The 57671-nt window shown below is 59.7% G+C and carries 48 protein-coding genes and 1 tRNA gene (1 of these 49 running past the window's edge); 29 read left to right on the top strand and 20 right to left on the bottom strand.

Annotated features, from left to right (window positions below; genetic code table 11):
• Positions 1–759: 759 nt before the first annotated feature.
• Positions 760–1992: an MFS transporter gene (locus tag P3T42_RS36035; protein ID WP_429308707.1), complete on the bottom strand. Its 1233-nt coding sequence runs from the start codon at positions 1990–1992 to the stop codon at positions 760–762.
• A gap of 186 nt (positions 1993–2178) precedes the next feature.
• Between P3T42_RS36035 and P3T42_RS36040 the strand changes: the two genes are divergently transcribed.
• The 3 genes from P3T42_RS36040 (at position 2179) to P3T42_RS36050 (ending at position 5023) form a co-directional block, all read left to right on the top strand.
• Positions 2179–2847, top strand: a complete 669-nt coding sequence (locus tag P3T42_RS36040) for a HugZ family protein (protein ID WP_429308708.1) — start codon at positions 2179–2181, stop codon at positions 2845–2847.
• A 388-nt stretch (positions 2848–3235) separates the two neighbouring features.
• The gene (locus tag P3T42_RS36045; protein WP_074301034.1) at positions 3236–3535 is read left to right on the top strand and encodes an H-NS family nucleoid-associated regulatory protein; all 300 of its coding nucleotides are present in this window, start codon (positions 3236–3238) and stop codon (positions 3533–3535) included.
• 270 nt (positions 3536–3805) lie between these two features.
• Positions 3806–5023: a cation diffusion facilitator family transporter gene (locus P3T42_RS36050; RefSeq protein WP_429308709.1), complete on the top strand. Its 1218-nt coding sequence runs from the start codon at positions 3806–3808 to the stop codon at positions 5021–5023.
• A gap of 51 nt (positions 5024–5074) precedes the next feature.
• On the opposite strand, the gene P3T42_RS36055 is transcribed toward P3T42_RS36050, so the two are convergent.
• The 3 genes from P3T42_RS36055 to P3T42_RS36065 form a co-directional block, all read right to left on the bottom strand.
• Positions 5075–5533: an Lrp/AsnC family transcriptional regulator gene (locus P3T42_RS36055; protein ID WP_074263115.1), complete on the bottom strand. Its 459-nt coding sequence runs from the start codon at positions 5531–5533 to the stop codon at positions 5075–5077.
• Positions 5534–5621: 88 nt separating this feature from the next.
• Positions 5622–6251, bottom strand: a complete 630-nt coding sequence (locus P3T42_RS36060) for an exonuclease (RefSeq protein WP_074301032.1) — start codon at positions 6249–6251, stop codon at positions 5622–5624.
• Complete coding sequence (locus tag P3T42_RS36065; RefSeq protein ID WP_429308710.1) at positions 6248–6892, bottom strand: MBL fold metallo-hydrolase; 645 nt, start codon at positions 6890–6892, stop codon at positions 6248–6250. The genes P3T42_RS36060 and P3T42_RS36065 overlap by 4 nt, the downstream gene beginning before the upstream one ends.
• A gap of 627 nt (positions 6893–7519) precedes the next feature.
• Here P3T42_RS36065 and P3T42_RS36070 point away from each other — a divergent pair.
• Positions 7520–8122, top strand: coding sequence for a septal ring lytic transglycosylase RlpA family protein (locus tag P3T42_RS36070; protein WP_429308711.1), 603 nt, complete (start codon positions 7520–7522; stop codon positions 8120–8122).
• 111 nt (positions 8123–8233) lie between these two features.
• Here P3T42_RS36070 and rsmI read toward each other — a convergent pair whose 3' ends face one another.
• Entirely contained in the window at positions 8234–9115 is an 882-nt protein-coding gene (gene rsmI, locus P3T42_RS36075) for a 16S rRNA (cytidine(1402)-2'-O)-methyltransferase (RefSeq protein ID WP_429308712.1), read from the bottom strand.
• Between rsmI and P3T42_RS36080 the strand changes: the two genes are divergently transcribed.
• The 6 genes from P3T42_RS36080 (at position 9114) to P3T42_RS36105 (ending at position 12694) form a co-directional block, all read left to right on the top strand.
• The gene (locus tag P3T42_RS36080) at positions 9114–9581 is read left to right on the top strand and encodes a YraN family protein (RefSeq protein ID WP_083640673.1); all 468 of its coding nucleotides are present in this window, start codon (positions 9114–9116) and stop codon (positions 9579–9581) included. The genes rsmI and P3T42_RS36080 overlap by 2 nt on opposite strands.
• A gap of 181 nt (positions 9582–9762) precedes the next feature.
• Positions 9763–10350, top strand: a complete 588-nt coding sequence (locus tag P3T42_RS36085) for a phosphoheptose isomerase (protein WP_074301027.1) — start codon at positions 9763–9765, stop codon at positions 10348–10350.
• A 20-nt stretch (positions 10351–10370) separates the two neighbouring features.
• Positions 10371–11162, top strand: a complete 792-nt coding sequence (locus P3T42_RS36090; RefSeq protein WP_074301026.1) for a BON domain-containing protein — start codon at positions 10371–10373, stop codon at positions 11160–11162.
• Positions 11159–11527, top strand: a complete 369-nt coding sequence (locus P3T42_RS36095; protein ID WP_429308713.1) for a c-type cytochrome — start codon at positions 11159–11161, stop codon at positions 11525–11527. Before P3T42_RS36090 ends, P3T42_RS36095 begins: the two co-directional genes overlap by 4 nt.
• A gap of 63 nt (positions 11528–11590) precedes the next feature.
• A tRNA-Ala gene (locus P3T42_RS36100) sits at positions 11591–11666 on the top strand.
• A 269-nt stretch (positions 11667–11935) separates the two neighbouring features.
• Positions 11936–12694: a hypothetical protein gene (locus P3T42_RS36105; RefSeq protein WP_429308714.1), complete on the top strand. Its 759-nt coding sequence runs from the start codon at positions 11936–11938 to the stop codon at positions 12692–12694.
• Positions 12695–12773: 79 nt separating this feature from the next.
• Here the strand turns inward: P3T42_RS36105 and P3T42_RS36110 are convergent, their stop codons facing one another.
• The 3 genes from P3T42_RS36110 to P3T42_RS36120 all read right to left on the bottom strand — a co-directional run bounded on the left by P3T42_RS36110 (position 12774) and on the right by P3T42_RS36120 (position 15688).
• Positions 12774–14138 carry a rolling circle replication-associated protein gene (locus tag P3T42_RS36110; RefSeq protein ID WP_429308715.1) on the bottom strand — a complete coding sequence of 455 codons (1365 nt, stop codon included), beginning with the start codon at positions 14136–14138 and terminating at the stop codon, positions 12774–12776.
• Between the two features lie 35 nt (positions 14139–14173).
• A complete protein-coding gene (locus P3T42_RS36115; protein ID WP_429308716.1) occupies positions 14174–14761 on the bottom strand; it encodes a hypothetical protein in 588 nt (195 codons plus the stop codon).
• 582 nt (positions 14762–15343) lie between these two features.
• On the bottom strand, positions 15344–15688 hold the full coding sequence (locus tag P3T42_RS36120) for an H-NS histone family protein (RefSeq protein WP_429308717.1): 345 nt from the start codon (positions 15686–15688) through the stop codon (positions 15344–15346).
• Positions 15689–16222: 534 nt separating this feature from the next.
• Between P3T42_RS36120 and P3T42_RS36125 the strand changes: the two genes are divergently transcribed.
• The 10 genes from P3T42_RS36125 (at position 16223) to P3T42_RS36170 (ending at position 34438) form a co-directional block, all read left to right on the top strand.
• Entirely contained in the window at positions 16223–17599 is a 1377-nt protein-coding gene (locus tag P3T42_RS36125; protein WP_429308718.1) for a hypothetical protein, read from the top strand.
• A gap of 605 nt (positions 17600–18204) precedes the next feature.
• Positions 18205–18708, top strand: a complete 504-nt coding sequence (locus P3T42_RS36130) for a tetratricopeptide repeat protein (protein ID WP_429308768.1) — start codon at positions 18205–18207, stop codon at positions 18706–18708.
• A gap of 6 nt (positions 18709–18714) precedes the next feature.
• Positions 18715–18945, top strand: coding sequence for a tetratricopeptide repeat protein (locus P3T42_RS36135; protein ID WP_429308769.1), 231 nt, complete (start codon positions 18715–18717; stop codon positions 18943–18945).
• Between the two features lie 232 nt (positions 18946–19177).
• The gene (locus tag P3T42_RS36140) at positions 19178–23995 is read left to right on the top strand and encodes a sacsin N-terminal ATP-binding-like domain-containing protein (protein ID WP_429308719.1); all 4818 of its coding nucleotides are present in this window, start codon (positions 19178–19180) and stop codon (positions 23993–23995) included.
• Positions 23996–23997: 2 nt separating this feature from the next.
• A complete protein-coding gene (locus tag P3T42_RS36145; RefSeq protein ID WP_429308720.1) occupies positions 23998–25704 on the top strand; it encodes an ATP-binding domain-containing protein in 1707 nt (568 codons plus the stop codon).
• A 292-nt stretch (positions 25705–25996) separates the two neighbouring features.
• Positions 25997–27358: a hypothetical protein gene (locus tag P3T42_RS36150; protein ID WP_429308721.1), complete on the top strand. Its 1362-nt coding sequence runs from the start codon at positions 25997–25999 to the stop codon at positions 27356–27358.
• Entirely contained in the window at positions 27351–29174 is a 1824-nt protein-coding gene (locus tag P3T42_RS36155; RefSeq protein ID WP_429308722.1) for a hypothetical protein, read from the top strand. The genes P3T42_RS36150 and P3T42_RS36155 overlap by 8 nt, the downstream gene beginning before the upstream one ends.
• Positions 29164–32079, top strand: a complete 2916-nt coding sequence (locus P3T42_RS36160) for a DEAD/DEAH box helicase family protein (RefSeq protein ID WP_429308723.1) — start codon at positions 29164–29166, stop codon at positions 32077–32079. Before P3T42_RS36155 ends, P3T42_RS36160 begins: the two co-directional genes overlap by 11 nt.
• Before the next feature lie 629 nt (positions 32080–32708).
• Positions 32709–33305: a hypothetical protein gene (locus tag P3T42_RS36165; protein ID WP_429308724.1), complete on the top strand. Its 597-nt coding sequence runs from the start codon at positions 32709–32711 to the stop codon at positions 33303–33305.
• The gene (locus P3T42_RS36170) at positions 33302–34438 is read left to right on the top strand and encodes a helix-turn-helix domain-containing protein (protein ID WP_429308725.1); all 1137 of its coding nucleotides are present in this window, start codon (positions 33302–33304) and stop codon (positions 34436–34438) included. The genes P3T42_RS36165 and P3T42_RS36170 overlap by 4 nt, the downstream gene beginning before the upstream one ends.
• 771 nt (positions 34439–35209) lie before the next feature.
• Here P3T42_RS36170 and P3T42_RS36175 read toward each other — a convergent pair.
• Entirely contained in the window at positions 35210–35944 is a 735-nt protein-coding gene (locus tag P3T42_RS36175) for a hypothetical protein (protein ID WP_429308726.1), read from the bottom strand.
• A 395-nt stretch (positions 35945–36339) separates the two neighbouring features.
• On the opposite strand from P3T42_RS36175, the gene P3T42_RS36180 reads away from it, so the two are divergent.
• On the top strand, positions 36340–36825 hold the full coding sequence (locus P3T42_RS36180) for a tetratricopeptide repeat protein (RefSeq protein WP_429308727.1): 486 nt from the start codon (positions 36340–36342) through the stop codon (positions 36823–36825).
• A gap of 45 nt (positions 36826–36870) precedes the next feature.
• Positions 36871–37023, top strand: coding sequence for a hypothetical protein (locus tag P3T42_RS36185; protein WP_429308728.1), 153 nt, complete (start codon positions 36871–36873; stop codon positions 37021–37023).
• Positions 37024–37298: 275 nt separating this feature from the next.
• On the opposite strand, the gene P3T42_RS36190 is transcribed toward P3T42_RS36185, so the two are convergent.
• The 3 genes from P3T42_RS36190 to P3T42_RS36200 form a co-directional block, all read right to left on the bottom strand.
• A complete protein-coding gene (locus P3T42_RS36190) occupies positions 37299–37691 on the bottom strand; it encodes a hypothetical protein (protein WP_429308729.1) in 393 nt (130 codons plus the stop codon).
• Positions 37692–37852: 161 nt separating this feature from the next.
• The gene (locus P3T42_RS36195) at positions 37853–39838 is read right to left on the bottom strand and encodes a cell wall anchor protein (protein WP_429308730.1); all 1986 of its coding nucleotides are present in this window, start codon (positions 39836–39838) and stop codon (positions 37853–37855) included.
• Between the two features lie 87 nt (positions 39839–39925).
• The gene (locus tag P3T42_RS36200) at positions 39926–40702 is read right to left on the bottom strand and encodes a hypothetical protein (RefSeq protein WP_429308731.1); all 777 of its coding nucleotides are present in this window, start codon (positions 40700–40702) and stop codon (positions 39926–39928) included.
• 101 nt (positions 40703–40803) lie between these two features.
• Here P3T42_RS36200 and P3T42_RS36205 point away from each other — a divergent pair, with 101 nt between their 5' ends.
• The 3 genes from P3T42_RS36205 (at position 40804) to P3T42_RS36215 (ending at position 45702) form a co-directional block, all read left to right on the top strand.
• Positions 40804–41151, top strand: coding sequence for a helix-turn-helix domain-containing protein (locus tag P3T42_RS36205; RefSeq protein ID WP_429308732.1), 348 nt, complete (start codon positions 40804–40806; stop codon positions 41149–41151).
• 280 nt (positions 41152–41431) lie between these two features.
• A complete protein-coding gene (locus tag P3T42_RS36210; RefSeq protein WP_429308733.1) occupies positions 41432–43786 on the top strand; it encodes an AAA family ATPase in 2355 nt (784 codons plus the stop codon).
• The gene (locus tag P3T42_RS36215) at positions 43783–45702 is read left to right on the top strand and encodes a UvrD-helicase domain-containing protein (protein WP_429308734.1); all 1920 of its coding nucleotides are present in this window, start codon (positions 43783–43785) and stop codon (positions 45700–45702) included. Before P3T42_RS36210 ends, P3T42_RS36215 begins: the two co-directional genes overlap by 4 nt.
• A gap of 192 nt (positions 45703–45894) precedes the next feature.
• Here the strand turns inward: P3T42_RS36215 and P3T42_RS36220 are convergent, their stop codons facing one another.
• Complete coding sequence (locus P3T42_RS36220) at positions 45895–46707, bottom strand: 2OG-Fe(II) oxygenase (protein WP_429308735.1); 813 nt, start codon at positions 46705–46707, stop codon at positions 45895–45897.
• Positions 46708–47044: 337 nt separating this feature from the next.
• On the opposite strand from P3T42_RS36220, the gene P3T42_RS36225 reads away from it, so the two are divergent.
• The 4 genes from P3T42_RS36225 (at position 47045) to P3T42_RS36240 (ending at position 52281) form a co-directional block, all read left to right on the top strand.
• Complete coding sequence (locus tag P3T42_RS36225) at positions 47045–47602, top strand: M24 family metallopeptidase (protein WP_429308736.1); 558 nt, start codon at positions 47045–47047, stop codon at positions 47600–47602.
• Positions 47603–47629: 27 nt separating this feature from the next.
• Positions 47630–48810 (top strand): IS3 family transposase gene (locus P3T42_RS36230; protein ID WP_429308737.1). Its coding sequence is split into 2 segments (ribosomal slippage): positions 47630–47882 and positions 47882–48810, totalling 1182 coding nucleotides; the frame shifts between segments, so codons are not numbered across the junction.
• Between the two features lie 795 nt (positions 48811–49605).
• On the top strand, positions 49606–51681 hold the full coding sequence (locus P3T42_RS36235; protein WP_429308738.1) for a hypothetical protein: 2076 nt from the start codon (positions 49606–49608) through the stop codon (positions 51679–51681).
• Positions 51682–51798: 117 nt separating this feature from the next.
• On the top strand, positions 51799–52281 hold the full coding sequence (locus tag P3T42_RS36240; RefSeq protein WP_429308739.1) for a hypothetical protein: 483 nt from the start codon (positions 51799–51801) through the stop codon (positions 52279–52281).
• Positions 52282–52562: 281 nt separating this feature from the next.
• Here P3T42_RS36240 and P3T42_RS36245 read toward each other — a convergent pair whose 3' ends face one another.
• From P3T42_RS36245 to P3T42_RS36275, 7 genes are all read right to left on the bottom strand, one after another.
• The gene (locus tag P3T42_RS36245) at positions 52563–52853 is read right to left on the bottom strand and encodes a hypothetical protein (RefSeq protein ID WP_429308740.1); all 291 of its coding nucleotides are present in this window, start codon (positions 52851–52853) and stop codon (positions 52563–52565) included.
• Positions 52850–53233 carry a hypothetical protein gene (locus tag P3T42_RS36250; protein ID WP_429308741.1) on the bottom strand — a complete coding sequence of 128 codons (384 nt, stop codon included), beginning with the start codon at positions 53231–53233 and terminating at the stop codon, positions 52850–52852. Before P3T42_RS36250 ends, P3T42_RS36245 begins: the two co-directional genes overlap by 4 nt.
• 127 nt (positions 53234–53360) lie before the next feature.
• Positions 53361–53690: a hypothetical protein gene (locus tag P3T42_RS36255; RefSeq protein WP_429308742.1), complete on the bottom strand. Its 330-nt coding sequence runs from the start codon at positions 53688–53690 to the stop codon at positions 53361–53363.
• A gap of 321 nt (positions 53691–54011) precedes the next feature.
• Positions 54012–54671, bottom strand: coding sequence for a hypothetical protein (locus P3T42_RS36260; RefSeq protein WP_429308743.1), 660 nt, complete (start codon positions 54669–54671; stop codon positions 54012–54014).
• The gene (locus P3T42_RS36265; protein ID WP_429308744.1) at positions 54668–55585 is read right to left on the bottom strand and encodes a phage capsid protein; all 918 of its coding nucleotides are present in this window, start codon (positions 55583–55585) and stop codon (positions 54668–54670) included. The genes P3T42_RS36260 and P3T42_RS36265 overlap by 4 nt, the downstream gene beginning before the upstream one ends.
• Positions 55586–55653: 68 nt before the next feature.
• Positions 55654–56649 (bottom strand): YqaJ viral recombinase family protein, encoded by a 996-nt coding sequence (locus P3T42_RS36270; protein WP_429308745.1) that lies wholly within the window; start codon positions 56647–56649, stop codon positions 55654–55656.
• 76 nt (positions 56650–56725) lie between these two features.
• Positions 56726–57671, bottom strand: partial view of a DUF932 domain-containing protein gene (locus P3T42_RS36275; protein ID WP_429308746.1) — the 3' portion only. The gene runs 20 nt beyond the window's last position; 946 of the gene's 966 nt are visible here — the last part of the coding sequence; its start codon lies off the right edge, out of view; it ends in the stop codon at positions 56726–56728.

Here is a 57671-nt window from a genome sequence, read left to right on the forward strand (position 1 = left end):
GTCGGAGTCGGAGTCGGAGTCGGAGTCGGAGTCGGAGTCGGAGTCGGAGTCGGAGTCGGAGTCGGAGTCGGAGTCGGAGTCGGAGTCGGAGTCGGCGTGGGTGTCGGAGTCGGAGTCGGAGTCGGCGTGGGTGTCGGAGTCGGAGTCGGCGTGGGTGTCGGAGTCGGCGTCGGAGTCGGCGTCGGTGTTGGCGTCGGTGTTGGCGTCGGTGTTGGCGTCGGCGTCGGCGTCGGCGTCGGCGTCGGCGTCGGTGTCGGTGTCGGAGTCGGAGTCGGAGTCGGAGTCGGAGTCGGCGTATGCGTACCCCCGCCCGAACCCGAACCCGAACCCGACCCAGACCCCGAACCGGACCCAGCGCCCGAACCCCCGCCCGTGCCTAAGGTACCGCTTCCCGAACCGCTGCCGACTGTCGGTGGTTTATTCACCGTTGTCCCGCAGCCTTGGAGAATCATCACTGACGACACGCACATGGCGATGGCCGTCATCTGGAAATTGCGCTTCATGTTTTTGCTCCCCTGTCTTTAAACCGGTGGGGGAGCTAACTGCAAGCCCTATGCCATTTGTACGACGTGATCGGTCATGCAGAGCAAACCCAGAAGAATCAAGGGTGTGCCGGATGTGATGAAGAGCCCGATGCCCGCTGCACACAGTGATGTGTCACGGAACAAGACCTCGCGTCCCGTGGGTGTAACGTTACGTAAGGCCGCGCATTCCAGCCATTCCGACGCGCCGCCAACCAGCGTGCGGCCCCGGCCCAGATCAGATTTTCAGGCGCCGCAAAACCTTGGGCCCGGCGAACGCGATCAACGCGGAACACACCGCCACCACCGACAACCCAACCGGCAGACTGGTCACCTGCGCGACCCCGCCGATGATCACCGGCCCCAGCAGCAGTCCGAAGTACGCGAGCCCCGCCACATGCGCGAGTCCCTCGGCCGCATGAATGCCTTCGACCCGCGCGGCGGCCGCGAACAGCACCGGCATCATGTTCGCCAGCCCGAGACCCATCAGCGTGAAGCCGGTCAACGCAGCGAACGGATAGGGCAGCAGCAGTGCCCCGATCATCCCCGCGCAGGCGAGTGAGGCGCTCACCATCACGAGTTGCGGCGCACCGAACCGGGCGCGCACGGCGTCGCCGCCGAAGCGGGCCGCCGCCATGCCGCCGGAAAACGCCGCGTAGGCCGCGCTCGCAAGCGCCGGCGTGGCAAGGACGACATCGCGCATATACACGGTCGCCCAGTCGTACATCGCCCCTTCGGCGATCAGCGCGACCAGTGCGGTTGCCCCCAGCGCCCAAAGCGCAGGCGAGCGCCAGCGGTTGGGGCGCGGCGTCGCGGAATCCGGGTGGTCGGCGTGCGGCACGTGCGGCAAGACGGCCGGGCAGGCCACCAGCAGGACGAGTGCGCTTAGCGTCGCGGTCAACGCGAGGTGCATCTCGGGCGCCATCCCGCGCGACAGCAATGCTCCGCCCACAGCCGCGCCCACCATGCCGCCTACGCTGAACATGCCGTGCAGCGCAGACATGATCGGCCGCCCCAGCGTCTGCTCGACGGCGCTCGCTTCGGCGTTCATGGCGACGTCCAGCGTGGCCATGCCGGCGCCGAACACCGCCAGCACGATCAGCAGCATCCAGTAGGCGGGCACGACGAGAATCAGCGCTGCGCAGGCCGCCATCATCAGCCCGCCGGTGAGACACGCGCGGCGCGTGCCGACTCGCGCAATCCACGACGCATTGGTTGCCATTGCCGTAATCGACCCGCCCGCCACCGCCAGCAACGCGAAGGACAGCAGCGCCGGGTTCAGATGGAAGCGGTCGCGTACCGTCGGCACATGCACCCCCCACGACGCATACATCATCCCGGCAATAAAGAAGAGCGCCATGGTCGCGATGCGGGCGCGACGCAGCGACGCGGCCGGCAGATCGCGATGAGCAGCGGGAAGCGCAGAGAGATCGGGGGAGCGGTCGGACACAGAAGTCTTGTGGGCGGGCAACAGGAAGTGAGCGAGGATGCAGGCGGATTCAAGAAAGCCGCCTGAAAGCGAAGGTTCGATTCTAACGAAGCCGCCGGGGTCGTGCAGGCTTGCGCTGCACTAATATCTTCTCCTATTCATTCAGAATGATGGACGCATCGCTGCCTTGATTTGCGCAACGATTCGCCATCCATCGAGGACGCGCACTTGAATATTCCCGCTCACGCTCCGCTTCATCTGCTGCACCGGGCCGCTGCCGGCACGCTCGCGACGCATTCGCGTCAGCCCGAGGGTTTCCCGTACCCGTCGATTCTGCCGTTTGCGCCCGACGCGCGACATCGTCCGACGATCCTGGTGAGCCGCCTTGCCGAACACACGCGCAACCTGGAGGCGGATGCGCGGGCGGGCTTTCTCGTTTCGCACGCTCCGGATGGCGACGTGCTCAACGGTCAGCGCCTCACCCTGCTAGGCGCGTTCGAGAGGACGGAGCCGGCGCCCGCCGCAGTGCGGCGTTACCTGCGCTATCACCCGGACGCCGAGCGTTACCTCGCGCTCGGCGACTTCAGTTTCTGGGTGATGACGCTGGAACGAATGCGCTATATCGGCGGCTTTGGCGCGATGGGCTGGCTCGACGGCAATGAACTCGATCCCCTCGAACCCCTGGCGTTCGATGAAGAGGAGGCATTGCTGGCGTTTTTCGACACGCATCCACAGCGACCGGCTGATCTCGAACTATTGGGCGTGGACCGCTACGGCGCGGATCTGCAGAGCGGCAATATGCGGAATCGCTACATATTCGAGACAGTCGCCAAAGAGACCGGATTCTTGCATGCGGCACTAGAAGATTGCATGACGCGACAGATGAATGCTTCGTGACGCCTACTATTCCGGGAAAACACCGACGGTTTGATGCATCCGGGCTATTTATCTCATTTTTGAGCCGGTATCTCGTCAGAAGCTCTCATCCCATGAGATCTTTCCTCCCAATTCTCATATTAATTTTCATAATTTGGGAATTAAATTGGGATATTTACTCGGCGTGCGGTGGTCTTTTCCGTAGCCTGCGAAAAAGAGGTAAATGAAAGACTCCGTTGCATGAAGGTTAATGAAATTTTTTGAAACGAAACATAATTAATTTAAGAATTGGACTTTTCCCCGCTTTCCGTTTTGTGTTAATCTCGCCTGCAAATTCCGAGGCATGAACACCTTCAAAGGGCAAACCGGCTCAGACCGGTAGTCATTTATCCAAACCATAAGGGAACCTATGTCTTCCTACAAGGAACTACTCGCGCAGCGAGAGAAGCTGGAAAAGCAGATCGAAGAAGCAAAGTCGCGCGAATACGCGGAAGTGTTGAACGAGATCAAGCAGAAGATGGCCGACTACGGCATTACGCTCACCGAGTTGGGCGGTGGCCGTGGCAAGAATGCGAAAGTGGGCCGTCCGCGTGCTGGTGTCGCGCCGAAGTACCGCGACCCGGAAAGCGGCAGCACGTGGTCCGGTCGTGGCAAGCCGCCGCGTTGGATCGCCGGTCAGGATCGCGAGAAGTTTCTGATCGCGCGTTAATCGCAGCATCCCGGCGTGCGCTTAAGTGCGCCGTCGGCCAGAGAACCGCGCAACCACCAGGTGCGCGGTTTTTTTGTTCCGGATAGCCGATCGCGCTATCTGCAGGACTCCATTCCCAATGCCTTGCGCAAATCCACCCTCTTAGAGTCGAAACACGAATGCTTCGTGTTTAGATAAGCATCTGATTTAAAAGAGAATTTTAGGGGTATGGGTCGTTTTGTCATGAAGCGGCGGTTAGAATTCGGCCATTGAAAAATTCCGCGCGCTCGCATGCTTTCTACTCTCGCCGCCCAATCCGCCGAAAAACATCACGTCGCGCGTAAAAGCACTTTTGTCAGTATCGTGCTCAATACGGTGTTGATGATGCTGCAAATCGTCATCGGCGTGATTGCCCATTCGCAGGCGCTCGTCGCGGATGGCGTCCATTCGCTGGCCGATCTGGTCTCGGATATTGTCGTACTAATTGCCAATCGTCACAGCGGCGTCGAACCGGATGCCGATCACAATTATGGCCACAGCCGCTATGAGACGGTTGCCTCACTGTTTCTCGGTGCGCTGTTAATCGCGGTCGGCGTCGGCATGCTGTGGCGGGCCGGAACGCGTCTGGCCGATTTGCAGGATATTCCCGCAGTTCACCTCAGCGCACTCGTCGTGGCCCTGCTGGTACTCGTCTCAAAAGAAGGACTTTTCCGCTATATGCTGCGCGAAGCGCAACGCGTGCGCTCGGCCATGCTGATCGCCAACGCCTGGCATGCGCGGTCGGATGCCGCGTCGTCGCTGGTGGTGGCGCTTGGCATTCTCGGCAGTGTGGCCGGTGTCCGGCTGCTCGATCCGATTGCGGCGGCGATCGTGGGTTTCATGGTCGCGCGGATGGGCTGGACGTTCGGCTGGGATGCGCTACAGGATCTGTCCGACCGCGCGCTCGACGAAGTCGCGGCGGCCGACGTGCGCAAGCTGCTGATGTCGACGCCCGGCGTGCGCGACGTGCACGAACTGCGCACGCGCAAAATGGGCGACCTCGCACTCGTCGACGCACACATCCTGGTCGATCCGCTGATCTCGGTATCGGAAGGGCACTACATTGCCGAGTCGGCGCGTTCACGCGTCCTGACGGACAACCGTGTACTGGATGCGCTGATCCACGTCGATCCGGAAAACGATACGCTGGCCCGGCCACCCGTCGACCTGCCGCCACGCGAGCAGATCGTGGCGGAGATCGACACAGTGCTGGCCGAACAGGGCGAGCATGCTGCGGCGGTCAATCTGCACTACCTGAGCACGGGTCTCGACGTCGACGTGACGCTGCCCGCCAGCGCGCCCGGCGCCCGCGAAAGCGACGCACAGCGGCTGGCCCATCTGGATCTCGCGGGATTGAAGCGCCGGCTGGGTGCTCGGCATCTGAGCGTGCTGAGGGCAATGGAGCCGGACGCGCGCGTCGAAGAACAGGCCGTCGAGCCGGCAACGCCAGAGCGTCACGACCTCGTCTAGAAGCGGCGGCGCCCCGACGATGCATTTGGGCCGGCCGCCATCGTCACACGCTTAAAGCGGCAGTTGCGTGTCGAACTTGATTTCGCGCAGGACGACGCTCGTGCGAACTTGCGCGACCGCCGGAATCTTGAAGATGCGTTCGTGCAGAAACGCGTCGTACGCCTTGATGTCCGGCGCGACGATCTTGAGGATGTAATCCGATTCGCCGGTCGTGCTGTAGCACTCGGTCACTTCGGGACAGGTGGCGATCTCGCGCTCGAACTGTTCGACCCCGCCTTCCGTGTGCCGTGTCAGATGGATGTGGGCGAGCGCGCAGACATGCAGACCGAGCTTTTCGCGATCCAGCAGTGCCGTATAGCGCTGGATCACCCCCGATTGCTCCATGTCCTTGATCCGCCGCCAGCACGGTGTGCTGGAGAGACCGACCTGGTCGGAGATCTCCTGTACCGACCGGCGAGCGTCGAGCTGCAACAGGCGCAGGATCTTTTGCGAGAACGTATCGAGTGTCAACTGCGCCTCCGTTGGCGTGCCATGGTCCTAATGGTAGAGGCCGCGAAAACGAAACGCAATGTAAAACGGCTCTGACGAGGGAGATTCCCTAATTTGCAGGTTTGACAGCGGCTTTTTGCCCTGAGCCGTCCCCATCTTTTGCGGCTGCTGCCGTGGCCGCCTGGGTGGCGCGCAGTTCGGCGAGCATGTTGCAGAAGAGGGCGCCCTGTTCGATCGCGTCGTCGAGCGCGACGTGGGTATGCGGGTGATCGTCGAACCAGCGCTGCGGCAGGCGCGGCTTGATGCACTTGCGATAAGGCAGCCCGGTCATCGCGAACGCGAGCGTCTTGATGTCGAGCGCGGACCACGAGAACGGACAACGGCCGGTGAAGCGCATCATGTACCAGAACATGAAGGTGAAATCGAAGCCCGCCGGCATGGCCACAAAGACCGGTTTGCCCGGCAGCGCTTCGACCCAGGTCACGTAGTCCGTCAGCGCCTTGGCCGGCTGCTGCAGGTCGCGGCGGCAGGCTGCCCACGCTTCGGGCTGGGTCTTCCACCACGCCTCCTGGACCGGGTGAGCGCTCGCGCCTTCCAGCACTTCAAGGTTCGCGGAGAACGTGCCGATGAGTTGCTTGTCTTCGGTGTACGCGGCCGAAGCGAAACTGAGCATGGAGTGCGGACCCGGAATCGGGCCGTCCGCTTCGACGTCGGTACTCACATAGATTTCGGTGCTCATGCACTCACTCCATCTGCGACATACGGGTTCGTGCGGCGCTCGGCGCCGAACGTCGAGGTCGGACCGTGACCGGGGACGAAGGTGACATCGTCGCCGAGTGGCCACAGCTTGTCGCGGATCGAGTGGATCAGGTCGGCGTGGTTACCGCGCGGAAAATCCGTCCGGCCGATCGAGCCGGCGAACAGCACGTCGCCCACCAGCGCGAGCCGGTGGGCCCGGCTAAAGAAGATCACGTGGCCGGGCGTATGCCCTGGACAGTGATAGACCTCCAGCGTCTCATGGCCGAACTGGACCGTGTCGCCGTCCTGCAGCCAGCGGTCCGGCTCGAACGCTTGCGCCGCCGGAAAGCCGAAGCGCGTGCTCTGGTCAGGCAGCTTGTCGAGCCAGAAGCGTTCATCGGGATGCGGCCCGTCGATCGGCACGCCGTAGTGCGTGGCCAGGGTCTTCGCGCCGGCGCAGTGATCGATGTGGCCGTGCGTGAGGAAGATCTTTTCGACCGACACCTTCTGCCGCTCGACTTCACCCTGGATGATCTCGAGATCGCCGCCAGGATCGACGACGGCGGCGCGTCCCGTCGCCTCGCAAACGAGCAGCGAACAGTTCTGCTGGAACGGCGTGACAGGGATCAGAGTGACTTTCATGAGGACGGTAGGCCGCGGCAAAAACGTTGATTGTACCGGCGCGGCAGGGCCCTCGCCGACACGCCCAATGACGGCTTCGCCATGCCCATTTTTGCATCAATAGTGAAAATTCATCAAAGTTATCAGCCGCTTGCCATCCCAAAATTGTGTTTTGGGTATAATGCGCTCATGTGTACGGGAAACCGTGCTGCCACAGGACGATGCGTACCTATTAAAAATAGGGCGCCGATCGTCGTCAAGTAAGTGCCGTCGTTGTTGTAGTTGACGGCAAATCCAGCATCGGATGCGTCCGATGCGCACGTCTCGTCCAGCCAGGTGCCACGCGCCTGCAACGGCCTTCTGCCGTGACGCTGGGTGGGGCCTACGCCGCCGTTCCTGCGCGCTGTTGTCTAGGGCGCAAGAACGTGATTGCCACGTTCGATGGCGGCTTGTGGGGTCTGGTCAGGCTGCCGGGGACAGGTTGCGCCAGACGTGAAAATTAACCGTGCGGGAGCGGCAGAGTGTGCCGCGTGCGGGCTTCGGCGTACTGCGCTTTTCTGCGCGGCGCGTGGTCGTTCGCTTTCCGCCGGAGTCGCAGCAACACGCAGCTATCGCGTGATGCGGCTCGACATTGTGATTTTACGTCTTATGAAAACTCGGTCATCCCGAAGTATGGGGAGTCTTTTTGCCTTTTTTGTGCTCGCAGGGTGCGCCATGCCCCCGAACGCAGCCAACGAGGCAAGTAACCCGCCGCTCAGCACGAAGAGCGCGCAAGCAGGCGGCGCCGGTACGTTCGCGCCGCAGGCCTTCGGCACGCCGGCTGCATCGGCTTCCGCGGCAAGCGGTACGTCGCTTGCCGACGCCCAGCCACTCTCGGAAACAGGTCCTAATGTGGCCGGTTACCACGAAACCGGGCGCGCGTCCTGGTACGGCAGGTTCTTCCACGGCCGTCGCACGGCGAACGGCGAGCGCTACGACATGCACGCGCTCACCGCAGCGCACCGCACGCTGCCGCTCGGCTCTTACGTGAAGGTCACCAATCCGGCCAACGACAGTTCCGTGATCGTCCGGATCAACGACCGCGGCCCGTTCGCGCGCGGCCGGGTCATCGATCTCTCGCTGGCGGCCGCTACCGCGCTGCACATGCAGCGCGCCGGCACCGCGCGCGTGCAGATCGAAGGTTTGACACAGCAGCAGGCGAAGGCGGAACGCGCCGAGATGCTGGCGTCGAACAGCAACGACGTCAAATGATGTGCTGAAGGGCAGCAAGGTGCGCGTGATGCGTACCTTGTCGCTCACGCTGAGGCGAGTTCGGCTTGTTGCCGTCCGCGCGCCTCTCCGAAGGGCCGCTCGCGCGGCCCTTTATTCTTCCGCGTCTTTTTTCAGCGCCAGGGCGCGCGTGTACAGCGCGTTGCGCGACGCTCCCGTGATGGCCGCCGCGACTTTCGCCGCGCTACTCACCGTCAATTCTTCCAGCAGGATGCCTAGCAACGCGTCGTGATCGTGTTCGCCGGCCGCTTCCTGCTGCGCGCCTTGCACGACCAGCACAAATTCGCCGCGCTGCCGGTTCGGATCGGCTGCCAGCCACGTTGGCCCTTCGGCCAGGGTGCATTGATGCAGCGCCTCATGTAACTTTGTCAGCTCACGGGCGACGAGCAGTTTGCGTGCGCCGCCGAATGCTTCGGCCAGCGCCTCGACCGTTTCCACGATGCGATGCGGCGCTTCGTAGAAGACCATTGCATGTGGATGCGTCGCGAGCGCTTGCAGGGTTGCCGCGCGTTGCTTCGCTTTGGGCGGCAAAAACCCGAGGAACGAGAAGGTCGCGACCCAATCGCCGGCGGCGGAGAGCGCCGTGGCGAGCGCGCTCGCGCCGGGCAGCGGAATCACCGGCAGGCCGGCTTCGCGCACGGCGTCGACGAGCTTCGCGCCGGGGTCCGAAATGCCGGGTGTGCCGGCATCGGAAACGTACGCGACCCGCTCGCCCGCTTGCAGATGCTCGACGATGCGCAACGCCGCCGCGCGCTCGTTGTGCTGATGCACGGCGAGAAGCGGCTTCGAGATGCCGTAGCGGGCCAGCAGTTGACCGGTGTTGCGGGTGTCCTCGGCGGCGATGCGGTCCACCAGTCCGAGTACGTGCAGCGCGCGCAGCGTGATGTCCGCTACGTTGCCGATCGGCGTCGCCACCACATAGAGCGCGGCAGCAGGATATTGCTGCCCTTGCGCAAGTTCGGAGAGAGGGGTCATGAGGCAGAAGACGCAGACAGACAGAGCAAGGCCGACATTGTGCCACGCAGCGGCCGAGCGGCCGGGCCGTTCAACGCCACCTTCCGGTGCCCACAACTTTTCGGGACGGGGTGGGTCCAAAGACGTCGGAGCCGCTTTCGAAGCGCACGCGCTGGTGTTTCTGCAGCGCCAGCGCTTGCGCCTGGTGGCGCGCAATGTGGCGTGCCGTGGCGGAGAAATCGATCTGGTGATGCGCGAGCGCGATGGCGCGCTGGTGTTCGTCGAAGTGCGAGCGAGGGCGCAACGACACTTTGGCGGCGCGGCCGCGAGCATTGGCTGGCAGAAGCGACAACGGCTGGTGCGCGCCGCGCGGCACTATCTGGCCACGCGCGTGAGTGTCGTGCCGGCGTGCCGTTTCGATGTGGTCGCGTTCGAAGCCGGGCGGCTGGTCTGGCTGCGCGACGCATTTCGCGCCGACGAAGTCTGAGCCGCCTCGCGGATAACGGGCTTGAGTGCGATAAACTTGCGCTCGCGTGCGGGTGACGCGGCGTCGAGTCATTCGCGGGGCCGCAGACGCATGGGCGCCGCCCGCACTATCAGTCAGAACAACATGTCTTCACAACAGGGCCGCGTGCAGCGGTCCATACGCGGTAAAAGATAGAGACTCGATGTCAGTCGAACGCATTCAACAGCACTTCCGCGACAGCGCGGCGGTCAAACTCGAAGCCCTGGAAACCTTGTCGATGCCGATCGCCGCTGCGATCGACACGATGTTTATGGCGCTTGCCAACGGCAACCGCATTCTTGCGTGCGGCAACGGAGGATCCGCTGCCGACGCACAACATTTCGCAGCCGAACTGATCGGCCGCTTCGAACGCGAACGGCCCGGCTTGCCCGCTATTGCGTTGAGTACCGACAGCTCCGTGCTCACCGCCATAGCCAACGACTACACATTCGAGCAGATATTCTCGAAGCAGGTGTGGGCGCTCGGTCAGCCCGGCGACGTGTTGCTCGCCATCACGACCTCGGGCAACTCGGCGAACGTGCTGGCCGCCATCGAGGCCGCGCACGAGCGCGAAATGATCGTGGTGGCGTTGACGGGGAAAGGCGGCGGCAAGGCACACGAAGTATTGGCCGACACCGACATTTCGATCTGCGTACCATCGGACCGCACCGCGCGTGTTCAGGAAGTGCATTTGCTGACCATCCATTGTCTGTGCGACGGCATCGATGCCATGTTGCTGGGCGAAGACTGATTCCGAAGGAGAGCTAGTTGATGAGCGTATTTCGCGTCAAGACGACACTGGTGAGAACGACACTGGTGGTGGGGCTGGCGGCGGGTCTGTCCGCGACGCTGCAAGGGTGCTTTTTGCTGGTGGCCGGTGCGGCCGGTGGCGGCGCGTTGGTAGCGACCGACCGGCGCACGGTTGGCGCGCAGACCGAGGACCGTGAGATTCAGGTGAAGTCGCTCGCGCAGATCAGCCAGAATTTGCCGGATTCGGCGCACGTCAACGTGACGGTGTTCAACCGCCGCGTGTTGCTGACCGGCGAAGTGCCGGACGACGCGTCGAAGCAGAAGGCGGAGCAGATTGTGCGCAGCCTGAACAATGTCACTTCGATCGTCAACGAACTGGCCGTTCAGCCCGCAGCGGAGATTTCCTCGCGGGCTAACGACTCCTACCTTGAAACACGGGTGAAGACTGCGCTGATCGCTGAGAAGAATATTTCGGCGAACAACTTCAAGGTGGTGTGCGAGAACGGCTCGGTCTATCTGATGGGCCTCGTCACTCGCGATGAAGGCGCGCGCGGCGCCGACGTGGCGAGCCGCGTGCCAGGTGTCACGCAAGTGGTGAAGGTGTTCCAGTACATCCTGCCGGAAGACGCTGCTGCGGCGACTGCGGCAGCAGCAAGTGCACCGGCTGCGCCGCCGCCCCCGCCGACCACCGATGCGACGGTTGGCGCGGTGCCGGATGCATCGGTGAGCTCGCGTCCGCTCGATCAGCAGGCGCCGGCGCCGGTGACGAACTCGACCCAGGTGCATCCGGGCAACCCACAGGTCAGCCAATGAAGTGGGGTGCTCGTATTCAGCGTGGTTTTGGGCGGGGCTTGCTTGGCGTGAGTGCAGTTCTCGCACTGAGCGGTCTGGCCGCAACGGCGCACGCCGACGGCACGCCGCGCGGTCAGACGATCGCCAGCGCCAATGCGTGCATGGGTTGCCATGCGGTGGATCGCAAGCTCGTTGGGCCGTCGTTTCAGCAGATCGCGGCGAAGTACAAGGGCGACGCCCAGGCGCCGGCGAAGCTGGCGCTCAAGGTGAAGAACGGCGGCTCGGGTGTGTGGGGGGCGATTCCGATGCCCGCCCACCCGGCGATGAGCGATGCGGATATCCGCACGGTGGTGGATTGGGTGCTCGCGGGAGCGCCGTCGAAGTGATGTTTTGCAGCACTCGGGGGCTTGGCAAAAGCGAAAAACCTTGTGCTAGAATCATTTGTCGTTGGGGGGGTAGCTCAGCTGGGAGAGCGTCGCGTTCGCAATGCGAAGGTCGGGAGTTCGATCCTCCTCTCCTCCACCAGCAAAATCAAAGGGTTACGGCTGATTTGCCTGTAACCCTTTTGTGTTTCTGCAGGGCGTGTAACCGCTGTGTAACCGGATTTGATCAACTTCGATCCATGTCGTTCCACGTGGCGAGTCGGGCGCATTGTTGCCCACCCCCGCCATTTAAGAGACCTGCACAGTACCGGACCGGCGCACGCGTCGCGCTTTCATGCTAGGGCTAAGTACGCGATAGAATTCGTGGCTTGAGGCGACAGACCTCTCGAATTGGAGTGCTGCGACGGGGCTATGACGGACGACCAATCACCACAAGAACGCATTGCTGCCGCGAGGCAGCTTTATGCCGTATTGAAACAGTATCTCGACAAGCCGAACTGGACGCCCATAGAGGGCACGCTGATTGTGTCGGGCATCCATCCGCCGGTTGGTTGCGCTGACATTCCTGCCGGCGGGGTGGGTCTCGACGGAAAGCTGTTCTCAGATGTCGGAAACGAACGTTTTTCCGACGCTCGTCGAATCTGGAAGAAGTGGCTTTGGACCTGCGAAGACTATCAGGACAACGGTAAGCCCGCGCCAACTGAACTCCCGCCAGCCGAGTTTTTGATTTGGTGCGAAGACATGGAGATCGAAACCGACTGGCTGCGCCTTTTCCGCGCGTATATCGGCTACGGCTCCAGTATAGGAATCGATGCGATCCCTCCGGCCATCCTGGACTATGCGACGCACGCGACGATCGCCGTCAACTCGATGTTGGCAAGGCACGCCGCCGCTGAGCCGACCGAACCCGAAAGTACGAGGGATGAAAGATCGTCGTCTCGGTCGCCCATGCCCATTCCCGAGAACCGGGAGCATCTGTCGACAGAAGAATTCGCCGCCGCCTTGGCGGTGGACCCGCAATCGGTCCGGAAGCGTTACTCGCAATCTGGAAGCTATCACGGCGTTCGGCCAACAAAGCTTCCGAGTCGTCGCTTACTCTGGCCGGCCGAGGCGGTAAAGCGGCTACTGAATGGCGATACGATCGGCGACCAATCGGATCCGCCGGGCTAACGTCACAGCTTGCTCCAGGCCGCGCAACGTGGGCAATCCGGGCCACCACCAGACTTGTCAACGCTGCGCGTCGAAGTACTTATTTACCTTTTGATTTTTGCGAATACGTATCGGCAGATGCCCCTTTTCCGCAACGCCTAGCGTGGCGCGGTTTTTCGGTTTGTTCCTGATACCGGGGCATCGCTGAATTGAGCGCGATCTCTGCGAACTGGTCACCAAACTTCCGACGCGGTTTCCTCGGCCCACGAATGGTGGATTTCTTTTCTTCCGTCGCTGTCCTGTTTCCACCGAAGAACGTTTTCATTCCTTTCTCTGGACGCAGCTTGATGTAATAGTCCAGTTGCGTCATGTACTGGATCGCCTTGATGATGCCGCTACCTGGGCCCAGCTGTCTATGCGTGACGGTGCCCGTGCCTAGCCGCCGCACGGCGAAAGACGGAGACGCGCGGCGATTGATGGTATTGCAATTGAGAAAGGCGCCATCACTGCGCCCAGTTTGAGCATTCAGAGTCGTAGAAAGCCAATGCTCTCCCAACCGATTGCCGATCTGCTCAGCGGTTGTAGTCGGCACCGGTTCGAAAAAGAGTAAAAAATGAAGGTGCCACGAACCCCTATGACTAAACTCAAGTTTCCATGAAAAGCCAAACGGTGGCCCGACAGATGTGTTCTTTCGAAGGTAGCGGAGAAAGCTTTCCCGATGCTTTTTGACCGTCCCGTCATCCTGAGAGGTTGTGTAGCCAAGATCGAGACGAATTACCCAAAGGGTCGCGCGCTTGCTGAACAGCGTGGTGACATAAGCGTGCAAGGTCCGGAAATTCTCGTTGGTTGCCCGGATGAACTCGCTGGACACTTTCCGGAAGCCGGCATAAAGCAGATCGGCCCGGATGGCCTCGACTGCCTGATTGACTTCGTTCGCGTAAGTATAAAGTTGACCTTGAGTCTGATCGGCAAATATATCTTCGCGATAGCGCAGCAAGGGCCGAAAGCGGCGCTCGATGATTCCCAGAGCCGGATGGAATGCATGATGGGGGAGGTACTTCATGGCGGCCTCCAGCTTTGTCTGAAGACAGCGCCTCAATAGTATCCCGTAGCGGAATTCTCCTGTGCAGTCGTACAGACCGATTTCCTCGCCGGACTCAGTACGCACAGTTTTAATCAGGGAGCCTGGCGTTCCTGAAAGCCCCATTTTGCCGGCAAACTTCGTAGGGACGACGGCGAAAAGAGGCCCACGGGTTTTTGCGAGTCCTCGCGCGAGCTCAACTATCTCCGGAAGTTGCGACAGCACAAGGGACGTCTCACCCGGAGCAAATGCCTGCGCATCCCGGCTGTGGGCAAAAAAAAGCGACGCGCGGCTTACCAGACCCGAGCGATCGAGCCTGATTTCGTCGCGACTCCGGCGCCAATGCTCAGCGATGAGCCGTGACAGGTGGGACTTGTTTGCCATTGAATCGCCTGGTCGAGAAGCATAAGAGGCCGGGATCAGGACGTATGTCCATTGTCACCAGAAGTGCTTTCCTCCTGGCGAGGAATGTCGCCTGACTCAGCTTTCGGCTGAGTGACATCTCGTTGAATGTATCGTCTCCTGCTACGAACTTCTGTCTGAATGCCTCTCTTTTGAGGCGGTGTAGGCTTTTCATTCTCATCGCTCAAAGCCTCCCTGCTGATGATGGTCGACCCATCATCCTGAAATGGCGCATCCGTGCTTTCGGAGGTATCGGGCTTAGTCCTTTTCTTCTCGGCAAGTGCTTCGTGCGCTTCCTTCATTAGCGCGGCACTGTCTGGCCGGATCCGGCTTGTGTCTTTCTCCGTTGGCCGCCAATGCTCAAGATTGACATTGACTTCGTGAATGCCAAGTTTGAACAGCAGCGTCAAGGCCGCAAGCGGGCTATTGAAGCGGCGGGGAATTGAGGCGCCGTCTGCTTTGCGCATCGTCACGAGTGTCAGTTCGTCTTCGCCCGCCGTGTTCACGCGCAACTCGAAAGCGCCGCCATCGGCGTGCAATGTGAGTCGGCGCAGGCTGCGGGCGCGGTGGGCAAACTTCAGATCACGTTCTGTTATTGAATTCACGATTATCCGTTTTATGCGTCATCGGTATCTGATTTTCATGATGCTGCCTTATAGAAATTGTACCGTCAAGTATCTGTTACTGAGATGTCGTAATGATTCTTCCAGATGTGGTCGGGATGGTTCTTCAGATCTCCAGATTGCCCGTATAACAAGCTTTAATCCGATAAATAGGACCAACCACATCGTTCTAAGGATGTAGCCGGGATTCAACGTTTTATAAGCACCTGGCTGAGGCACAGCGCGCCCCGCCGGGCAGCGGTGTAGCCGGTCGGTGGGTGCCGCCGCGCAAGTTGCAGGCTCTTTCCATGTCGCCGGTAGGGCCGTTATCAATCCCGTCGAAAGCCTCTGCCGGCACGGCTCGATCAGGTTTTCGTCTCAGGTGGAGGTATGGGAAAAGGGGGCTACGGCTGGCAACAGGTACTGGCAGGAACGGCCGGATTCAGGCATCCGCGTATGGATAGAATTGCGGGCAATCCGGCCATGGAACGTTGTCGCCATGAGGGACGAATAAGGTGCGTGCCTGTACGGCAGAGCGACTCACGTAAGAAGGGGAGCCACGGAACGTCGCCCCTTGTGGGTCGCTCAAGCTTCGGGGATCCGGAGTTTATCCCACTCGGCTTTATCTTTGGGCATCCACTTTGGGGGCGTACCACGGCCGGACCATGTCTCACTCGTGTTCGGATTCTTAAACTTCGCCGGTGCCTGCTGCTTCTTTGGTGGAGTTTTAGACTGCTTTGGCGTCCCGTGCCCTTCTGGTTCGAATTTGAGGTCCTGAGCCTTGATCTTGTAGCGTGCGATGTCGGCGTTTATCCGGGCGATGGTTGCAGGCCTTTCTTCTTCCAGGATTACCGCTTCCCGCTTTTCCAGTTCGGCTAGTTGCTCATTGAGCTTTGCCCTTTCTTCGTCGATTGCGTTCAGTTTGGACATTAACGTTTTCCCCTTTGAGATTTAGATCGAATCACTGCGAGTGGTAGACGTTATCAGAAGATACGTTGCCTCAGCAAGCACGCTCATATCACACAGTTCGCGACGCTAACTTGGCGAGAATTGGTTGGAGGAAGATGTCCTTGGGAAAGCCATTTCTGATCCTGGCTTATCGAGGAATGGCCTCTTTTCATGACGATGAATTCCGGATCTAACGTTGTTGTCTTTTTTCAATATTCCAATAACACACGGTCAACTTAGCGTAACTGTGTTCCCTGACCTCTCTGCATACCTGTTCGGGTCATCATCCCTTTCGATCCCGCAGCGTCCTCTTCGACAGTCTCCAGCAGACGCCCTTCAATAGATAGGTCAGTCAAGTACAAATAACCTTTTCGTTCAAGTTACCGTACTTTCTTACATCTCATCGGAATGATTCGAGGAGTAGCGCTCACGTTCTCATCGTGCCTGCTCTGCATTGTGCTCCAGTCGATCTCCGGGATTGACGAGGGCCACGACTAATCACCAATCGAGATGGATATGAAGACCGCAAACCTATTGAACAGTAACGGACACACTGGCGAAGAGTCATTCGAGACTAGACCCTTCGAGACGCTTCTCTTTGACCTGATCAACGACAGCGTTGTGTCTTCCTATGGTTCGTGTGAAGGCACGATCGCCAGTGACGTGCACCACATCACAGAATGCGTGAAGGCGGTCATCCGCTCAAAGTACCGTCTCTTTCATCTGGAAGACGTGAGCGTTGATCGCCGGTTAAAGCCACGGACCTCCAGACTTGAGATGGGTAAGCTCGGCGAGTACTTCCTGCGGTGTCTGAAGATGGATCTGGACCGCATCCTGGATAGATATCCGAGTATCGGGCAGTTCAATCGTTACTTCGGACTCTTCCACGAGGCTGTCATGCGTGAGGTGGAGTTCACAAATGGCCGTGGGTCATTTGCAACGACAGCTAAGGATGAATGGCTGGAAGCACCGGACTGGCGACAAAGTAGCACGACCTGGCTCACCGAGTGTGTGCAGCATTTGAATGAAGTCGTCGAGGAGATTCGTAGAAAGGGCAATAGTCAGGTTTTTCGAGACTGGATAGACCACCTTGAGAGGCAGCCTGCTGAGAATAAGGATACTTTGTGGTCTTTGATTCTCGCCTGCCTGAACGTGAATCATCACCTCTCCGTGTTGCGCTTCGATCTCGGCTACGCGAAGCACTATTGCGATCCGGATCTATCTGGCGAGCAGGCGATCACTTATGAGGATGTGAGAAACCATAGAAAGGCCCTGAGGCGCTTTCTCAAGCGTGACTTGAGCAAGGTGCTGCCTGCGGGTGCCTGCAAGGGTATGGGCTTTGGAATCAAGCTCGAGTATGGACTAGATAAAGGCTTTCACTTTCATGTCCTCGTCGTCCTCAATGGCGATGTCGTATGTCAGCACGCCGTCATTACCGAGATGATCTGTAGTCACTGGAATAGCCGGATCACACATTGCAAAGGCGGCAGCTACAACTGCTTTCGCTCGGAGTATGTGAAGCCCGGTATCGGGTCCGTGAGATACGACAATGAGGAAAAGGGCAATGAGGAAAAGTTCCGCAACCTCGAAAGTCAGGTCGTCCCCTACGTTGCGAAAGCTGATTTCTACATGAAGATGGTCAAGCCCGATGGTCACCGTTCATTCTGGCCAAGTCAGCCGCCGAAGATCGAAGCGAAAAGGAAAGGCAGGAAGCGTTGCAAGACCGGAGTACCAATCTCCCTTTTGAAGGCGACGCCAGTAGCAGACTTTGATGAGTGTCTCGCGTGTTTCTCGAAGGGTGTGGGTGCCGTGCGGAATGAAATCGGCGTGGTTGCGAAGCCGATTGGCAAAGGCGACTCCGGCGACATCCCGCGGGAGTATGCAGTCGTCTAGCGATGCATGGCGCATTAGGTGGGGCGATCCATTGCAGAGCGCAGAGTAGCCTCTGTAAGGTTTTCGCATAGGTTCGCCGTGCATGGCCCCCAAGGACGTCGCCCTGAAAGCCCACCACCCGATATGAGGTTCTGTTGGGGAGCGATGTTCAACACGTCATCCACGCTTCGAATAGGGTGCTGATTTACTCAGGATTAGTGCGTGCGGGCCTGATACCGATTGCCTCGATCACCTTAGTCGAGTTGTCGAGTACCTGATTCGGATACCGAGATTCAATTCCGTTCAGGGAAATTCTTATCGAGTGCCGCCATGTCATGACCCGTGCCCACCACGGCGCATCGTTGTCTCTTCCCATATCCCAATTCGAGCCTCACGCTGATCGTCCGGTCACGGGCTCTGTTCAATCACAAGGCAACTTCAGGAATTAATGATGCAATATGACTCAATACTGGACATCGACCAGGTGGTCTCGCGCTCACGCCGGTGACGCGGACGCCCAGTACCACTTAGGCTTGTGCTATCAGCATGGCGGCAAATTCGCCCAATCTTCGATTGAAGCCGCATATTGGTAAAGCAAGGCAGCCAGTCAGGGGAACGGGTTGGCGTTGCATAACCTCGGCATGTGTTATGCGACCGGCGCGGGTGTCGCTCCGTCAATGACCGAGGCGGCAAAGCTATTTCGTCGGGCCGCCGAACGGGGGCTGGCGACCGCGCAGTTTAATCTTGGCGTCTGCTACGCACGTGGGAAAGGTGTCTCGCAATCGATGACCGAGGCGGTGATCTGCTATCGCCGGGTGGCCGAAGGTGGACATGTCGGGGCGCAGTTCAATCTGGGAATGTGCTACGAGAGTGGGGAAGGTGTCCCGCAGTCGTGTAGCGACGCGATCTATTGGTATCGCATAGCCGCCGAACAGGGAAGCGCTTTGGCGATGAATAGCCTTGGCCGATGCTATGAGCTCGCCGAGGGCGTCCCTCAGTCGCATGTGGAGGCGGTGAAGTGGTACCGGGAAGCCGCCGTGCAAGGCAACGCCACGGCCCAGTTCAATCTTGGCGTGTGCTATGCGTATGGTAGGGGTGTCTCGCAGTCGTGGGCCGAAGCGGCGAAGTGATATCACATTGCAGCTGAATCGGGTGATGTCGATGCGCAGTTTAATCTCGGCTGGTGCTATGGAAGTGGCAACGGGGTGAGGCGATCGGGCGTTGACGCTGCAAGGTGGCTCCAAAGGGCGGCGAGGCAGGGGCATGCTGAGGCGCATTTGATTCTCGAGCGGCATTATTGGAGCGGCGGTGGTCCTACAGGGTCATGGGTGGATGGGATAAGCTGGAATGCGCCTGGCACCGAGTAAGATGAACGCTCCGCTCTGGCGCGTGTTGATGCGCATGGGCGATTGCCCGGACCTGGATGCCCCGAAGGTTGCGCTTTCAGCCCTGCATTTAGCACTGACGCCTGAGCCGAATGAGGTGAAGCGGGGTGAGAGCGGGGACGACTGCCTCGCTTGCCGCTGTGTCCTTGAGGTGCCATGATTGGAGCAGCGAGTGCCATCGAATAATCACCAATCCGAACACGAAGCGATAAGCATGGCAAACGACGAGGAAGGCCCGACCTCACCGAGAGAAGTCATAGAGCACATCAGGCGATATGAGTTCGGCATCGGCGCTGAACTCATAGGCGATGGCCGGAAAGTTGTGGATAGGCTGGTTCGAAAGTACCGTAGCCTCTTAGAGACGGTCGCGAAGGACCTGAACTCGAAGGAGTCGCACTTCATCCTCGAGCTAGTTCAGAACGCCGACGACAACCACTATGGTCACGGCGTCGCGCCGGCACTTTCCTTCCGTCTGGCCCCGCGAGAGCTCATTGTCTCCAACAATGAAATTGGGTTCACACCCACCAACGTTCGAGCGCTATGCAGTGCCGGTGAGAGTTCCAAGAAGAACAAGGCAGGCTACATCGGCGAGAAGGGGATTGGCTTCAAGTCGGTGTTCAAAGTCACCGACACCCCGGAGATTCACTCCAATGGATATCACTTCCGATTCGACCTCACGGACCCAGAGGACCCGTTGGGTTACGTCGTTCCTCATTGGATTCAAGCCCGTTCGGATGACGCCGATGGACTGACGACGGTCGTTTTGCCTGCGAAGCCAGGCAACGACTTCCGCCCAGAGATACTGAAGGATATCGACGCGACCCTGCTGCTGTTTCTGGAGAAGCTTCGCCTGCTAGAGGTACACACTAAGCACACTAGCGTCCGGTACGAGCGGGCAGATGAGGCATCCGTTAGCACACTGATCGTTGTCAGCGAGCGTCTTGGCGAGGGCGAGTCTCGCGAGAGCACAAGGTACCTACGGTCGAAGTTCTCGTTGAAAATGTCGGACATCGTCGAGTCAAAGCGAGAAAAGATTGAAACGTCGGACGTAGTCCTTGCTTTCCCACTGTCCATCGAGAACGCGGCGGCTCCCGTCGAAGGATGCCCGACCTGCGCCTTCCTTCCCATTCGCGAGTTCGGCTTCTGCTTTTACATTCAAGCGGACTTCGTGCTTATCTCCAGCCGCGAGGGCATACACGAGGAGCTTCCGTGGAACCGGCGTCTTCGGGACGCAATCGCTTCCGCGTTCGTAGCCGCCGTCGAGGAGTTCAAGGCGCATCCCGCGCTAGCGATGAGCTACTTGCGGTTTCTCCCAGGCAAGGGGGACGTTGTTGACCCATTCTTCGCACCTGTGGCCGGCCAGACCATCGAGGCGCTCAAGGAGGTTGCCTGCATCCCAGTGGAAGGCGGCAGTTGGCGAAAACCTGCGGAAGTCCTGTTGGCATCCGCCGCAATCCGGCAGCTCTTCCCGTCGGCAGACGCAGTGGCGCTCTTTGGCTCTGACTACCCGGCGCCTGGCTTTGTGCCGCCAGAAGACGGACTTGAGCGCCTTTCCTGTCACAACCTCCTGATCGCCGAAGTGCTCGACGTCTTCGGGAAGCACGGTGAGTGGCTGAAGGGCAAGGACCTCGAGTGGAAGGTTCGGTTCTACGATTACATCGCGAAGTCACCGAAGCGGGCCGACTATGTAGCGGCGATGTTGGAGATTCCTTGCATTCCCACGGCCGACGGCAACATGGCGGTACCCGGCGGCAAGGCGGTGTTCTATCCCTTAAGTTCCACCGAGACATATGGCTTTGAGCACATGCTCACCGTCCTCGATGGAAAGTTCTATGAGCGTGCCGTAGAGGCCGCTCCGGACGTGGTGGGTCTGCTGGACAGCTTAGGCGTTCAGCGCGACAAGCCGTACGAACTCATCCAACGCCATGTCCTCCCACATCACACACCAGACGGGTTCAAAGAAGCGGACCGAGCCGCGCTCCTTGGGCATGTGCGATACCTTCGAGACAAGCTCGATGCCTACTTGGCAAAGGCCCGCGAAACGCAGTCGGAAGAGTCAGCGCTTGAGGCGCTTCGGACCGGCCTGTACCTCGGTAGCAAGCGCGAAGACGACGGCACTTGGTACTTCGAGCGGCCGAGCTCGCTCTATCTGAGCAAAGACTATCGCCCGGACTTCAACATCGAAGCCTTGCTCGGAGACAAGCTGGCGCCGGGCAAACTGCTGTCCGAGAAGTACATCGTTAGGCCGCGTGGCAAGATCGACAAGGACGAGGCAATGACCGACCTCCAGCGCTGGCGCGAGTTCTTTGTCCGAATCGGGGTACAGGAAACTCCCAAGGTCGTTCGTCAATCATCTGGTGACGCGACGTGCAGTGAAGAGCTGACTGCCCTGCTCCAAGCCGAGGATCAAGCCGTGCGTCGGACGACGCTCGAATGCTTCAATAAGCACTGGTCTGACTTCGATGGGCTTACCACGTACCAGGCTCGGACCAGCCGGTCGAACATCCAAATGCAGAGGACGCAGTTCGCGACGAGGCTTCGGGCCACTATCGCCCCGACGAAGCGTCGCGTGACTGTGCCGCTCGAGCAGACGTACCACGACCGACCCGAGGTGCGCGACCTCTTGGGTGGGAATCTCACCTATATAGACGCAGACATCTGGGATGAGCGCCTCCTCGCGACCTGCGGTATCACATACAAGGTCGACGTGAAGGCTTGCTTGAAGCGGCTCCGTCAGATTCGCGCCGAGGGTGGGAGCACCAAAGAGCAGATCCGCCGCGTCTACCGCCAACTTGAGAGCCTGTGGGGTACTGACCGACAGACTGTTGAAGCCGCGTTCACGAGCGAACCGCTCATCGCCGTCGGGCAAGGCGAAGGGATGTCGTGGGTTCTTCCAAGCGATGCCTGCTGGCGTTCCACGGGCGTGCGGTTCCTGGACACTAGGCATCCCTCTCTCAATGCCCAATACGTCGACTACACGAACTTCTTCACTCGGCTGTTGCACGTCCCGTTCGAGCTGAAACTGGATAAGTGGGTGGACGCACTGTCCGAGCTCGAATCGGTCGAGACGGAAAGTGAACGCGAGGACATCGCTCTTGTCATCTACCGGCGACTGAGTCGCGAACTCAGCACGCTCGCGGCGACTAACCCTTCGAGCCCGTTGCCTTCGTGGGTAGCCCGCTTCAAGACGCAGGCTCTATTCCTCAACCACCGTGGCAAGCTGGTGGCGAACTCGGCGTCGCTGATGTTCAACGATGCATCAGATTATGGGGCACTCTTCAAAGACGTGCCGGAAGTCTCTCTTCTGGCCGTCACTCCAGAACAGTTGCCCGCAGTGGCGCAGCTGCTCACCAAGTCTGGTGTAAGGCCCATTTCGTCATCATTGAAGGTGGCGGTCGCGGCCGGCGTCGTGGGGACGCGAGACGAGCAGATCACTCAAAGGCTGCGGGACATGTTCATGTGCATTGGCCGGGTCGTCTATGGGCAGAGCCACGAGCGCTTCGAGACAGCCATCAAGGACAAGCTCTTCGAGACGCTTCAGAATCTAGAAGTTTTCATCGTCCGCGACCTAGTCTTGGATGTGACGCTCGGCGCATCGGTGCGCAGGACGACGGGCGCGGTCGCGAGGAGAGACACGCAGCTTCTATTACATCGCGACGCTCCTTCCCACTTGGACCAGGTGGCGCTGGAAGTGCGCAAGCTCCTTCGCCTACCGGTAATGCTTTCCGACATCATCAGTCGTGTCTTAATTTCACCTACAGTGCAGGACGCAGAGGCGTACCTACGACTGCGCAACTTCAGCGCACTTCCGCCAGAGGAGGCGCTCGCGCTATCACGTGCTCTTGGCCTTGAACCGCCGGCGCCGGCTCCCGCGCTAGTGACGGACGCTTCTGGCGGTGAGCCCAAGACAGGGGCACCACCAGCGGCCGTTGCAGCCGCCTCTCCGATTCAGGCGACGCCAACGGATAGGCCAGATGCGCTGCCACCGCCGCTGAGTAGCAGCGAGCCAGTCACTGCCACCGCTCCTCCAACCTCGTCCTCGACGGGCGGAGTGACTGCGCCCGCCGGTTCCGCGAGCGGGGGGCGCGAGCCGCCAAGGCCCTCTGGGGCAACAGGCGGTTTAAGCCGCGCCCGGGGCGGTCCGAGTACGTCGGGAACTACCTCGCCTTGGAACACGCCACCCTCCGGCCCCGCGGCCCGTCATGATGCCGATGGAGAGGGAGACACTAGCGCACCTAGGGGCGATGACGCTTTAGGACTCACCCCAAACGGTAGCAGTGGAGCGAGTGAGACTTCGACAGGCGAACTCGCACCGGCGCGCGTCGGCGCGGGTACGCCTGGCATAGGCGCGCGCGCGGCGCGCCGCACGCGCAAGCCGAGACCGGCGAAGACTAAGAAGGGGCGGCTTCTTAGCTATGCGGACGCGTCTGACCCGATGATGCGGGCGACTCAGCCGACGCTGGACTCCAACCCCGAGATCGCGAGAAGAAACAGCGCGGTTGAGCAGGCTGCGGTGAATTACTTCCTCGAGAAGGCCGCTTCGCGGTGGAAGTCAGTCGAGGTGATGCCGCCCGGAAATCCTGGCTATGACATCAAGGCTGCGGCCATGGACGGCTACGAAGAATTCATCGAGGTCAAAGGCCAAGGAGGCGCGTGGACCGAAGAAGGCGTGGCCCTGACCCCCACGGAACTGGCGAAGGCACACTCAGCAGGAGACCGATACTGGCTTTGTGTCGTCGAGTACTCTACCGACGAGAACAGTCGCCAGCTCTTCCTGGTGCAAAACCCCTTTGGCCTGACGACGCAGTTTCGCTTTGACAAAGGTTGGAAGGCGATGGCAAAGACAATCGTCGCGCGGCCCCAGCGACCTGAGTCCGGCATGTTCGTCGTTCTCCCGAAAGAGGGAAAGGGGCGCATCACCAAGGTCAAGGGCACCGGCCAGTTCGCCAAACTGCATATCGAGTTTGAGGATGGCAGGCAGTCCTTCAGCAAGGTCTTCAACCCGGCAACGATGACGTTGAGCTACGACTGACCATGGCACGCATGCTCCCAGCGCTTACAGAAGACCAGCTACGAGGCCTGAGATCGCCAGCCGAAGCCCGCTTCTATGAGGAGTGTCGTCGGCAGTTACCGAACGACATTCTTGTCATCTACTCGGTCAACTGGATATATCGCAATGGCCGCGGGTGGCTACTCGAGGGCGAGGCGGACTTCACTATCGTCGTCCCGCAGAGTGGCGTCTTCGCCGTGGAGGTCAAAGGCGGGGGCGTTTCCTTTGACGCTGCCACAGGACAGTGGCAGTCTATTGACCGCGCTGGCAACGTGCATGACATCAAGGACCCCTTCCGTCAGGCGAACAACGAGCGCCACGCACTCAAGGACCAACTGCTTGGGCATCCGCGCTGGCGCCAGTGGAGAGGGGCGCGGCTGACTCTTGGGCACGCTGTGATGCTCCCAGACGTTCACAACGAACAGCCGCTGCTGTCTCCAGACCGCCAGCGGGCCTTCATCGGCGTCGACATCGACATCACAGCGCTTGTGCCTTGGCTTGCGCGACTTCAAGCCTTCTGGACCCAGGCGAACGAAGACCCACTCGGTGTTCAAGGCGTTCAGTTGGTGGAAGACATCCTATGTCGCTCGGCGGAGGTTCGGCCGGCCCTGCCAGCAGTTCTAGACGCTGCCGAGCAAGCCCGAATTAGGTTGACCACGAACCAGGCGAAAGTCCTCCGAATTCTTGGGAACCGCAAGCGTGCGGTTATCGCCGGAGGCGCTGGCACGGGCAAGACGTTGATCGCAGTCGAGAAAGCAAGGCAACTGGCCGAGACCATGCCGTCGGTTCTGCTGCTCTGCTACAACCGACCACTGGCTGATACGCTCGCGGCAGGCGTTGTGGACCAACCTCGCATCACCGTCCTGAGCTTCCATCAGTTATGCGACAGGCGCATCGCCGAGGCTCGCCAAGTGGCTGGCATAGATCTGCTCGCCGAAGCTCGGGCCGCATTCCCTGGGAACGATGAGAAGCACGTCTTCGAAGTACAAATGCCTTTCGCGCTCGCTCGTTCGAATGAAGTGCTCGACACGAAGTACGACGCGCTGATTGTTGATGAGGCGCAGGACTTCAGCGATGACTATTGGTTCTCGGTTGAGGAGTTGCTCAGCGACCCTGAGCAGGGCGTACTCTACATCTTCATCGACGAGAACCAGGCGCTCTACCGTAGGCATGCCAACCTCCCGGTAGAGGGAGAGCCGTACCGCCTCCTCGCGAACTGTCGGAACACAATTCCTATTCATCGGGCCGGCTACGCCTTCTACAAAGGCGAAGCTATTGACGACCCGGACCTGCCCGGCGACGCTATCCGTCGAACCATCTTCGAGGATGAAAGACAGCAAGCGGCGGCCATCGGTAACATCGTGAGGGGTCTGCTCACGGATGGTGTGGCACCCGAGGACATTGCCGTCCTGCTGGCAAAGCGCCCCAAGGGCCGCTTGTTTGCGTTGCTTCAGGCGCAGCGACTTTCCGGCGGGAACACATGGGCGATCGAAGCGCCTAATCAACGCCGCGCTGTCTTGGTGGACACAGTGGGTCGCTTCAAAGGCTTGGAGGCACCAGTCGTCATCCTTTGGGTCGGCGATGAGGTCCTCGTGGAGGAGCAATGGGAGTACCTCTACGTGGGGGCCACAAGAGCGAAGTCGCTTCTCCACTTGGTTGGCTCCGCGCGAGTCATAGCCGCGTTTGGTTAGGTACAAAACTTTCGGGGCGGTTCTCTTTCTCTGGGCGCGCATTCTGCTGAGTGAGCGTCGGCTCTCAGACTCAACTGCGGACGTCCGGAAGTGAACGGGGCCATCGAGGTATGGATTTTGTCCGCTAAAATCGGCCCGCCTGCGTTGAGTCGGGGAATGGCTAGCGCAGCGTCGCCAGTTGGGCGTCACTCAAGAAATTGGGGTGCCGGCGCGGCCACGAAGACTGTGGTCTGGCAACCGGTACTTAAAGGTCCGACCTCAAACGAACTTCGCAAGCAAGCGGAAAACAAAGATGGCACAGATTGGGTTGAACCAGCCCGGATTCCTGTACCTGAATGAACAGGTATTGGCCAACGTGAAGAGCGCAACCGGTGATCTAGGCAAAGGCACCGTCGACGAATTGAAGTTCGGGCCGCTCAATGATCTCGTGTCGGAACTGCTCTTTCCCTGGTGTTCGACGCTGACTTCGCGGGCGCGGTACTACTTTTTCACGTACGCAGTTCTCCAGTTAGCGTTGGACAGAACCATTCCCCGCGAGAAACAGGATCCGGAACGTGATGCCCGCGAGTGCAGGGAATTGGCCGGCAAATATCTCAAGGAGTTCGTGCGACATGTACAGCGTATTGAGAAATACCTGACGCTCGCACTGGTGTTGCAAAACGAGCAGGACGGGACCTTCGGGCAGCGTCGGGTGAACCGGTGGCTTCACGAAGGCAGAAGCCCCGTGGCTGCGAAATCCTACGTGACAATCCTGACGGCGGACGGTCGGTATCCCAATGCAATTTATCGCGCCGGATCTAGGGTCCTCGGAATGTTCCGGCAGCTGAGCCAGAACACAGCGCTGATCTCGGCCCGCCTCCGGGGGGAACATGCCTTTCGAAACGACTGGATGAGCACGGGTGCTCGGGCATTGGACGAGGCACGGCAGGTCGTCGCGTTCTGGGAGAAGTTCGAGGCGGATCCCAACACGTCGTTATCGACGGCAAGCAGTCAATTTGTGAAGTCCACGGCTGCGCGAAATTTCCATGGGTTCGAACTCTCCTCTCAAGAGGCCGAGTTTCTCTATCGACGGATCCAGGCGGCCACGCCTTACTGGCGCAAGGTCACGCTGAGCAAGTTACGGGAAATCTACAAGCGATCGGTTTCATTCGATGACCTGCAGGCCGTTTTTGCGGACGTTCCGGAACATGAGTACCTACTGGCCGCAGGGCATATCGACAACGCGACCAAATACTGGCGCCATTATTACGCCGAGATCGTGCGTGATCCCGAGCGTGTGCCGCCGCTCGACACCGTTCGGGAAGCGTTGCCCGAGATACGGATGTCGTTAGACTGGCTTAAACACACCGCGCATTCAGCCGGGCATGCCGCCAGATGGGAGGCCGTCTGGTGTGCTTCGTACGAGGCGCTTATCGGCAGATGGGTTCACATGGTCGAAAAAAAAGACGCACAGTCGCTGGCTTGGGATTTGATGGCGAGGGCGGAGCGCGTGGTCCAAGAGCGAGGGCGAGGCAAGGTCGCGCCTCACCAGCGTTCATCTGGAGACCGTGAGGACGATATCGACGTCGAATTGGACGTTAAAAAGACCGGCTTCAGGTTCGGCAATGCAGATCGCATTCTGGACGACATCGCGAAGGCTCCCCGTCATGGCTAACCTTCCCGAAGTGTGCTTGCTCGAATGCCTGATGCCGCCGCCCGGGTATGGCTTGAAATGTGTGGTCGGCACTAGCTATAGCCTAAATCCGTCTATTCTTCTGGCGATCCTGGTCGCGGCCAGCACGCCGCGCGCGAACGATGAAGGTTTTACACTGGAGGACCGATCCAGGGAGGAGATCCTGCATGCGATCCAGGACAGCGCAAGCAAATGCCTGATCTTCGTCGACCATCATGGCGCGCTTCAGGAAATCGGCAGCTTTTCCCCGCATGAGAAGCTCGTCCTGAATGCCGTGGTCAAGAAGGAGGGGCGCGCCAACAACACCTGTGGGAGCCTGCACGGCAAAGTCCTGATCGCGCTGTTCAAGGGGGTGAAAGGTGACTACCGGGGGCGGGTCTATGTCGGCAGCAAGAACTTCACCCAGACGAACTACGACGAGTTCGGGCTGGTGGCAGAATTCGAGCAAACGAGAAGCGCGCAAGGGGACGCATTCTGTGGCGAGGTCGAGGCTTACCTGCACTATCTGCGCGATTGGGAAGCGATTCGGGTCAAAAACCACAACAAGCTTGGTCCGCTGCGGACTGCGCTCGAAGTGCTGAAGTCGGATCGCTTTCGATGCGTCGTGCCGAACGCACAATTCCACTGGCAGGGGCGATTTCTGGACGGGGTGAGAGCCGCAACGTGGGCGACTTTGCACGAAGGCGCGCTGGGATGGCTGAAAGCGGGCGCGCCTGATAGTGTCCACATCCACAGCCCGTGGGTCAGGAGAGGTGCACTCGATCATTTGATGACGCTATGCGGCAACAAGACGAAGGTCTTCATCCGTTGCCTCGACGACCGGCAACTCGGAATCTCCGGCGACAAGCGGATCGCTTACGAGTTCTATCACAGCAGCGACGGCAGCCTGGAGCCGCATCAATCGCACGCCAAAATCTATCTGTTCAAGAGAGGCCGTGACGCTTTGCTGGCGTTCGGTTCGTCGAATTGCACACCCGATGGCTGGGCAATCGACGTGCCGAACTGCCGTCCGAACGCCGAGGTGCTCGTTACCGTGACAGGACCGTTCGCAAGGTTCGAGCAGTTGACGATCAGTCATGCCAACCCGCTTGGCGAGCGGGGCGCCACACCGCGCGAGAATGATGCTATCGACAGGGCACTCGACTACCTGAGCGGCATTCGCGCCGACGTCGATTACGACTTCCATCGTCAGGACTTGTGCTACGTCTTTCAGCTTCCGGTGAGCAACCCCGACAAGGTCACGAGCATCGAGGTGAGCCAGGATTTGGTCGAGCAGCACGAGGACCTCGATCACGTCATGGTGTGGCAAGAGCAGGGCTTGCCGACCGGCGAGCCGGTGCGAGTCCCCTGGGACGAAAAACTGCTCTGTTTTCTCTCTCCCATTCTGCGTATCCGAGATCGTGACACGGGAGCGGAAGTTCATCTCGTGCTCGATCTCGATGTTCGCTTTTTCAATGGCAGGGAGAAGTTGAGGTGCCTGTCCTACACGCCATCCGAATTCGTTCAATCGCTGGCCCGACTGATGGAGTTTTCGCTTGATGGACACAGCGGCCAGTCCAAAGGGATTCGCGATGAAGATGACGACATCGCCCGCTTCATGCGTGGACTGCGCCTGGAGCGTTACCTGTATCGCATGGGCAAGCTCAAGCGCCGATCACGAGTGGAGTTCAGCGCGACCATCGCGCGAGTCGAGCGACTGCTCGAGTTGAAGCCGAGCGATCCGCGACTGAGCACGGGAGCATTCAGTGACGCGATCCAAGCCATCGAACAATGCCACCGAGTGCTCCATGAAGCTTAAGAATTTCCAGAGCAAGACAGTCCGTGAAGTGCTCGCGCACCTGAAGAAAGGCGCCTACGCACTGGCGGACGAAACGGGTCTGGGAAAGACCCTCGTATGCGCCGATGTCGCGCGCGCGCTAATCGATGACGGTTCCGACAGGAACCCGTTCGTGATCTACTATGTTGCTCCGTCGATCGAACTGCTCGACCAGAACCTGGATAGCATCGTCGGGCATCTCAAAGCCGAACTCAAATCCGCGGATGCCTACAACGTGAAGTCAGTGATTTCGCGCATCACGCAGGTTCCGCTGGTCTTGGCCGAACACGACCCGAAGAAGAAAAACATTTTTGTGATCGGACTGAGTCCCGATACCTCTTTCAAGATCCGAGGGCCGGGAAAAATGGAGGAGCGCGCATATCTGGCCGCCCTGTTTGGCATTTGGCGCAGTGAGGAAGTGAAGTCGAGGATCAATCACTTCTTCTGGTGCCTACGGCGCCCGATGGACAAGGATTTCGAAGGCCGAATCGCCACTCGATACACCAGCCAGGAAAAGCTAGGTGCGCTTTATCAGTGGCGCGCCGAGTGCAGAGAAGACTTCAGCGCTTTTCTCGATGACATCAACGCTCTGGATGTCACCGACTCGTCAACGCTTAACGCGAGGCGCCGGCTCGTCACTCGGATCCGGCAGTCGCTTGCGTTATATCTCGTGAGGGTGGCGCACACGCTGCCAGACTTGGTCGTCTTTGATGAATGGCATAAGTACAAGTCTACGTGCTTCGAGCCCAGGCAGACGAGCGCGCCACATGAGCGCCTGGTGGCGGACCTGCTTGCGACATTGCGCAAGGCCAAACGCTCCAAAGTCTTGTTCGTATCAGCGACACCGTTCACTGTCGACTATCGTGATTTGCGGGGTAGCGGCGAGAATGTCACGTCCAGCGATTTGAAACGTTTGATTGAACTCTTTTGGGACAAGGAGCGTTTCGAAACGGAGTATCAGTGCCTGAAGGACAAGCAAGTGGCCTTTGTCGCCGCAATCGAAAAGCTGCTGAGACACGACGCTGCAGACGACCTCCAGATGCTGAAGGCGGAGGCAAGCCGCCGTTGCATTGCATATGAAGTGGAACTTCGACGTTATTGCGTGCGTACTGAGCGTCCGAAAGTAAAACCCGAGGGAGGCAAGAACGACGAAGCGCCGCAATGGAGTTCGGTATTCGAGTCGGGATCGGCAAAGGAATTTCTACGCCGATTTAGCAAGCCGCGCGACTTGCGTTCTCCCGTGACGGCGATGTGGATGGACGGCCATACTTTCCCTGAGGCCGGCTACGACGGGCTCAAGGGACACGAGATTCGCAACTTGCCAAAAGAGCACTGGAAGGTTCAGCGTCTTCGAGACCACCTGCGAGACTCATTTGACTTCAGGGACCGCTTGCATTCATTAGATCGCCCGCCCTTATGGCTATGGCCCGAGACGCCATTGCGAGGGCGAAAGCGTCTGATTTTCTCCGAGTTCCGCTTCGTGCCCGAAGAGATCTGCTCGGTGATGAAGCGGCTGCATTCCAGCGTCAAAGGCACTTCGCGGTTCAGCGGCAGCGTGCTGGGTTTCTTCCCGCTGGCATCCAGAGGAAAAGACCGCACGACCGGAGTGAAGAATTTAGACCGAAGCATCCATTTTCCCTTGTTCTACCCTTTTCTTTTCTGGGAGCTGGACCGAGACGAACTCTCCAAACGCATCACCGGACGCAAGCTGGAACTCAAGACGCTTATTGAGCGTGAAAAGTTCGCAGTACCGATGATAATGGAAATCGATGCGCTATTGGTCAAAGGCGTCGAGAAGTTCGAACATGCCATCAAGGCGCGCAGGGCGCTCATGCAGCAAAAAAGCGGCATTCCTGCGAGTCCACGTTTTCGCGAATATGTGCTTGCTATCATCGAAGGCAGGATTGACGCTTGGTCACCGGGCCTGGCCGCCGCGCTTGTCGTCCGGGTTCAGCGTGGTCGGCGTGGCAAAGATGCCAAGCGCCGGAACGTGTCCGAAGAGAAAGCTCTCCAATTTTTTGAGGAGAATGCACTCCGGCTCGGAGAATCGCTATTGCACTTGTTCGCCGCACCGGAAGCGCAGGTGCTCAAGAAACACGCGAGGATCCCGGCCAAGGGGCTGCCCCATCGATGGAGTGAATTCGTGCGCTTCGCGCTATGGTACGCGAACCGGTATCGACTTCGCGAGACCCTAGAGGATTTCGCCGATGTTCTAGCACGCGCGGGGTGCAACGGCACACAAGTGCTCGCCGAAATGATCTCGGCGATGTCTCTGAAGCGGGGCAGCGTCGGCACGAAGTTCATTCGATCGTTCCACGACCGCAAGCCCGAAGAAACCACTGAAGCGCCCGGCAACACGGGAATCAGCACGCAAAGTCTGCGCACGGCGTTCAATTCTCCATTTCCGCCCTATGTACTTGCCTCAACCAGCGTGGGTCAGGAAGGGCTCGATTTTCACCGCTACTGCGATTCCATCATCCACTGGACACCACCCGGCAATCCCGCGATCCTGCGTCAGCGAGAGGGCCGGCTGGACCGCTTTCGCTCGCTGCAAGTACGAATGGCGGAGCAGCAGATCGAGAAAGCCGTACAGCACGTTGTGCCTGATGACGAGGGCCTGAGTCCCGACTTCGTCGTGATGCACGACGGCGAACGGCTGAATCGGCCGCGCAGCGAGGTTTTCTATCTGCCGTTCACAGCGCAGCATGCGACGTGGGAGCGCTGCCTGGAGCGCATGCACTACGACGACCTGCTCATCGGCGCGCCGGATCCGTTGGCTGACGAGCGCACGTGGATGAGCGCGCTGGACGAACACAGTCCGGAGGAGCGGGAGCGGCGCTTTCGACTGCTGAGCGAATTCTCGATTTCCCTACGGCCGAAGGGTTGATGGGTGTTAGCTGGAGCTTGTTAGGGAGAAGCTCATTCACTATGTTGTGTCAGTGAGTGCCGTAGCGAGCGGCTACTCGACTCTGATACGCGCCGCCGCGTCTTTGGCTGCACGACAAGCAGCAACGGAGTGACAACCATGCCCCCGTGACTCAGCGACAATTACCTCGTCCGACCGGCCAAGATGTTTGCCGGTAAACCGGAAGTCCTGCTTGACGCTATCCACATCGATCCGCAAGTTCGTCGCGTGCGCAAAATCTAGGCCTATCCAGTTGAACCGTTTGTACTCTGATCGCTTTGGCATGGCGCGCAGCTAGGCGAAGACGGCTGCAGTCATCTCGGCATGAGTCGTCGGCGGCCAGGCACAGCCGAACGGGGAAATCCTTGTCGCGAGTGCGAAGCGTTGCGCTCACGTGCGTCGCCACAATTTAGATGTGGATCAGTTGCGTTTGCCGCGCGGCATTTATTCACAACTCTAATAGCCGGCTTGATGCGGATAGCAGGGTAGAGCCGGGTCTGGCGACATGCTCGGAAATAGCTGACGCTAAATTTCAGTTGACGGATTCCGAAATTTGCACAAAAATCCGGTTGACGTTTCCCGGAATTTGCACATTTTAAGGCTACGCGCTCATGAGTCTGCCGCATCCGGAAGTATTTCATTCAGCCCTGCGTTCCGATCGCCTTGAGATTGTCGCGGACATTCTCATCGCCGAACATTTCACAACCGTGACGGATCTTCAAAGCGAGTTTGACGATGGCTACACGCGTGGTACGACGCGTTTTGGTCGGCAGAAAAACCGGCTGAAGTCCGTCGCTTTGTCAGGGCAATATGAGTGGCTGCAGTTGCGCCATGCCGGGAACGATCTCGTTTTTTCCATTGACGGCATTCCGTGCCGCTTTGCGACGGACGACCCTGTGAATCCGACCAAGCCCGCGGTCCTCGACGCAACGCCGATCCAGCAGTCGTTCTTTGATGAGGTGGAGAGCGGCGTGCCTTGCAAGTTTTGCTTCATTCTTGATGGCGGCTATGCTGAGGCGGACGATCCTCAGGTGGTGTTCATCGGTGAAGACATGATGGGCGTCGTGAAGTGCCGCTGGGTGTCTGACGGCATCAAGGCGCTTCACGTGGTTTCTGCCGAAACCCCGCCGGCGAAAGATATCGGCAAAGCCCCGGTTGGTCCCAAGCGTACCGAGTCCGACAACGCTGCAATGCCCGACGCAACATGACATTCAACGGTTCAAACCTGCGCACTGCCCGGCTGTTTCACGGGCTATCCCAGCAGGAACTGGGCGACCGGATTGGTTGCTCGAAGCAGTTTCTCAGTCGGGTCGAGTCGGGCGTCGATGTGCCGACGTCTGCGCTCGTTTCTAAATTCTGCGACACGCTCGTTGTGCTGCCCGAATTTTTCATCGAGCCGGACCCTATGCCCATTGCAGACGAGCAATGTCATTTCAGAAAGCAACTGACGACCAAAGTGGCGTTGCACCAGACCGCACGGGCGAGGGGGGAGTTTCTGAAGCGCATGGTCAACGTCATGGACGAGCATCTTGAGTTGCCCAGATATGATTTTGAAGAGGGCGATGCGTCGAGTCTTGAGACGATTGAGCTCGCGGCAGAACGTGCCCGTGAGCACTGGGGCTTGGGGCTCGGACCCATTCGGAACATGACGCACGTCGCGGAGAATGCAGGCGCTGTGGTGATGCCCATTACGGGATTGGCGCTGGAAATCGATGCAATTTCTTTCGCGACGCGCCGGCCTGTCATTGCCATGAACCCGGATAGTCGTTCTGCATGTCGTTCGCGCTTTGGTATTGCGCACGAGATTGGCCATTTCTGCCTGCACATCGGAGTACAGACTGGCGACAAGATTACGGAGTCTCAGGCGAACCGGTTTGCGAGTGCCTTTCTTATGCCACGTCGTTATTTCGCGGCGGAATGCCGCACTGCGCTGCGAGGCACACGGCTAAACTGGCCCGTACTCGCTGACATCAAGCGTAGGTGGGGAGTGTCGAAGGCTGCAATTCTCTACCGTGGCAAGCAGCTCGGCATATTTTCCGAAGAGCAGTATCGCAGTGGAGTGATTGGACTGACTCGACGGGGCGAAGCACGCGGTGAAGATGAGGACCGGGAAATGCCTCTCGAGGTGCCAGACCTGATCGCTGACAGCATGCAGATGCTGCGTGAAGCTTTCGGTATCTCGCGCGCCGTCCTTGCCCAGGAGATGCTTGTTCAGACAGCCTTACTGGATGAGCTCCTGTCTGCCAGATTCGATGAGGGAGCGTTCTCGGCGAAACCCGATAACGTTGTGCCGATGTTCGTAGGCCGCGATACACGCAATGGGGCGTCTCGTTATCGATGAGCAGATAAAACTGACGCGGGCGGAGCATGGTTGGCGATCGTTGAAATGCGTCTGGTTGTTGCAGGATGTGGTGGCACGAACAGGTATCGCTCGCTCCGCCAGCCTATCATCGCTACGGACATTTTTCCCGGCTTATAAGCCACTCTCTACTGTTGAGATGTATGCCGGCGGCCAGCTCTCCAGGTTGTCAATTCGGCGGACTATAGGACATCGAATATCGTAAAGGCTTTATCGGCAACGGATCCCAGGTTGCGAGTTAGATTTGTCACAGGCTCCGATCCCTCGGCAGCTCCAATCTGCGACTCGAACGATCAGCGTGTCAAGCGGGGGAAATCAGGAAAACTGATCGCCAACAGACGCTTGTCGGGCCATTCTGTGACGGTTGCCGAGACGAGGCCCCAAACGTTTGAACGGCCGGAAGGACTCCGAAAGCGGTCATGCAGTTGCGATACAAGGGGCAGCAGCCAGGGGAGATATCCGAAGCTTGTCGAAGCTTTGTGTTTTTAGGACGAAGAAGGGGCGGCCGCGCAATCGTCGAGTGGTACGGACGAACGTTGAGTCTCTGGTGGCGCGACCGACAAACGACCTGTTCCAATCGCCAGATCGTTTCGGCTACGAGCCGGCGATGTCCGCAGTCTATCCGCATTCGATACGGAGCAACGCTGGACAGAACGCGAACAAGAGCGTGTAGCCAGAAGCGGGCGTTGTTGAACGCCCCTGACGAGGGGCGTGCCCAGTTACTCGCGAGGCGTACATTCTTCGGCTTAACCGTTAACTGAGTTTAACGACGCGGATTTGCTCAACTGCCGTCCCCGCCCATGCTTCGAGAGAAAAGTTATCCAGCGCCGTCTGAATCTCTGTCGACCACTGCGGGTTCTTTTTCTGCCAAGCCATCAGGCGCTCAACGCCACGAAAATCCAGTTTGCTCATGATGAAATGGTTCACCACCTTGGCGGGTAGCTGACCGGAAACATGGCGAGCATTGCTCGGGTGTGCGAGCGCGAACATCTCAAAGACACCATTTGCGTCACGCAGCTGCTGCGCGCGTGCTAGATCCGAGAGCAGCTCAAGCGTCGCACCCGACGGCGTGACGTACTCGCGCGATCCTTGAGCCCTGAACGCGTCTAGCGCTCGGCTAATGACAGCAGGCGACATCTTTCGCTCGCGCCCGATACGGCGCAGAGCAGGTTCTAACGTTTGCATGCGAAGTTCCTCCGCGTAAGTTCTGATCTTCACGGCGTCAGCTTCGGACGCCGCCCATAAGCGTATTTCGACCCAACCAGCGTCGGTGCGGGCTTTGCGCTGCGCGCTCATCCTTTCCCGGTCTGTACTTGCCATAATTTTATCCACTTTACAGAGAACTTCATCGTAACGCTCACGACGTTTTTCAGTGTAAGCCAAATTACATTGATTCCCATTTGTTGTCAAGTCGCCCGCAACATACCCGGCAAGCTCAAAATCGGGCTTGACGATCGAAACGTGGAACGCGGACCGGTCCGATGACATTCCTTGGGACTATGGCGTCGTATAGGAATGGATGGCATGGCCCCCTGTGGCGTTGCCTTGCAGAGTGTAGAAACTCTGCAAGGCTTTCGGTGGATTCGGGCGCATCTACCCCCCCCGTCGAACCGGTACGAGTCCCGTCAGTGGCCCAAGACGTGGCTCTATCGGCCTTTGCTGTGCTCGGTGCGCCAGGTTTCGAGTAGAGCATCGGCGTCGTCAAGTGATGACGTGGACGAGCTCGCGCAGGATCCAGCTGGGTAATTTTCTACTGCGTACCGTAATGCCATGAGCGTGACAGTGCTGTCGCGGCTCTGAGCAAATTTCGAGGAGTATTACGGTGACGCCGAATGCAGATGAAGTGACGTTCTTGCCGGAAGATGCTGAGTCCGGCGAAGTGCATGCCCAATTCGATTTTGGCGATGCGGTACAGCACAGGAGATGGAGTGCCGAAGTCTTGGCAAAAAGCAGCCGGGTGGTATCAAAGTGCTGCTGTGCAAGGCTATGCGTTAGCGCAATGCAATCTCGGTATGTGCTACGCGCACGGCCTCGGTGTGGCGCAGTCCTGGCCGATTGCAGTGCATTGGTTTCGAGCGGCTGCTGACCACGGGCTTGCGAAAGCTCAGCATAACCTCGCCGTATGTTACGAAGAAGCATGCGGCGTTGAGCGCTCATACAAGGACGCCGCAGCGTGGTATCGCTCGGCAGCGGAGCAAGGGCACGTCGGCGCACAGTTCAAGCTGGGTTGCTGCTATGCGCAAGGCAAGGGCGTCCTTCAATCGAACGAGCAAGCGGCGCATTGGTTATTCGAAGCAGCCAATCTAGGCGCTCCGGGCGCATTAGAGGCATTGCACACTGTCGTCAGTCGCCAGTTTCAAGACGAATGACATGGGGTTCTTGATGCTGCACTGTTCCAGCACATGGTGATGTATGTGGCCACGATGGAGAACGATGGTCCACATCACGCGAACCGCTATCATGCGCTGTCCCTCTTCGATGCGGACAAGGTGACGCTGTCCGATTTCGATGCGCTGAAGATCCGAGCGCTGACCGCTGGCATCGCGTCACGGGCTGGCCGGGTCTGACGTTCGATTCGCGTGATCGGCGTGATATGGACTACCTGCGACGTTGTGGCAGATGGGCGCTGGATCCGGGCGATTGCTCCAATTGGGAGCAGTTCGAGAAACTCGTGAAATACTGCGTCGAGTATTGTACGGACGACCAGGATCATCAGATTCGCGTAAAGCCGACGAAAGGCGCCCGCACGCTGACGCTGGGGCGTGGCACGCCCAAGGCAATTGATTAAGCCCTGCCAGCAAAGGACAGGGATGACCGATGATCGTGGTGGCTGGAGATTGGCTTACTGTATGCCGGCATGCTGGAGAGCCGCTTGCAGATACCGCGAGAAGGCATGCTTCGATAACCAATCAAGCACGTGATCACGAGGTGTCGTCTCGATGAAATCCGTAGCATCTGCCAGTGCGTTGCCGATGCTGGCGTTGTCGTCGAACGATCCATTTGGATTGCCGTACATGGTTAGCGCGACGATGACGCGCAATTCGTTCTTGTCCAGCGTTTCCAGCACGGCGGAGAGTGCAAGTCTATGTTCGTGGGATTGCCGACGTGCTTCAACGTGAGGTTGGTCGGAGCTGAAGTAGTCGATTCCGGCCTTGGGAATGGCAGACTGGCGAGCCCGGTCGATCGTTACCAGGTCGTCAATCTTCTGTTTCAACGCGAGGGTCAGCGGGTCCATGCAGTAGCTCATCGTGGTGGCGGGCCGGAGAACATATGCGCGCATCCAGATATTTCAAGTCAGCTGGATTCGCTTAGCCGAGCGGCTGGAAGCTCGCGAACGATGGCAAAAAAAAGAGGAACCCGTGTTGCCGTGGGTTCCTCTGCGCCTACAGGCCAGTGTTACGGATTGCCATACTGCCAAGAGTTCACGTAATACTCGCCATCAGCCTGCCAGCCGAGCTGAACCTGCACGGCTTGCTCTGCCGTCGCGGTTGCCGTCGAGGTCAGCACGTCGGTGAACGGCGTGTTAAAGGTCAACGGCGACGGCGTGTTGCCGCTGCTCGATCCCCATACGGTCGCGTTGTATGTGGTGGCCGGTATACTGGTCTGGGCAAGACCGAGCGAATTGATCGACGCCCAGAAGTTCGGATAGAACGAGCTGGCTGGTGTCGTCCAGTCGAGCGTGGCCGACGTGCCTGGTGCGCTTTGCGTACCCGAACCGCCCGGCGTCAGGTAGTTTGCGATCACATCGCTACCGAGTGTCTGCCACGCTACCGTGTTGCCTGCCGCTGCTGCGTAGTTGCGGGCGATGTTCTGGATCTGCTCCGAGCGGATCTCGGTGCCGGTGGTGTCGTACAGCGTGACGGTATAGACCCCGAAGTTCTGGATCACCGAAACGTCTTGCGACGACGACGCATATTCCGGCAGACCGCTTGGCGAGAACGACGTCGTGCTACCCGAGACCGGCGCCCAAGCCCACTTGTAGGTCGTGGACATGCCGCCGTTGACGCGATTGCCCGTGCTCGTGCTCGTGAGCGGCGCGGTGAGCGTGCCCGTCGGGATTTCCAGATAGCCAGCACCGGTGCCGTTGCCAGCAGTCTGGAACCACAGGCCGTCGGAGGGCAACCCCGGTCCTGTCACCACGGCAGAGCCGACGCTCGTGGCTGTACCGTTGACCTTCACCGAAGATGGGATCTGGACGTCGAGACCCGACTCGTAGTGCGCGTTGGCCGTGTCCGCCGAATCCGTGTACTGAACACGGCCGAGGAACGACGCAATGTAGGTGCTGTCCTGCAACTGGTTGCCGATGATGTCCCACTGGCCGTTGGGCAACCGCTGCACGTAATCCATGCCGAAGTCCGGCGTGCCGTCCGGATCGGTCATCAGCAGATAAACGAGCGCAGCCGGATTGCTGATGCCGGCAAGCGTACCAGCCGGGACGAATGCGACCGTCTTGATGCCAGTCAGTACCGTTCCCTTGGTAAAGAGCGTGTGACGTTTTGCGAAACCGGCGACGCCCGTGCCGTCTCCGTTGTTCAGGTAAGTCGCATCGATTGCCGACGTGCAGTTGCTATCCGAGGTATCCGTGGCGCCGCCCTGGACATCGGACGCACAGGCGGCCAGCGCGGTTTGCAGGTTCGCCAGATAGTTCGCCGGCTGGGCGGGGGCCGTCAGTGCGGTCGATACGCTCGTGCTGGAGTTGAGCTGGATTGCCGCATTGGGATTGGCAAGACTCGTGATCTGCAGCCCGGAACCCGAGGCCGAGGGCGTGACTGAGACGGAATCGATCACTGCATCTGCGCCCGCCTGGTTCGGGGTGAAGGTCGTGCCGATGGGATCGAATGACGCTGGAATGCTATTGGCCGACAGGATCGGCGCGATCGCGGCGTCGAGCGTGGTTTCTGCCGCAGTAACGGCAGACGACGTGATTGCCGATGCGTTACCAGTCAGATCGGCCGGATTACCTGACTGAGTCATGAGCGCCGCGATGGCCGTCGTCAGCGGTGTGATGTTCGCCGTCACTGGCGCACCATTGGCGGTGTTGGCGCTGGCGACGACGGAATACAGCGTGCCCGACACGCCGGACGGATCGGCGGCGGTGATCAGGAGCGGCGCGCTCAGTCCGGTCAGAGACACGCTGTAGGCACCATTGGCACCCGACGTAGCCGAAACCGTCTTGCCGTTCGCATCAGTCACGGTGACCGTCGCGCCAGTCAGCGCGGTACCGATGGCGACGGTGCCGGTCATCGACGTCGCGGCGGCAGTAACCGGCTGGTTCGACGTTGATGCGCTGGAGCCGCCGCCACCGCCGCATGCTGCAAGAGAAAATGCTAGTGAAGCGCCCAGCGCAAGCTGAGCAATCCCCGTGAAGGATCGTTCTTTCATGTTTATGGTCCTTGTGGTTGAGTATTGCGGTGGAGGGAGCCAACTCAAGGAGTTGATTCCCAATCTCTTTCCGATCATCGATCGCGCTCAATACATCCAGTCGCCTCCGTCTATCTTCGAGGCGAGAATGCTTTCGGTGAGTTGACGTGATACCGCCGTTCCGTAAGTCGCCGGATCAGTTTGCGGAGTCCAGAACAGCTTCGCGACGATGCCTGCGCCCTTCATGCTCGGGCAAACCTGATGCAGCGCGCCGGCTGCAATCTGCCACGGCGCAGCGCCGAGCTTGCTGGCGTCATCGGCGGCTTGTTGTGCCGCTTGATCTGCTGCCTGCGCTGCGGCGACTTGATCCGGGTGCGCGGCAAGATAGTCGTTTGCGGCAGACGTGCCGTCAGCGTGATAACCAGCAGCCAGTTCACCGGCCGAGACGATTTGCTGTTTCGCATCGGCATCCGCGCGAAGTGCCTTCGCCTTGCTGGTGAAGTCGATGTAGTTGGCAACAGCCGTTTTTACGTCAGGAATGTCGTCGAGCGAGATGGTGTAGCTCACCTTGATGCGGTCCTGCGTCCAGTCGCGCTCAACGTCGCTTCCGTTAAGGTCCGTGCCCTTCTGTACCCAGTGTTTCGGTTCATCGCCTTCGCGGCTGAAGTCGCTCAGGTGGACGTAGTCGCAGCCAGACAGATTGGCATTGAACCGCGCCTTGATGTCGCTGGTCGATGGACCATCATTGCCGCATGCGGCAAGCAGGACGGTCAGCGCAGTGAGGGCGACGAGGTGAGGAATGCGGGTGTAGCGGCGGTTCTTCATGCGGTAATGTCTCTTTCCATTTTGTAAGGTTTTGGTGAAGAAGTTGATGGTGTCGTTCAAGCGGATAACGGCAATTCATCGCTAGAAGTTTAGTATCAACTCGCAAAGTCCTTAATTTAAAAGGTCGTGTGCTCAACCATTCAAGTCGAATGGGAGAACACATGACGCAGGTTGATCTGGATGAGCTTGCCGGCCTGATCGGCCGGGCGATCGCAAAGCACCGGCTGGAGAGCGGCCTGACGCAGGAGCAGGTCGCAGAGATGCTCGGGATCGGCAACGAGGCGGTTTCGCGTATGGAGCGCGGCCTTGTGATGCCGACCGTTGCCCGGCTGGTGGAGCTGGCTGAAATCTTCGAGTGCGATGCGGCCGATCTGCTGACCGGGGCGAGCACGCGCAGCAGTGATCAGGGGAAATACGTCGGCCAGCTTCTGGCGAAGCTCAGCGGGAATGACCGAGCGATGGTCGTCGAGATTGTTGAGCGTCTGGCTGGTCGCCTTGCGCGCCGCTGAGGGGATCGAGTCGATTGCTGACGCGGGTGCCGCCAATATCAGTGGGGAACATCAGGCCGATCTCGGCCAGCAGTAGTCGTGGAGAGTGCGCGCAGCGGTTTCCGCTTCGGGCTGGATGCAGTCGCTCGATTCTTGGCTTCGAATGTCCGCTGCGTTCAATAAAAGACGTTGAATTGTGGCGAGAGCCGCAATTGGTTCCGAGGCCTTGCCCCCGCTATCCGTGGCTTCATGCTTCGGTTAACGTTACGAAAATTACATGCTGCAAAGGGGAAGGTGCGAAATGCACATCGAATTCGTCGAGATCGCGAATTTCAGGAAGCTCTTGTCGGCCCGCGTGGATCTGTCGCTCAAGACGACGCTGTTCGTCGGTGCGAACAACAGCGGCAAGACGTCAGCTATGTTGGCCCTACGGCGCTTCCTAACGCCTCGCCGCTGTCCGTTCGACATCCACGACTTCACGTTGTGCCACTTGCCGGTGCTCGTGGACCTCGGCAAAGCGTGGCTTCGGGCGAACCAAGAGGGGGGCGTGGCTGACCTCACCTTGGATCCCTGGGTGCAAGCGCTGCCGGCCTTGGATCTCTGGCTGCAGGTCAAGGAGGACGAGGTCCACCGGGTCCGAGATTTGGTCCCGCTCATGGACTGGACCGGCGGGCGGCTGGGAGTGCGACTGCGCTACGAGCCCAAAGACCTCGAAGCACTATTCAAGGAGTTCATCACCGCGGTCACCGAAGCCAATGCCATGCGTGCAGCAGCTGCGGCAGCCGCAGCCGCTAAGGCTGCCGGCGCGGCGCCCTCACCCAAGTTGACGGTCTGGCCCGAAACCTTGGTCGACTTCCTCACCAAGCGGCTGACCTCGATGTTCCTGATCCGGGCCTATCCGCTGGATCCAGCGCTACTTGCCAACCCTGAAAAGCTCCGGGCCCTGCCGCAGTCGCTTCCGGCATCGGCATTGCCGATCGAGGGCGATCCTCTCAGTGGCCTGATCAAGGTGCATGACATCCCTGCGCAACGCGGCTTCGGCGAAATCCCTAATGGGGGCGAAGATGAGGGCGAGTTTCAACCCTCGGCGGGCGGTACGCGGCTCTCTGAACAACTCAGAAGCTACTACGCCAAGCATCTGGATCCAGCAAAGGGGCCCGATCCCACGGACCTAGAGGCTCTGCAAGCCATGGAGGCGGCTGAGGATGCATTTGACCTGAAGCTGATGGAAAGCTTTAATGAATGCTTTACCGAGGTGGCGGGCCTAGGCTATCCGGGTGTCAGCGACCCGCGTCCGCGGGTATCGACACGCTTGCGTGCGATCGATGGATTGAACCACAGCGCGGCGGTCAATTTCGAGGTCGACGTGGTATCGGATGCGGGTGCGGTTACGCCCATCCTGCTGCTGCCGGAGGGCAGCAACGGACTGGGTTACCAGAACCTCATTTCGATGATCTTCCGGCTGATGAGCTTTCGCGATGCCTGGATGCGCGTCGGTAAAGCGTCCAAGAGTTCCGGGGCTGCGAGCATTGAACCACTCCACCTGGTTCTCGTGGAGGAGCCTGAAGCTCACTTGCATGCGCAGGTGCAGCAAGTCTTTATCAAGAAGGCGTACGAGGTGCTGCGTAGGCGCCCAGAGCTGGGGGAAAGCGACGCACTGCGTACGCAACTGATCGTCAGCACGCATTCGAGTCACGTTGCGCATGAGACGCCCTTTGCGAGCCTGCGGTATTTCCGGAGACTGCCGGCTGGCATGGTGGCCAAGGTGCCGGTGTCGACGGTGGTCAACCTGTCGCAGGTCTTCGGGGAGGGGACGGAGACCGAGCGCTTCGTCACCCGGTATTTGCGTGCACAGCACGCCGACCTGTTTTTCGCCGACGCAGCGATCCTCGTCGAGGGACCGGCTGAGCGCATGCTCATCCCCAACTTCATTCGGGCCCACTACAAGGTGCTGCATCAGAGCTACGTCACTTTGCTGGAGATTGGTGGTAGCCACGCCCATCGTCTGCGCCCGCTGATCGATCATCTGGGCTTGCTGACGCTGATCGTCACCGACTTGGACAGCCTGACTGCGACGGGGGGCTCATCAGTTCAACCCGCTTTGGGCGCAGGCCAGAAAACCAACAACTCCACCCTAAAGAGATGGGTGCCAGCGTTGGACGACGTCGACGCCCTTATCGGCGCGACGCCGGCGGCCAAGACGATAACTGATGCCGGCGACACGCTGTTCGCAGTGCGCGTGGCGTACCAAACACCCGTTGAGGTCACGATGCCGGGCTCGGCCGCCAAGGAGACCGCCTACCCCTACACCTTTGAGGACGCTCTGGTGTTCGAGAACGTGGCCTTCTTCGCTGCGTTTGCCGGCCCGGGATTGAACGCCAAGTTCCGAGCTGCCATCGCCAAGGGTGGCGGTGCAACCGCAGTTGGTGCCAGCATGTACACCGCGCTCAAAGACGGCAAGAAGGCCGAATTCGCTCTCGACGTCTTGATGGCGGACGACTTCAACAAACTTAAGGTGCCGCAGTACATCGCCGAGGGTCTGGAGTGGCTGCAGGAACAGATGAAGAAGAAGCAGGTGGAAATCTTGACGACGGCGCCGGCCACGGCCGTTTCAGTCGCCACCGCCGCGAGTCTTGGGCCGGGAGCGAAGCCATGACGGCCGCCGACGATCAATTCGATGCCGAGGCCGACGCAACCATCATCGCGTGTCTTGACCTGGGTAAGCCCAGAAGCTTTTTCCTGTACGCAGGTGCTGGATCAGGGAAGACGCGATCATTGGTCAGCGCCGTCAGAAAGACGATCGATGGCGAGCACGGCCGGCAACTTACCCTGACCGGCAAGAAGGTTGGCGTCATCACCTACACCAACGCCGCCTGCGACGAAATCAAGCAACGCCTTGAATTCGATCCTCGCGTCGAGGTCATGACAATCCATGCCTTCTCATGGTCGCTAATCGAGGGCTTCAACGCCGACATCCGTCAGTGGGTCGCCAAGAACCTTGAAAAGGAGATTGGAGAGCTTGAGGAGCAGCACAAGAAGGGTCGCCCCAACACTAAAGCGGGCGTTGAACGGCTTCGATCCATGGAGAGCAAACGTCGCCGCCTGGCGCGTCTGGATTCCATCGTTAAGTTCATCTACAGCCCGACCAGCGACAACCGAACGCGCGACTCTCTGAACCACTCGGAGGTCATCGCCATGACGGCGGCCTTCCTGACCAGCAAACCTGGGCTGCGGCGGATGTTGGTCAGCAGGTGTCCGGTGTTGCTCATTGATGAGAGCCAAGACACGAACAAGGCGCTCATGGACGCCTTCCTGCATCTGGAGGAAGAGTTCCATGGCCGGTTCAGCCTGGGACTTTTCGGCGACATGATGCAGCGCATCTACTCGGACGGAAAAGAGCGGCTGGACAAGGCCATCCCGGCCAGGTGGGCCATGCCTCGCAAGCGGATGAACCACCGGTGCCCGTCCCGTGTCGTCGAGGTTATCAACAGCATCCGCCACGATGTCGATGGCGAGGAACAGGTCCCCCGCAGCGACGCTGAAAAGGGTGTGGTCCGGGTCTTCATCGCGCCCCAAGCGGGCGCCAACCCCTTCGCGATTGAAGCGGCAGTACGCCAGCGTATGGCGACGATCGCTGGTGACCCGGCGTGGCAGAACTCTGACACGGTGAAGACGCTCGCCCTTGAGCACCTGATGTCTGCTAGGCGATTCGGTTTCGCGGAATTCTTCGAGCCGCTTTGGGCGATCGACAACCTCAGGACGAGCCTGCTTCAAGGCGCCGGAGCAGGTCTTGGATTCTTCACCAAGGACGTGTTGCCGCTGGTCAAGGCGCTTCGTGCGAACGACCGCTTCGGGGCTACTGCGATCATCAAGGCGTCGTCGCCCCTTCTGGATCGCGCAGCGCTTGAAGAGGCTGGATCGAATCAGGTCGCGCAGCTCGGCAAGGCTAAGGCGGCGTGCGACGGGCTTCTGGCGCTGATCACGGAACAGCCTGAGATCAATGCTCAGGCTGTGCTCGAGTTTGTCGCGCAGACGGGTCTGTTTTCCATCCCGGACACACTGACTCCCTTCGTTTCCGGTGACGCCAAGGCTGTGGCGGCCGAGGACAACGCAGGGCGGGGAGATCAGGTGGAGCGCACCGATGACGGAGAAGCCGAAGACATCAGTCCTGAGCTGAGCGCATGGAGCAAAGCGCTTGAGGCACCACTGAGCCAGATCGAGCGTTACGACTTGTACGCGCGAGGACAGTCGCAATTCGCGACACATCAGGGCGTCAAGGGGCTTCAGTTCCCACGCGTACTGGTCGTGATCAATGACGACGAGGCGCGAGGTTTTCTTTTTGCCTACGACAAATTCTTCGGTACCAAGGAGAAGTCAAAGGCGGACCTTGAAAATGAAGCCGCCGGCCGAGAGAGCGGTTCGGACCGCACCCGCCGTTTGTTCTACGTGACCTGCAGCCGGGCCGAGAAGAGCTTGGCCATCGTCTACTACTCGCCGGATCCAGCGCTGGCTCGCAGTGCCATCCTCCAGTACGGATGGTTCGGACAAGACGAGGTCGAACTGATCAACTAAATCGACGCAGCCTATCCCGTGGCTACTGGTCTGCAAGTCGCGCGCACAAATTTGGCACTCGCGCGGCGAAAGGCAGCAATGCGTTTGGCAGCAGCCAGTGACGGGGCAGCCGAGAAGGCCCGCTTTCCGCTGCACAACGGACATAGGCGGTAGTAATTCGAACGGCGGCAATGGGTCCGCGTGCTGCCGGTCTTACACCCGTTGCCTCATCCAGCACGCGATGCTCATGCGATCGCGCGTCGCGGGCAGCACCTCGTGTTCAAATTGTGCCGAGAGAAACAACAGCAGCGTTCCGGCGCGCGGAATGACGTCGTGATATGTCTGATCGGCAAGGTAGAGCCGCAGTGCGCCACCCTCGGCGTCCTGCCACGCTTCGTTGAGGTAGAACACGGCGGAAATCACGCGGCTGTCGTTATTACGCAGGCGGTCGAGGTGGCGTGCGTATCCGGTACCTGGCCGATATACCGCGTAGTGTGATTCGCTATCGACCAGACCTAAAAACAGGTCGTGGTTGAGCGCGTTCTGTAGCGCTTCGATGCGATCGACGAACGCCTGCTGCCGCGGACTCAGCGCGTCGGGTTGGAACCAGCGCGTACTATCGCCGCGCAAAAGCGTGGCGGCGCGGTTGGCCCCCACACGGGCTGGTGTCAGCAGCTGGGCCGCGTACATCGCCATGCATTCGGTCGCTAATGCCTGTGTCTGGGTCTGTGACAAAAAGTTCGACACGACACACCAGCCATTGACGGCGAGCGTGCTTGTCGCGATGTCGAATTCGCCGGATCGGGAATTCGTCGAGACATCGATTGCCTCGCCCGGAGCGGCGTCGCCGATCCGGCAATCATCCAGCAATTCGATTTCCGCTTCAATCAGGGGGTGTTCCAGAAACGCATCCCTTTTTATTTGTTCTTCCGCTGGCGGCTCGATCGAGTACTCGCTCCGGCCTGCTACCAGCTGGTCAAAACCATCAAGCGTTGGTGGGGTCGCGTCGAACGCGGGCGTTGACACACGCCCGACCCAAGAGGAAGAACCGGGTCGAGGTAGCCGATCTGTTGGGACAACGGCGCAGTCTACACGAGTCGGACAAATCGACCCTTGATGCTCGAGCGAAGGCTTAGGCCGATGCTTATTACGTGACAACGGCCATAGGGGCGCCGTCGGACCTAACGGAGGGATCGGATCGCGTTCTGTCGAGCCGTGGCCCTTACGAGGTTCAGCCTGGGTGGGTATGCAGATCGCATGAGGCTGTGACCGGCCAGGAACGGACCTTCGACACGGAGGCTTAGATGGCCGACAATCGCGGGTCGAACCTGCGCGAACGTACCTTGAAACCACGGAGCTTGTCTTGCCGATCCCGTTAAACAAACCCGTTCAAGCTGCGGCCAAAGATGTATTGCAACAGTTGGTTGGACATATAACACCCGAGTCCACGGAGACTTCGATCGCAACCGCAGCGGCGGCCATGCTTGCTGAACGCGGTTATCCAGACACGTGGTACTACAACTGTCCGGCGTTTGTTTTATTGGGTTCTCGTAGCAAGGCTTCACTGTCGGGGCGTGTGTACGAGCCCAGCACGGAACCTGTCGGCTTGAGAAACCTTGTGACGGTCGATCTTAGTCCGCGAAGTGGCGATATCTGGGGCGACTGTGCGCGGTCGTTCTACGTCGAAGAAGGCGTCGCACGCGTAGAACCGACCACCCCGGAGTTCGTGTCCGGATATGAGGCGGAGAGCCGTCTGCATCGGAAGATGCGTGCGTTCGTTCGCCCCGATACTTCCTTCCACGATCTGTACGAGTTTGCCAATGCGCAGATCCGTGAGGAAGGATTTGAGAACCTCGACTTTCTCGGTAACGTTGGCCATGAGCTTCCCCTGAAACTTCGCCTTCCAACCGGTCGTGTATAAACTCGACGGAAAGGAAGGGAATCAGGGATGTTTAAAGTACCGAAACAGGCGTACACGGCGGAGTTCAAGGTGGCCGCCGTCCAGCGGGTCAAGGATGGCCAGGGCTTCGGCGTAGTGGCCCGGGAACTGGGCATGTCGGAGCAGACGCTTCGCAACTGGGTGAAGGCCGAAGCGTCGGGCAAGCTGGGCGGAGCCGGAGCGAAGCCAGTTACGCCGGAGCAGATGGAACTGTCGCGTCTGCGAGCAGAGAACAAGCGCCTGCAAATGGAGCTTGAGATCGCAAAAAAAGCGGCAGCATACTTCGCGAAGGACCTGCTGTGAGGTATGCCTGGATCGACCAGCAGGTCGGGCAATATCCGCTGTCGTCGCTGTGCTGGGCGTTGTCGGTCAGTGTGAACGGTTATCGCGCGTGGAAGCGCGGCGGCAAGCCGGGACGAACGCGCCTGACGGACACGCAACTGTTGACGCTGATCCGGACGGTGCACGCCGAGGTCAAGGGGGCCTACGGTTCTCCGCGCATGACCGGGGAAATCCGTGACCGCGGCTTTCCGGTCAGCAAGGAACGCGTGGAACGGCTGATGCGCGAGAACGGCATCCGGGCACGGCACAAGCGCCGCTACCGGGTGACAACCGACTCGAAGCACAAACTGCCAGTCGCACCGAATCTGTTGAATCGCGAGTTCACGCCTGCCGGGCCGAACCAGGTGTTCAGCGCGGACATCACGTACATCTGGACCGACGAGGGCTGGCTGTACCTGGCCGTGGTGCTTGACCTGTTCAACCGGGAAGTGGTGGGCTGGTCGATCAAGCCGCGCATGGCGGCTGATCTCGTGACGGACGCACTGACCATGGCCTGGTTCCGGCGCCGCCCGACGCCAGGCGCACTGTGTCATTCGGATAGAGGCAGTCAGTACGCGAGTCACGAATTCCAGCGCCAGCTGGCCGCTTACGGCATGCGTTGCTCGATGAGTCGCAAAGGGAATTGCTGGGACAACGCGCCGACGGAAAGCTTCTTCAACAGCTTGAAAAACGAACGGGTTCACGCCACGCGTTACCGGACGCATCAGGACGCGAAGGCCGATCTGTTTGAATACATCGAAGTGTTTTACAACCGCAGTCGTCGTCATTCATCGCTCGGCATGGTTTCACCGGAGCGGTTCCTTCGGGACTGGATCAAGGCTCATCTGACCAGCGATGCCGCTGCATGACTCGGGGCCGACGGAAGGCGAAAAACGGAGGGAAGCTCACCACAGCATCTGCCAACACAGAGACGACCGGCAGTATATCGAAGCTGGGAATCATCGCCGTCTCGGCGAGGTAGCGTGCTTTACCTTCGAACCTCACATAAGCCAGCACGGTGGCCGCTGGGGTTTCAAGCACGAAAACATCTACTACTTCGATAATTCGGGCGCTGTGATGGAACTCTAATATGCTCGGGGTCGAATCGGCCGTCGATTTTTTCTCAATGGCGTTCCGACCAATCGCGGTCGGTTGAGTGAGGAGCGCGTCGGACCGTGGTCGGCCATGAGCGGTCGTCCGGCATTGACCGCTTTCTGGCAACATTTGGGTATTCAGAAGAACGGCCCAAATCACGGATTAAACAAGTGGCTGTATCGCGTTGGGCAGACGAGCAGATGCTATTGTTCTTACGGAGAGGCGACGAACGATTGGATCATGTCGAGGTATAAATTCTCCAGCGCGCAACGATACGCGATATTCTTGGTACATGGCATGAAGTGCTATCTGTGCAGGGTCCCACTCGACCTCACGTCAATGGTAGTCGACTATGTTTTGCCCGAGCACCTTCTCGAGAGTCCCTCGCTATTTAACGCTGCTAAGTCGGCGCTTGGCCTCCCCGCTTCGTTCGACCTAAACTGTATGTGCATGGCTTTGCTCGCTACGCCATAATCAACTGCCGAGCCTAGCTATGGCCAGCGAAGAGCCGGACACCTTCACCGGCTGGCAGCGGCATCCGATTGAAGGTTAGCGCATGAAGGGTGCTGATGGACGCTGCTGCAAAGCATGAGAACCGCTATCGAGCGGTCATCGAGTACGCGAACGGTGCAATGTTCAATGTGGCCGAACTGGATGCATGGGCCGCATCGAACAAGGCGCCGATTTCCTTTCGGAAGTTGCTTGTATACGACGGTGTGAAGGACGGTTACGACTCGGCACGTCACTACGTGTCGTTTGAAATCCTATCTACAACCATCGCGTGGGCTATCGTCCCGGAAGACGCGGACCCGAATGATGCTCGGGCCCAACTCATGGCAGCGCACGATACTGCGGAGCCAGATGACCCGGTGTCCCGACTGCGAGACCTCGTCATGGTGCGCTATGACCGCCAGCTATTGAGCGCAGTTTTCGACGAAGGCCTCTCCCTGTACGACACGCTCACAATGTCGCGGATTGACATAGGCGCAGCCCGGATACGTTACGACGCCGAGCCCGAAGCCTACTTGCAGGCGGCGCAAGCGCGGCTCATTGATATCGCGCAGGGGATGGTCACGGCTGCGGACATCGAGCGGGCCAGGAATACTCTTGAGCGGAAATTCGCCAGACTCGACCATCTGACGTGGGCGCTCGTCATTCTGGCGGCAGATCCGCCGTCGCCTGGCGAAGACCGTTATCGACAAGTACTGAGCATGACGCGCTGGCTCCAGGCGCTGGGCCTTCCGTTCCGGCATAGCAACGGGCTGCCCGCCAGCCAGCCGAAAGGCGTCCCCGTTGCCGGGATGGACGTGCGCGAATACCAATATCTGGCCGTTGCAGATGTTCGGACGGCTGCGATTGAAGCCCGATGCTGGCCTATCGGGGAACAGGAGGCCCCATCTATGCCACTCGTTGCCCACCTTGGGCCACGCCCGGTTAGACTACCCAATGCATCGAAGGTGAATGTTGAAGAACTGGTGCAGGAAATAGCCTTTGCATTGGTCCCAATTCCCGACGACGAGAGGCTTGCAACGCTGAAGAAAGAAACGCCTGATGGCCCGCACCGGTGGAACATTGAACCGCTGACCGGGGACGATTGGCGTTTGGTCCGAGAGATATGCGGAGGCAACCCGCCCGCCCCATGCTCACCGGCTCAGTTCGAAGCGTGGCGCGCACCATTCGACGCCGCACCGAACAGCCCTGATTGGGATTTTCGCCCGGAATTTAAGCCAAGCAACGAAATGCAGGCTGCTCAGTCACGCTGGAGTCTCTTCAATGTTCAGCACCTTCAGCAAATCAGGCAGAAGGCAGAGCGCAAGGAACTGTCGCTCGTAACTCCGGCAGGCATCGAGACAAGCGACATCTACGATAACGCAGGACTTGCCATTGGTTGCCTTCGCATCGTCGACGCAAAGCGGTATCTAGACCAATGCTGTATCGCTTGGGAAGTTGTATCCGTCGCCGGGCATGAACTGACCGCGACGAAGTCGGGAAACGGTATGACACACGTTAAGCCGAATTGGAGCGTATGGCACCATATGCTTAAGGCGAGTCTGTCCGATGCGGTATGCCTGTCATGCAACGTCAGCCCCGGCGCGGCAACCTTGAACCCGATACAGCACGGCATCGCGCACCTGTTGGGGCTAGATTTTGTCGGATGGGACGTCACCCGCGAAATCGCGGAAAGACTCTCCATCGCACGAAGCCACGCCGGAACCGGCGGCACGCTGCCGACCCTGACCGGGGATAAAGATGGTGAGGTGTACCTGGCGAAGTTCGCCGATTGGGCAGTGAACACGATGAAATGGACCGTGCCTGATGAATTGCGCGCGCTGGCGGACACCGCTCGACCTCCCCACTCATCCGCGGCCGACGTCACCGTCATTTCCGCGCTTGCCAAAACGGGGACTGTCCACTCGATAATTACCGGGCGCACCAACATCCTCGACCCTGAGATAGACAATGCCATCAAGGAAAAAGGTACGGACGTGAATCTGGTTTATCCCTATCTGCGCGAGCGAACGTTGAACGGAGAAGGCCTATTTACAGGCGTCGCACCCAGCGGAGCGCTGGAATACACGGATGCTAACGGCCGGGTAAAGGCGCTTACCCGAGACGCACTGGCCAAACGACTGAAACGCCGCTGAAAAGCCGACAGCGGACGCTAACCGCCGCTTGCCGCCAGACCTATCGGTCAATGCAAAGGTAAGGCAAAGAATCTGTATCACCTCAATTCAACGCCGGTAGGCGAGAAGGTGATACACATGACCATGCAACAACTCGCGGCGGCTCAATCGAACCGCCCAATCACGACCGAGGAGCTGGCTGCGCTCCTCTCGATTCGCTCGCAGTCCATCCGCAAACGCTACCGCCAGAGCGGCGCGTGCTTCTCGCTGCGACCGGTCAAGCTGCCGAATGGCCGCCTGATGTGGCCGGATAACCAGAATCACGCACCCGAGCAATTCAGCCTGTTCCCGCCGGAGCCGTTCAACCCGACCTGGCCGAACGCTGGCACGCTGGCGGCCGAAGCGCTCGCGCGCCTGCTGACTGGCGAGCGCCTGACGCAGCCCACTTTCGGTACAAGCCGCTGGCGCCTCGCCGCATACATCATGACGCTGAAGTATTTTGGCTGGCCCGTAAAGTCCGCGCGCGTCCAATATCCCAGTCGCACTCGTCCGATTGCGCAATACTGGCTTGAAAGCGAAATCATCCATGCGGCCATTGCATTCATCGAAGGCGCAACCTAGCGCCCGTTGACGAAATCGGGTTACATGGCGATTACACGGTCGCCAAATAGCAAAAAGCCCGGTCTTCAAAACCGGGCTAAGCGCTTGATTTCATTGGCTCGAAAGGATGGGCTCCAACCCCCGACCCTCGGCTTAGAAGGCCGATCCGCGTAGGGTGATTTAGCGAATGGCTGCTATACATCACGAACGGACCTGGAGCCGGACAAGTGTCGAGCGGCTGAGATGGGTCGAACCCGGCCGAATACGGCATGTTAGGTTCGCCCATAGACCCAAGTGTTCGATCAGTACTCTTCGGGAAGCAGGATAGTCGTAGTTGCGCGATCAGCCTCCGTGATGATCCACACCTTCCTTCTCCCGTCCGGCAGGTTGTAACTCGACAGCACCCGCTTTCCGGTCAGCAAGGCGAGTTCGTTTGAGGCAAGATCCTCTGCGCTCAGATCACCCCAGTCGCCGTGAATGTGCCGCGCGAGCAGCAGCACACCTTCGATTCCCGCTGCATCAAGCATAGCTTGAGCGCCCGGCGTGATGACGGGCCGTCCCATCGGGAAACGCGGGCCGTTCGTGTAGCTCATGCGCAGCCCTCCATTGCGTAGTGGGCGTTGGGCCAGACGGGGTAGGGACGGCTTGTCGGTTGAGCCGGGCGTGTGGCGCTACCGGGCACGACGTCATCGAGGCGTTCGATCGTTGTATTCGCGCGATTCCACTCCGTGATGACCAAGATGCGGGTCTGGTCCGACAGGCGGTAGATCGAGATCAGTCTCAGGCCGGTCGCGATCGACACGTCGTTCTGGCGTTTGTCATCGTCGGACACGATGCCCCAATCACCAGCAATGTGGCGGAGCACGACGCTGATGACCGGCACGCTGTTGGCACGCAGTGTTGCGAGCGCCGCGTGCGAGACGAGCAGTTCGCCCGGATGAAATAGCGGTTTGAGGCGGGTAGGTTGGAACATCGACTTCTCCTGAAAATGGACGAGCACGCCCCTCCGGTCGAGCCGGATGCACGCGGTAAATGAAGGGAAGCGCGGCAGCGTGCGCCGGCTTGAACAGGTTTGGGAGTTACGGCCTACGGTTGTTCGGCTACAGCGGAACGCCTGCACCGAACTGTCTGGGCGCCATCTCCAGATGCGCGCGGAGCGCCGGAAAGATGCTGACTACGCGGGGCATCGAGGCGAGGATGCGGACCAACTCTCGCTGGCGGTGCCGCTCGAAAGCCCAGGCTGCGGCGAAGCCAATGGCCGTGATACCGGCCACGACACCGAGCCCCTTTGTCACGGGACAGAGGCGCGGCGGCAGGTGAACGAATGTCGTTTCGTGCATGGATTGCTCCAGATAAAGGGCGAGCACGGGCATCCGGATGAACCGGATAACGTGATCGTGTCGTGGTGGAAAAGAGAGCGGGCGCAGCACGCGCCCGGCTTATGCCGTGAGGTCGGCGAGCTGGCGGCGCAAGGCAGAAGCCTTGGCCTGAGAGCAGCCGAGGTACTTTCGGATGCCAGCGACGGTAGGTTTGATGGCCCCCGATTCGATGTCGCGACGCAGCCTTGCGAGGTCGGACTGGGGGAACGAGACGGTCGGCGGCACGACTGGCGGAACGGTTGAATGGACGGTTGATGGCGCAGCTGATTGGGTGAGTGTCGTCACCTGAGCCGTTTCGGCAGTCACGTCGTGCGCCACCCCGTGACGACCGGTAACAAATGACTCTTGGGCCTGAGGAATCACTGCGATCCATCAGAGCAGACAGGCCACGCCTTCGAGCACAGCCGCGAACACCAGTCCGGCGAACAGATCCAGTCGTGTTTCCGGTATTCCGCAAAACGTCGCGAGTCGTGAGGTGACCGGATCGCCACGCGCAGTCACGCGACGTTCGGCGTTACCATCCTCGATGGTCTGATACCGTCGAACATCAGCGGCTTCAGCGTCGAGTGCATCAAGCCGGGCTGCGAGTGACGTTCGACGAATCTGCCATGTCGGGCAGTCACGAGTACAGCGCCGTGCATCCGCCCGCGCCAGTTCCGCCGTGACCGATGCCCGGTCAGCCATCACGGCTGTCAGTTCCCGATGGACTGGAACACTGGCGACCGGAATAGCCGACACGCGAAGCTCCCCTGCATGAAGCTGCGATAGCAGAAAGAAGGTCGCATGCCCGTATGAGGCTGCGGCCATGCAACCGAGCCAGAGCACGGCACCGACCACGCGCCCGGAGAGCGGAGCCGACCGGCACAGTGCGGGCAGCAGGTGCGCGCCAGCGACGAGCACGACACCGATTGCCACCCACACCAGTCGCTCGGCAAGCCATCCGCCGCGTTGCCAGCCGGCGAGCACCGACATGCTGATCGCCGTTCCTGTCGCCACGACTGCCAGAAGCGGGACCGGACGGACGCGGATCATGCGGCCTTCCCGCCGAGTAACGCGGCACGCTGTTCGAGCTTGCCCCTTAGGCCCGAAGCTGGTGGTACATCCGGTTCGGCAATACCGTCACCCTGACTAACGCCGCTACCGGATCCGGCCGGGTAGAACTCCTCGGTGACGGCGGCGCTTTCCTCGATACTGTCTTCGAATGCACCGTTACTGAATCCTGCACGCGCTGCGGCATCGAGTGCGGCCTGATCGAAACCCGCGGCCCGGCGCCGCGCATCCAGCTCGCGCGCCTCCGTGATCGCCGCTTCGAGCGTGCTGCCGGATCGCACGCCTAGATCCACGTAGTAGATCGCGGAGCGGTAGCTTTGCGTCGTGGACTTGCCGCGCAGCTTCAGTTCCAGCGGCAGACAGGCGAGCAGATTGACCGATACCGCGCTGAAGTAGTGTAGTCGCGCGGTGAGTGTCCGGATACTGTTGTACGACGTGGTGCGAAAGATGAAACTGCCCATTTCGTCTTCGTCTCCGATCAGCACGTTGAGCCGGCCATAGGGCTTGCAGGCACCGCCCTGACCGAACGCGCAGCCATCCGGCGATGGGCACGGCAGTTCTTCGATCCCGGCGTCTCCGGCACGACGGCAGGTTTCGCCGTTACCGACGCACACGGGTCTACCAGTATCGCGGTCGAAGCACGAGTATTCCGCCCGCAGGTTCAGGTCGGGATCGTTGAACAGGAACCGCACGGGGATCGTGCGCAGCTTGCCCGGCTGGGCCTTTCGCAGTTCGGCATCAACGGGATGCAGCATCCAGCCGTCCCGGTTCTGCACCTGAGACGTGACCGTGAACTGATCGTCCTTTTCGGGAAGCCGCTTGCCGTTCTTTTCGACAACGCGACCAATCGAAATCCGTCCGATAACGGGTGGGGTGATAGCCAGACCTTTGAGCATGGCAATTCTCCTGTATCTATACAAAGGGAAATGAAACGAAGGAAGGGAGCAGCAGGAACGGCGGGGAATCAGGTGCTCACGAGAAATCGGCGCGAGCCGGGCTTCGTGATGGCGTATGAAGTAGCGATGTGCGGATGGTCGACGAGCAGGCGCTTCAGATCGACACTGGTGCCGTCCTTGCTGCGTCTGTAGGAAATGGAACCCGTCTCGAACTGCGCCTGGTCTGCCTCGCCCATCGCTTGCACGATGGCCTGCTTCAACTGCGCCTCGACCTGCTGGCGAGCTTCAATGTCACCCCGCACGGCAACGAGATCAGCGAACACGGACGACAGCCTGCGATCGTCTGTGAAATCGACCGTGCCACCGGCACCCGGATACAGGCAACGCAGCGCGCGATCCGCCGAATCCGAACCATCAGCAGGCGGCGGAGAATCCGTCGTCACGAATCGCCAGAACGCAGCCTCGAGTTCGATCAGACGGGCAATGAGCCCATCGTCACGTTCGATCCGATGGACCTCAAGTTTCTGTCCGCAGAGCAGCACGGCCACGTCGGCCGCCTGCCCGCCCGTGACCGCGAGTTGGTGCTGCACCTGAAGCTGCACGTATTCCGGCACGCCGTCACGCCAGAGCCGAGCGCCGAATTCGCCTGCCGTCTTGCATTCAAGCAGTTGTACTTCGCGACAGCCGACTACCTCGCGATCGACGTTCGCGAGCATGAACGGGATGGTCGGATGTTGCAGTACCGCGTTGACACGTCTGACCTTGTTGCCGGTCTGCTTCGTGTACGACGCTGCAACGATCGGTTCCAGCAGCGTTCCCCAGTAAATCGGTTCGGTAGTGTCGTCGGGATTGGGGCGAGGCAGGTTCGCATCGCGCCCGGTCTTGATGAGCCACAGTTCGAGCGGACTCATATACGGACTGAGCCCCACGGCGGCGGCGGCATCCGAGCCGCCGATTCCGTTTTTTCTCACCAATAGCCATTCGTCGCGCGACAGGTCTCTCGTTTCCACGAGTCGTAATGCTGGACAGTTTCTGCCCCGTCCAGCCAGTTCAGCTTGAGACATGCGTACCTCCAGATGTGAAAATGCCCGGCGGGAAACCCGGCCGGGCGTGTATCCCGTAACAGCGGTAGCGGGAAGGTCATGCGATCAGCTTCATCGCCTCGTCCCATGCGCGCTGCTTGAGCGTGGCGCCGGCACCGAACCACGCGGCATCGCGTCGGTGATCGTCGCTGCGAGCACGACGCTGGTGATCGACGAATTCCGTGACGCTGTTCACCAATCCCCAGGCCGTGCCAGATGCAGAAGGCAAGGTCGCCCCCTTGCCACGACCGGCGTATAGTTCGTGTACCGCCTTGATCGCGCGGTCGTTGGTGACCAGCGCCGGCGTGTTCGGACCGCCTGCCGGATACGTGAGCACACGCTGGAAGAACTTCTCGGCCATGGGATCGTTGACCTTGCGTTCGGAGAGCGCTTTCATGCGGGCCATGAAACCGTCCCACGACGAGATGGCGATGCCGAGCTGGCGCTTCACGGCCTGTGCGTCGAACTGACTGCGGTGACCGACCTTGACCGCGCCAACACTGTCGCCAAGTGCAATTTGCAACGTGTTGTTGCACACGACACGAACGGACGTGAACTGCGCGGTGGTCGCGAGCGTGCCGTCGCAAGCCGTGGCGAGCAGCAGATAGCCGTTGACCTGATCCTTGCCCTTGAGGGAGACGGATTGTCCGGTACGCGCGAGCGCCCAGAGCTTTTTCCCGTCTTTGAGGACGCCCGCGGTTTCCAGCTCGAACCCACCCACTTCTGTAAGGTCGCGGTAAAACTCGAGGATGTCTTTGGGTTGAACGACTTGGTACCGCGGCGACACGACGGACAGCGGTTCCTTCGTGTCCGAGCGATAGAGCACGCGCTGTTCGGGAAAGGCGTGGATCGAACCGAGATTGCTGGAACCACCGGCCACGTATCGGACCTCAGCTGCTTCGATCTGCCAGTCCATTCCAGCTTCGCGCGCCCACACTTCAATCGGTTGGTGCGGGGAGAGTTGATGGCCAAGCCCATGCCAAGGCGTTTCTCCGACATAGGCC

Origin of the sequence: Paraburkholderia sp. GAS38, from assembly GCF_050434965.1 — a bacterium.
Taxonomy (GTDB): domain Bacteria; phylum Pseudomonadota; class Gammaproteobacteria; order Burkholderiales; family Burkholderiaceae; genus Paraburkholderia; species Paraburkholderia phenazinium_A.

What these genes read in the sequence shown, in the direction of transcription:
- P3T42_RS36045 (WP_074301034.1), top strand. Translation starts at nt 3,236, where the DNA reads ATGTCTTCCTACAAGGAACTACTCGCGCAGCGAGAGAAGCTGGAAAAG.
- P3T42_RS36050 (WP_429308709.1), top strand. Translation starts at nt 3,806, where the DNA reads ATGCTTTCTACTCTCGCCGCCCAATCCGCCGAAAAACATCACGTCGCG.
- P3T42_RS36060 (WP_074301032.1), bottom strand. Translation starts at nt 6,251, where the DNA reads ATGAGCACCGAAATCTATGTGAGTACCGACGTCGAAGCGGACGGCCCG.
- P3T42_RS36065 (WP_429308710.1), bottom strand. Translation starts at nt 6,892, where the DNA reads ATGAAAGTCACTCTGATCCCTGTCACGCCGTTCCAGCAGAACTGTTCG.
- P3T42_RS36070 (WP_429308711.1), top strand. Translation starts at nt 7,520, where the DNA reads ATGAAAACTCGGTCATCCCGAAGTATGGGGAGTCTTTTTGCCTTTTTT.
- P3T42_RS36080 (WP_083640673.1), top strand. Translation starts at nt 9,114, where the DNA reads ATGAGGCAGAAGACGCAGACAGACAGAGCAAGGCCGACATTGTGCCAC.
- rsmI (WP_429308712.1), bottom strand. Translation starts at nt 9,115, where the DNA reads ATGACCCCTCTCTCCGAACTTGCGCAAGGGCAGCAATATCCTGCTGCC.
- P3T42_RS36085 (WP_074301027.1), top strand. Translation starts at nt 9,763, where the DNA reads ATGTCAGTCGAACGCATTCAACAGCACTTCCGCGACAGCGCGGCGGTC.
- P3T42_RS36090 (WP_074301026.1), top strand. Translation starts at nt 10,371, where the DNA reads ATGAGCGTATTTCGCGTCAAGACGACACTGGTGAGAACGACACTGGTG.
- P3T42_RS36095 (WP_429308713.1), top strand. Translation starts at nt 11,159, where the DNA reads ATGAAGTGGGGTGCTCGTATTCAGCGTGGTTTTGGGCGGGGCTTGCTT.
- P3T42_RS36105 (WP_429308714.1), top strand. Translation starts at nt 11,936, where the DNA reads ATGACGGACGACCAATCACCACAAGAACGCATTGCTGCCGCGAGGCAG.
- P3T42_RS36110 (WP_429308715.1), bottom strand. Translation starts at nt 14,138, where the DNA reads ATGGCAAACAAGTCCCACCTGTCACGGCTCATCGCTGAGCATTGGCGC.
- P3T42_RS36120 (WP_429308717.1), bottom strand. Translation starts at nt 15,688, where the DNA reads ATGTCCAAACTGAACGCAATCGACGAAGAAAGGGCAAAGCTCAATGAG.
- P3T42_RS36125 (WP_429308718.1), top strand. Translation starts at nt 16,223, where the DNA reads ATGAAGACCGCAAACCTATTGAACAGTAACGGACACACTGGCGAAGAG.
- P3T42_RS36140 (WP_429308719.1), top strand. Translation starts at nt 19,178, where the DNA reads ATGGCAAACGACGAGGAAGGCCCGACCTCACCGAGAGAAGTCATAGAG.
- P3T42_RS36145 (WP_429308720.1), top strand. Translation starts at nt 23,998, where the DNA reads ATGGCACGCATGCTCCCAGCGCTTACAGAAGACCAGCTACGAGGCCTG.
- P3T42_RS36150 (WP_429308721.1), top strand. Translation starts at nt 25,997, where the DNA reads ATGGCACAGATTGGGTTGAACCAGCCCGGATTCCTGTACCTGAATGAA.
- P3T42_RS36155 (WP_429308722.1), top strand. Translation starts at nt 27,351, where the DNA reads ATGGCTAACCTTCCCGAAGTGTGCTTGCTCGAATGCCTGATGCCGCCG.
- P3T42_RS36160 (WP_429308723.1), top strand. Translation starts at nt 29,164, where the DNA reads ATGAAGCTTAAGAATTTCCAGAGCAAGACAGTCCGTGAAGTGCTCGCG.
- P3T42_RS36165 (WP_429308724.1), top strand. Translation starts at nt 32,709, where the DNA reads ATGAGTCTGCCGCATCCGGAAGTATTTCATTCAGCCCTGCGTTCCGAT.
- P3T42_RS36170 (WP_429308725.1), top strand. Translation starts at nt 33,302, where the DNA reads ATGACATTCAACGGTTCAAACCTGCGCACTGCCCGGCTGTTTCACGGG.
- P3T42_RS36175 (WP_429308726.1), bottom strand. Translation starts at nt 35,944, where the DNA reads ATGTCATCGGACCGGTCCGCGTTCCACGTTTCGATCGTCAAGCCCGAT.
- P3T42_RS36180 (WP_429308727.1), top strand. Translation starts at nt 36,340, where the DNA reads ATGCCCAATTCGATTTTGGCGATGCGGTACAGCACAGGAGATGGAGTG.
- P3T42_RS36190 (WP_429308729.1), bottom strand. Translation starts at nt 37,691, where the DNA reads ATGGACCCGCTGACCCTCGCGTTGAAACAGAAGATTGACGACCTGGTA.
- P3T42_RS36195 (WP_429308730.1), bottom strand. Translation starts at nt 39,838, where the DNA reads ATGAAAGAACGATCCTTCACGGGGATTGCTCAGCTTGCGCTGGGCGCT.
- P3T42_RS36205 (WP_429308732.1), top strand. Translation starts at nt 40,804, where the DNA reads ATGACGCAGGTTGATCTGGATGAGCTTGCCGGCCTGATCGGCCGGGCG.
- P3T42_RS36210 (WP_429308733.1), top strand. Translation starts at nt 41,432, where the DNA reads ATGCACATCGAATTCGTCGAGATCGCGAATTTCAGGAAGCTCTTGTCG.
- P3T42_RS36215 (WP_429308734.1), top strand. Translation starts at nt 43,783, where the DNA reads ATGACGGCCGCCGACGATCAATTCGATGCCGAGGCCGACGCAACCATC.
- P3T42_RS36235 (WP_429308738.1), top strand. Translation starts at nt 49,606, where the DNA reads ATGGACGCTGCTGCAAAGCATGAGAACCGCTATCGAGCGGTCATCGAG.
- P3T42_RS36240 (WP_429308739.1), top strand. Translation starts at nt 51,799, where the DNA reads ATGACCATGCAACAACTCGCGGCGGCTCAATCGAACCGCCCAATCACG.
- P3T42_RS36245 (WP_429308740.1), bottom strand. Translation starts at nt 52,853, where the DNA reads ATGAGCTACACGAACGGCCCGCGTTTCCCGATGGGACGGCCCGTCATC.
- P3T42_RS36250 (WP_429308741.1), bottom strand. Translation starts at nt 53,233, where the DNA reads ATGTTCCAACCTACCCGCCTCAAACCGCTATTTCATCCGGGCGAACTG.
- P3T42_RS36260 (WP_429308743.1), bottom strand. Translation starts at nt 54,671, where the DNA reads ATGATCCGCGTCCGTCCGGTCCCGCTTCTGGCAGTCGTGGCGACAGGA.
- P3T42_RS36265 (WP_429308744.1), bottom strand. Translation starts at nt 55,585, where the DNA reads ATGCTCAAAGGTCTGGCTATCACCCCACCCGTTATCGGACGGATTTCG.
- P3T42_RS36270 (WP_429308745.1), bottom strand. Translation starts at nt 56,649, where the DNA reads ATGTCTCAAGCTGAACTGGCTGGACGGGGCAGAAACTGTCCAGCATTA.